Raw genomic sequence first — 53,709 nt, 5'->3', positions numbered from 1 at the left:
AACATCTAAAATCGACCGATGGCACGCCCTACTCGGATGCTTCCGGTAAATCTGTTTTTGGCCACAGCAAACGCAAGCCCATCACCGCAAATCCGATCGCTGCGAGTCCCTTTACCAGTCGTTCCGGCAACACCTCTGCGGTGCTGAAGCCGATTGCCACGCCGATTAAACTCGCCAGCAGCAGCGCCGACGCTGTACCGAAAAATACAGCCCGCGGCGAGTTACAACTGCTGCCGAGGGCGATAACAGCTAATTGACTTTTGTCTCCCAATTCTGACAAAAACACTGTAATAAAACTGATTCCCAAAAGTTGCCAGTCCATGTTTTTTTAGTTCTTAGTTAGCTATTGTAGAAATCAACGACTTACCGACAGGCAGACAATTAACCCAGCACTTCCCACAGTAGAATCGCCGAAATCCCCAGCAAAATCACTCCGGCTGCTCTCTCCAAAGTTCTCGGAGCAATCCGACTAGCCAGCCACCTTCCCAGCAAAACCCCCAGCAAACTGGTTGCTATCAAAGCCGAACCCGCACCCGCAAAAACGATCCAAGGATTTCGGGATTCAGCCGTCATTAGCAAAATCGCAAGCTGAGTTTTGTCTCCTATTTCAGCTAAAAAAATAGTTGCAAAAGTCGAAGCAAAAACTGCCCAGTGCTTCGACTTCAGTTTCTTTTGTTCCTGACAAATATCGGGATTTACAGTCCCTGAGAGTTCAGCGGGCTCCGGGGTTAAAGCAGCACAAATATCAGTAACCTCTTTTATTTGTAGTTGTACCTGTTGTGGCAAATCATAATTGAGGTTTACTGAGTCAGAAGCAGACAAGCTTGGCGGAACAGAATCAAGTTTCACGGGCAATGAGTGCTAAACGCTATTTATTTTTGACTTGTACTTTTGATTCTAACTCTCTCTGTGCCTGCTTTTACCAAACCAGGGTCATCTTTTTCCCCCGAGCTTTCAGTAACTGATTCCTGGAACAACTCACAGCACCCAAAAAGGGATACAAGCCTCCAGATTTATCTGTCGAGTCAATCTAAAATCTAAAATCTAAAATCTAAAATTGACTGACTGACTTGTTCAGGTGCCGTAAGTTCGATCGCCCGCATCTCCCAAACCAGGTACAATAAATCCCTGTTCGTTAACTATTTCGTCGATCGTTGCCGTGTAAATCATCAAACTCGGGTACTCTGCACTCAGCCTCTTCAAAGCCGGAGGAGCAGCCACCACAGAGATAATCCGAATCAAGCTCGGGTCAATTCCCCGCTTCGTCAATTCCTGCATTGTCGCTATAATCGTGCCGCCAGTCGCCAGCATCGGCTCGCTAATTATCACCCGCGTTTCCGGGTTAAACTGCGCCGGCAATTTGTTCAAATAACAAGTCGGTTGCAGCGTCTCCTCATTTCTTGCCATGCCGAGGTGGTAAACCGAAGCCAGCGGTACAACCGTCTGAATTCCTTCGAGCAGTGCCAAACCCGCCCGCAAAATCGGTACCACAACTAACGGAGCTTCCGGGTTGATAAAAGTCGCCGGACATTCGCCCACAGGGGTCTGCACCGTCGTTTCCACTGTCGGCAGCCACTCTCGAATTGCCTCGTAAGCCAGCCACCTTCCCAATTCTGTCATCGCAGAACGAAAAAGTACCGAGGGGGTGGCGGCGTCGCGGGCAACAGCCAACCAGTGTTTAATTAACGGATGCGGGGGAACGTAAACGCGCAGTTGCAGGGACATTAGGAAATTGGGGAGAGTGCTAGGTTTGAGAAATTTTATGCGGTGCGGTCGATCTTCTTCGAGGGCTTCCCCAACGGGCGATCGATCGCTCTGTGCAACTTATCACATCCTTGAGGGCGCATACAAGCCAGAGATTGAGTTAGAACCCATTCGCCGATCGACCTCCATCAGCTTATTGAAATATTTTTCCAATAGTATTGACATTAATTAGCAACAAGGCTATAGTGATTTTTAGTGTTCTCCTCTCAAAGGATCGGCAGACGGGGGCAGTCGGCAATGGTAGACTGTTCCCGCATTTTTTTGGGAAGCAGGGGAATCGGGCATCGGGCATCGGGCATTGGGGATTGGATATTGGGCATTGGGCATTGCCGAACTTCGGTCTTCCTGACATCCGTTACATCCGCTACATAATCTCTTGCCGAACTTCTTGCTTGGGGAGCGATCGACTGTAAAATCATAGAAATATTAAGATTTTTAACCTAATGTCAGCTCCTACCCAATCCCAGTTATTTTCTCCCAACTCCCGCCCAACAGAGCAAGAGTTTGATGTAATTGTCATCGGTTCCGGCATTGGTGGACTCGTGACGGCCACCCAGCTAGCAGCTAAGAAAGCCAAAGTTTTAGTGCTCGAAAGCTATACAATTCCGGGGGGTAGCGCTGGATATTTCGATCGAGAAGGCTACAGGTTTGATGTCGGCGCCTCCATGATTTTTGGTTTCGGACAGCGGGGCACCACCAACCTCCTCACCCGCGCCCTGAAAGCAGTCAACGTCACCCTAGAAACGATTCCCGACCCCGTACAGCTTCACTATCACTTACCCGACGGCTTGGAACTTGAAGTTCCCCAGCCTTATGACAAATACTTGCAAGAATTAACAGACAGGTTCCCTCACGAACGCGAAGGAATCCACAAATTTTACGGCGAATGCTGGAACGTCTTTAACTGCCTCAACGGGATGGAATTGCTATCCCTAGAAGAACCCGGATATCTCGTCCGAGTCTTTTTTCAGAATCCCTTAGCCTGTTTGGGATTAGTAAAATATCTGCCTCAAAATACTGGCGACATTGCGCGGCGCTACATAAAAGACCCTACTTTGCTGAAATTTATCGACATGGAATGCTACTACTGGTCTGTAGTACCTGCAGACTTGACGCCGATGATTAATGCCGGCATGGTATTTTCCGACAGACATTACGGCGGCATAAATTATCCCAAAGGCGGAGTCGGTCAAATCGCCCAGAAATTAGTCGAAGGATTAGAAAAATGCGGCGGGAAAATTCAATACAAAGCTAAGGCGAAAAAAATTATTACAGAAAAGGGTCGCGCTGTCGGAGTCGAGCTAGCAACCGGCGAAGTTTACCGGGCAAAGCGGATAGTTTCTAACGCCACGCGATGGGATACTTTCGAGAAATTGCTGCCTGCAGAAGAGATGCCCGCTAGCGAGAAGAAATGGCAGCAGCGCTATCAAAAAGCCCCCAGTTTCTTGAGTTTGCATTTGGGAGTGGAAGCAAGCGTAATCCCTGCGGGTAGTGCCTGCCACCACATTTTGTTAGAAGATTGGGACAAAATGGAAGCGCCGGAAGGAACAGTTTTGGTGTCAATCCCGACCGTGCTCGACCCGGATTTAGCTCCCGCAGGATATCACATCGTTCACGCTTTTACTTCGAGTTGGATGGAAGAGTGGGAAGGACTTTCACAGCAGGAATATGAGGAGAAAAAGGAAGAGGCGGGAGGGAGAATTATTGAAAGATTAGAAAAGATTTTTCCCGGTTTAGATGCCGGTTTGGATTATATGGAAGTTGGAACAGCGCGCTCTCACCGCCGCTTTTTGGGGCGCGAAGACGGAACTTACGGGCCGATTCCGCGACAGAAGCTAATGGGTTTGCTGGGAATGCCGTTTAATCGAACTTCTATGCCTGGTTTGTATTGTGTGGGCGACAGTACGTTTCCCGGACAGGGTTTAAATGCGGTGGCATTTTCTGGGTTTGCTTGCGCGCACCGAATTGCGGTTGATTTGGGTTTTTAGCGGTCGTAGTAGGGTGCGTCAGATTGTTCGCTTGAAATACGACATAAAATGTGAGGCTCCGGGGCAGCCTACAAAAAGACTAAAAACCCGGCTTCTGAAGAGAAACCGGGTTTTAACCTCAAAATTGGTGTTTTCCATTCTTTTAATGAGTTTACTGGTCGTAGCTGCCGCCGACGCCGATTTGGGTATTGTAGACTTTCGCATCTGTGATCGTCATATCTTCCATCGATGCGCCGGATACGTCAGCGGTGTTAATGATGGCGGCGGTCAGATTTGCCCGATCGAGGTCTGCGTCATTTAAACTGGCATTAGTCAGGAAAACTTGGGTTAAGTTAGCACTCGTCAAGTTAGCACCCGTCAAGTCAGCACCTTCGAGGTTGGCACTAGATAGGTTTGCTCCTCGTAAATTTGCTTCTCTCAAATCAGCACCAATTAAATGAGCTCCCGTTAAATCTGCTCCTGACAAGTCGCACTTAAAACATTGCCCGGTTGACAATAACTGTTTGACGTGAGCGGGATTTTCAGCGCGAGCCGGACCGGCCAACAGTAGGGGAGTAATTAAAAAAGTAGCGGCTAATAGATTGCGTTTCATAATCCCTTTTCCTCACCTGACTCTGTATTTAACTTCTTGTCTTGATATCTACAATCTTACCACGGTTGTTTTCGGAAGCTGCGATCTAATTCACAGATGGGCTGTGATATCGATTGCCCTCAACAACGCATAGATGGTCTCGACAAGCTCGCAAAACATAATTTCGCAAAACTTAACACTGCCGAACTTAATACAGTGCCTTTTTGTAGTAACCTTTTCTAGGTTACCTAGGATAGGCAACAGATGCGTCTTTCTGAAGATGGAGATGATTCGCAATCCTATGGATGATTTTAGCGGCGATCGTAGCGCAAAAAGTTCACAAAAAATACCTTGTTTTTAATAAAAGTGTCACGAGACTGAAAAATTAATTTAAAATAAAGATAAGCTTATACCTTTATAGGTAGAGGAAAAGCAGTCACTGGCTTGATCCCCAGTCCAATCTCGGCTGCATTTTTAACAATAAATTTTAATTAGGTCTCAGCAGCGCCGTAAAAATCCACCTAGTGCTTGGAAAGCAGCACTTTTTTGGAATGTCGCAGAGTCCACGCGATCGCAAAACTCAATTAAATATGCTCAAAAACGATTCATCCAAGTATCTCCCAACCTTAGCTCAAGTAATTGACCGCTACCCCTTGACAGTTGCACCCGATACCCCACTAGCCGAAGTAATTACCCTGATGGGTCAACGGCGCGGAACTTGCTCTCTAAACCCAGACATTCCACCAACCGATATCTATCAGCCACTAACAGAAATAGCAAATCCCCCCACCTCAAGCGCATTTAGAGACGCGACAGGTATCTGCGTCTTTGTCGTGGAAGAATCCCTAGAAAAATTATCCTCGCACTCTGCTTCACATTCTCAATTGCAAGGAATCTTCACAGAAAGGGATCTTGTCGATTTGATTGCCTCGGGCAAAAACTTAAAAGGTATCACCATTGCAGAAGTAATGAGGCAGCCTGCTGCAACTCTGACAAAATCCGAGACTCAAGACATTTTCAGCGCCCTAATTCTGCTGGGGCAACGAAGAACTAAGCATTTACCAATATTGGATAGTGAGGGTCAACTCTTAGGAGTAATTACCCCGGAAAGCATTCGCCAAGCCATGCTGAAACCGGCAAATATTTTAAAAATGCGTCGCGTGAAAGAAGTAATGACCGCACAAGTCATTCAAGCACCTCGCTTTGCGTCAGTTAGGAGTTTAGCCGAGTTGATGGCCCAACACCGCGTTAGCTGCGTAGTAATTACCGAATCAACAGAATTATCGAGAAATTTACCGTTCCCCATTCCAGTAGGTATAGTCACAGAACGGGATATTGTCGAATTTCAAGCTTTAGATATAGATTTGTCGAAAACGATCGCCCAAACTGTGATGAGTACCCCCTTATTTAGCCTCAAGCAAGAAGACTCGCTGTGGGTAGCTCATCAGGAAATGCGCCAGCGTTTAGTCCGCAGGTTAGTAGTAACGGGGGAACAGGGAGAACTCCTAGGAATAGTTACTCAAACCAACATACTTCGCGTACTTGACCCGATGGAAATGTCCGGGGCGATTGATGTTCTGCACGATGCAGTGGCAGAAAGGACTAGGGAATTGCAAAAAGCGATCGCATCCCTCAGCTTGACTAACGCCAGACTAGAAAGGGAAATTACTACCCGCGTGCGGGCTGAGGCCAGGCTCCACCTTTTAGAATCTGCTGTAGTGAACGCTAACGACGCAATCGTGATTATGGATGCCGGAGACAGCGATATCTCCGACCCCACAATCATCTATGCCAACGAAGCTTTTACCCAAATGACGGGCTACCTACCCGAAGAAATCATCGGGAAAACCCCGAGTTGCTTGCGCGGCCCAGAAAGCGACCCAACCCAAGTCGCTAAAATTCGCCGTACTTTCTCTCGCCGAGAACCCCTACGCCTGGAATTGATTAACTACCGCAAAGACGGTTCAACATATTGGGTGGAACTCAACAGCGTACCCATTGCCGACACCTCCGGGAACGTTACCCACTGGGTGTCGGTGCAGCGAGATATTACCGATCGCAAGCGCATGGAACAAGCATTTTTTGAAGAAAAAGAACTTGCTCAGGTTACTCTACAATCGATCGGCGATGGCGTCATCACTACTGACGCCGACGGCTGCATTTTCACCCTGAATCCAGTTGCCGAAACACTCACGGGTTGGTCTACCTCGGAAGCTAAGGGTTTGCCCCTCGCCAGCGTGCTGAGAATAGTTGACGAAACTACCAGGCGGTCGATCGAAAATATCGCCGAAATCGCTTTGTGCGAAGGTCGGATTGTTGACCAAGGACACAACAGCTTGCTGATTGACCGCAACAACACCGAATTTGCGATCGACCACTGCGTCGCCCCCATCCACGCTAGCAGCGGCGAAATTGTCGGGGCCGTCGTTGTGTTTCGAGATGTCACGCAAGTGCGAACTCAAGCGCGGCAACTCACCTGGCAGGCAACTCATGACCCCCTGACGCAATTAGTCAACCGCCGGGAATTTGAGTACCAGCTAGAGCACGCCCTACACGGCGCTCAAGGTTACGGGCAAGAACACGTGATGCTTTACCTGGATCTCGATCGCTTCAAAATAGTTAACGACACCTGCGGTCATGCTGCAGGGGACGAACTGCTGCGCCAAGTCAGCCAGCTATTTAAAAGCAATATCCGCAAAACCGATATTTTGGCGCGTCTGGGCGGCGATGAATTTGCTGTACTCCTGTATAGTTGTCCCGTCGAACGAGGATTGAATGTTGCTGAAACGCTGCTGCGAACCATTCAGGGATTCCGGTTTGGGTGGCAGGACAAAACTTTTTCGATCGGCGTCAGTATCGGTTTGGTAGCAATCAATCCCAAAACAGCATCAACATCTGCGATTTTGAGCGCGGCCGATATGGCCTGCTACGCTGCTAAAAATAAAGGTCGCAACCGGGTGCAGGTTTATCAAGCCGGCGATCGAGAATTAATCAAACAGCACGGCGAAACCGAGTGGGTGGTGCAAATTCATCAAGCTTTAGAAGAGAATCGCTTTTGCTTGTATTCTCAGCCGATCGTACCTTTGCTCAACTCTCCAAACACCGGAACCCACTGCGAAATCCTCCTGCGCCTCCAGTTGGAAACTGGTGAGTTGGTGTCGCCGATGGCGTTTATTCCGGCGGCCGAACGCTACAACTTGATGCACGCGATCGACCGCTGGGTAATTCGCACTTTATTTAGCAATTTATCTAAAATTTTCACGGCCAATTTATTAGTCCAAAACCCCGGGGTAGGCAGCGATAAAATAGTTACCTTCCCTGCTTGCTCTCTTTCTGATAGGCAATCGTCATTTGGCAAATATCCCAGCCTTTATTCAATCAACCTTTCTGGGGACAGCCTCAACGAAGAAAAGTTTATCGAGTTTATTCAGGAACAGTTTTCCATCCATCAAATACCGCCGCAAATAATTTGTTTTGAAATTACAGAAACCGTGGCGATCGGTAATCTCACTAAGGCAGCCAGCTTGATTTGGCAACTCAAGGAACTAGGATGCCAGTTTGCCTTGGACGACTTCGGCAGCGGGATGTCTTCCTTTGCTTACCTGAAAAGCTTGCCGGTTGATTATCTCAAAATAGACGGCAATTTTATTAAGCATATTGTCGATAATCCTATTGATATCGCAATGGTGGAAGCTATTACCAAAATCGCTCACGTCATGGGAATTAAAACTATTGCCGAGTATGTTGAAAATCAAACAATTATGGATAAAATCAATGAACTAGGGGTAGATTACGCTCAAGGCTATCATTTGGGAAAACCTCAGCCTTGTAACTTCACATCTCCTATTTTAGAAGAAGTTTTGGGGGAGTTTTCTGTTAATTCTTTGGCTTTTGAGGCTAAGCTGGCTTGTTGAAGAAGGAAGTTGGGCCACGAGCAAGCACAGGGATTTAACGGATTTAAGGGAGGGATGTGAAGGCAAGAATGAAAAGGGAGATTTTAAGTTCTCAGATCGTTTACTGGTGTTTCGGAATGATTTAACCGCAGAGACTGCAGAGGGCGCTGACTCTCCAGAAGAGAGAGATGAATAATTCTGATACCAACGAATTTGATATCAGATCAATTCCCCATTCCCCACTACCCATTACCTTCTACATTACTTTCCGCCGCTTCAATGTACTGACTGTCTAACAAAAAAGCACCTTTTTCAAAGCGAATTCCCCAATAATTGCCGGGACGCCGATCGATCACAACGCCTTCAGCGCCGATCGCAATTAAATTCGCAGGCCGCAGCATCGGCATCGGTTCGGCAGTTTTGACGTAAGGCGGCATCGCCACAACTCGGACTTTTTGACCGATTGTAAATTCTTTTTCCATGAGTTTTATTCCTTTTGGCGATCGGTTTAATCTAGTAAAACGTTCTTCTTTTAGAGCCCAGACTTCTTCAATAAGTCGCGGATGTGAGTAGGTGTTTTTTTTGAGGTAGGCTTACTTATCTTTCAAGTGTTTGACCAGCCGACAATTCTCCAAGCTAAAGGATTCTTCATCTAAAAACCTGGATATTGCCATTTCTATCGCGTAGGAGAGAGAACATTCAAGTTCATTGGACTTGGACAATAGGGCAGCTTTTTCTAGTCTGGTCAATAATCGACCAACTGATGAATAGCTTCTGGAGAAAGGTGTTGCGTGGCGATAGTTTGAGTCATGATTCTCTGATTTCAAGTTCCGATTCTTTAGTTGCCTCGCCCCGGTTTGCAATCGGCAAAACCAAGTGCTTCGCTATCGAGGAAATTAGCAATTGCCATTTCCACAACAATTTCGATCGGATATTCAATTTCCGCAGCACGGGCGATGAGGGCGGAACGAATTCGTTCTGGAAGGTATTTTAGGATGGCTTCGGCATCAGCAGCAGATAGTTGTTCCAGAGTTGTTGATTGCATGAGTCTAGTTTTCCGGTGGGATTTGAACGTTGTAGGGCGGCTCAGTGGCTCTCAGAATAATTGCTTCTAGCTCTAATAATAACGCAGGGTTGCTCCACGCCGAGAGCGGGTGAATGGCGATCCGAACATCTTCCCAGTTGTATTTGTCGAGCCATGCCCAGAGAAATGCTTTGTGTCCGCTACTAAATCTACCGCGCAAGCTTTTGGTTTTACCGATGTAAAGCAGGCCATCCACACGATGTCTGACAGCATAAAGTCCAGGGCGAGAGGGGATGGTATTAAAGTTGTGGCTGAGGGGTTGGCATTGCTCGAATGGGGTGAAGGCAAGGGTGTCAAGAATTTGGCGGGCTTCTTGTTGGATAGAATCGGGCATGATGATAGGAGATCGTATTTGCCGGATGATTTTATATTGAGCGATCGCAAAAGTAGCAAATTGGGCAAGTTTATGTCATTATTGGCTGCGCGCTGCAATCTCAAACCCTAATTTCCTCCCCGATCGCACATAACACCCGATACCGATCGCGCTACAATTGTCAATCGGGATGAAAATGGCTGATCTAAAAGTAGGGGATAGTTTCTATGGCTACAAATCGTCGCATTGAGCGTGTAGCTTCACTGATTAAACGGGAAGTCAGCCTGATGTTGCTGAATGGAATCAAGGACGACCGTGTAGGTGCTGGTATGGTTAGCGTTACCGACGTAATTGTTTCGGGAGACCTTCAGCATACAAAAATTTTTGTCAGCATCTACGGTACTGATGAGGCAAAGGCCGAGACTATGGAGGGCTTGAAATCTGCTACTAGCTACGTCCGCAACCAGTTGGGTCAACGGGTGCAACTGCGCCGGACGCCGGAAGTGATTTTTCTCGAAGACCATTCTTTGGAACGGGGCGATAAAATGTTGATACTGCTGAATCAGCTTTCTGCCGATCGCAAACCGGGTATGTTTGATGACGAAGAATTGGCGGATGGCAATGAAAATGATGATGAAGATGATGATGATTTAGAAGCAGACGAGGATTAGTATCTGAAGGTAGTCCACAGCCCCAAGTCAACAGTCAACAGTCAACAGTCAACAGTCAACAATTCCTAATTTCCCATGATTGACAATCTTTCCTTACCAGAACTGGTGGCCCAGATGTTTGTGGTGCGCGCTTCTGGCTGCTTGTTCGACCACCAAATTCGCTATCCCGAATGGGAACCAACTGCTAGCAAACTCCGCTATTATCTGGAAAATTTGGGCGTCGGTGGGGTGATTTTGGTCGGGGGAAGTGCTGCGGAGTTGGCGGTTCGATCGCACCAATTGCAGTCTTGGGCCAAGTTTCCGCTGCTGCTGGCGGCTGATATTGAAGAAGGTGTCGGCCAGCGGTTCGGCGGGGCGACTTGGTTCGGGCCACCGATGGCGATTGCTGAAGTGGCGCGCCATGATTCAGGTAAAGCCGATCGATATGCTGAACAAATGGGCGCTGTCACTGCGATCGAAGCTAGGGCGATCGGTCTAAATTGGATTTTCGCACCGGTGGTTGATGTTAACAACAATCCCGACAATCCTGTGATTAACGTCCGCGCTTTTGGCGAGACACCGGAAATTGTCGGGAAATTAGCCGCTGCTTTTATTCGCGGCGCAGGCCAACACCCGGTTTTGACTACAGCTAAGCATTTTCCCGGCCACGGAGACACGGCGGTTGATTCTCACTTGGAATTGCCGGTTTTGCCGCATTCGCCAGCGAGATTGACTGAGGTTGAGTTGCCTCCTTTTGTTGAGGCGATCGCCGCTGGGGCCGATGCTGTGATGAGTGCTCACTTGCTGATTCCGGCTTGGGATGCCGAGTTTCCTGCTACTCTTTCTCGCAAGATTTTGATCGGGAAGCTGCGAGAAGAGTTGGGATTTGAAGGTTTGATCGTGACGGATGCTTTGGTGATGGGTGCGATCGCCAATAAGTACGGCACTAATGAAGCTGCTGTTTTGGCCGCTGAGGCTGGTGCTGATGTTTTGCTGATGCCGCTTGACCCGGAAGGGGCGATTCTGGCTGTCTGCGAAGCTGTCACTCAAGGGCGGCTTTCTATATCACAAATAAAGGAATCTGTCAAGCGAATTTGGTCGGCTAAAGCTAAAGTCGGTTTGTTAGTAAAGGAAAAGGAAAAAGCAGTAAATTCAACATCGATCGAGTCGATCGACTTAGGTTTGCTGGCAAATCCACAGGCAAGGGCAACTGCTGCGGATATTTTGCGAGATTCTTTGAAATTTGGAGGTTCTCTGCCTTTAGTGGCGAAAAAGCCCCCAGAAAACCAGCTTTTGCGGAATTTGATTGTTGTAGATGATGTTTTGGGGTGCGAGTTTTTGGGCAACCACACTCCGGCGATCGCCCTTCCCGAACAGTTTGGTTACGAATTGCAACTAATTGACGATCGCACAGGCGCGATCGCTGAAAATACAGGTGCAGAGCATTTTTCTCCGACGCTGCTGCAAATTTTCATTCGCGGCAATTGCTTCCGAGGCAGTGCTGGTTTGACCGAAGCAGCTCAAGATTGGTTTAAGAAATTATTAAAGACGGGTGAACTGCAAGCTGTATTAATTTACGGAAGCCCCTACGTTTTAGAGCAATTTTTGCCACACTTGCCTCCGAGTATTCCTTATGTATTCTGTTTTGGGCAGATGCCGGCCGCGCAATCTCTGGCTCTAGAATTGCTGTTCGGCATTAACGAAACTGGTAATGCTTGAGTTGCCGGACTCCTGAATCTTTCCTTTGCTGCTTGCTACCTCAAGATTTAAATTCATCAACCCGGTTTCTCGCGAGAAATTCTGCCTTTGGGGGGAGAAGCATCCAGAAACCGGGAATCCGGCTTTAGTGCGTAAGTCCTGAAGTGATACCAATTTCAAAAAAGAATGCAACTGTAGGCAAGCTACAAACCCATATCCAGTCATTCATTCCCAATTCTAAAATCTAAAATCGCTCGACTGAGGTCTGAAATATAGAAGGGTATGAGCTTTGCAACAGATCCACCTGTTAGCCGGAAAAATGTGCCACGTCTCTACCTCCCAAGACTGATTCGATCACTTATTCCTCATTGCTAGAAGTTTTTTCACTTAACCGTAGTGAATTGTATACCTCTATACTGACAAAATTTAACTTACATATCCGGAATTTTGGATTATATTATTACAAAGGTCATAATTTTTTTTTTACTAAAACCTTGAGGGCGCATTATGATTCAGTCCACTATCAAAATCAAATACTCTTTAGATGTCATCCAGGATGAAGCCCGTCACCTCGTACACGAGGGCGTGCTGAGCCGCCAACAGCCTATCTACACGCTCTGCCAATTCATCCCGCCCCGGGAATGGGCTTGCGTGGAGTGCGAGCTAGAAAAATGCGACTTCTTGCTGCGCGATCGCATCGCCGACCTGATCGGTTCTGAAAACTGGGACAATGACTAAAGTTTAGTTCTTTTAAATAAGTTTGCAAATCACTTTGCAAGTAAACTCCGGCTGTATTAAAGACTCTTGATTCTTTAATGCTGGGAATTTTTGACACGCAAATTTTCCAACTCGGTCCTCAGCGCTGCCATGTGTGCAGTTAATTCTTGAATTTCTAGCTTTACGTTAGGCTGTACAACCGACTCGGGAGGAGCATCAGTCGTTGCATCCGATTGCTTGGGCGAGACAGATTCGCTCTCTGCATTCTCCCGATCGTCCGGTTGAGAGAAAATAGTATCTACAAAATTCCGGGCTTCTCGATCGGTCATTTCTCCTTTTTCCAGCAGCTCATCCGCTAGCTGGCCCAAATCTGACTTCAGTTTGTCAAGATTTTCTTCTCGCTTCACGGGATCTTGCAATGTCTCAATTAAAAAGGAAGTTGCACCTAAAGTTAGGTGAAATCCTGTTTGCAGCATTTGAGGCAGGTTGTCGGGGTTCATCTAAAAATGCCGCTAGAACGTTTTTCTGAGTTTTTGGTTCGCTAGTTGCTCCCAAGTGAGGGCGTAAAGCCGCTTCTTAGCGGGAATATCCTTGCGTTGTGAGTCGCGATCGCCCTGAGTCAGGAAAGATGAGCTTTTGGGGGGAGGTTTTTCCGTTGTGCCAATACTAAGTGTATCATTACTTCGTAAATTAATAAATGTCAAGTGTAAAGTTTTGTAACTAGAAATCGAGACTTTCCCACTAGAAGGCTCAGTCTATTTGAGATTTGAGATTTGAGATTGCACAGGACTTACCCACTGCGACTAAAAAAACCTGGTTGCTGGCCAACCGTGCGTAAGCCCTGTTCAAGCCCGTTAAGGATACAGCGCTTCACCGGTGGAAGGGTCAAATATAAATAGTCGATCGAAGTCAAGCTGTACCGTCAGCCGATCGCCCGATCGCAAGCGAACACTCGCAGGTACTTGCACCTGTACAGTAGTTTCAGCGCTCACCAAAGGCAAACTCGCCCGAATTAAAGTTTCTCGCCCCAGAGGTTCCACTACTTTTACCTCTACATCGAGGGGGACTTTTTCTAATGCCCAAACATCGGTTTTCAAATCATCTTCTACTGCGTTTGGTGGCGTAAACATTTCTATATTTTCAGGACGGATGCCCAAATCAAATCCTTGTCCTTCTCTCGCCTGCAATTTTTTATGAATCGAGGGCGGACAGGCTAAATGTTGATTTCCCACTTGAAAGGATTCGTTAGTATAAATTGCAGGCAAAATGTTCATGGCTGGATTGCCTAAAAATGTGGCAACCATGCGGTTAGTTGGTTTAGCATAAATGCTTTGGGGGTCTCCAATTTGTTGAATTTTACCCCCATTTAAGACTACAATCTTATCAGCTAAAGTCATCGCTTCCACTTGGTCGTGGGTGACGTAAATGGTGGTAATTCCCAGCCGTTGATGCAGTTGTTTGAGTTCGGCTCTAGTGTCATCTCGCAGTTGAGCATCGAGGTTAGAAAGCGGTTCATCTAAAAGGAATACTTTCGGTTCGCGGGCGATCGCCCTTCCCAGTGCTACCCGCTGCTGCTGTCCGCCTGATAGCTGTTTGGGCTTACGCTTGAGGAGGTGGTCGATCGAGAGCGATCGGGCGACTGTTTCGACTCGTTCTTGAATTTTAGTCTGGTCAACATTCCGCATCCGCAATCCAAATGCCAGATTTTCTGCGACAGTCATGTGCGGGTAAAGCGCGTAATTTTGAAACACCATTGCAACATCCCGCTGTCTCGCCGGAATGTTGTTAACTAAATTATCTCCGATGTAAAGATTGCCGGAAGTTGCGGTTTCTAAACCGGCAATTGTCCGCATAATTGTGGATTTCCCGCAGCCGGATGGCCCGACTAATACCCAAAATTCCCCGTCCGGGATTTTGAAGCTGATGTTTTCGATCGCGGTGACGTTTTGGTAGCGTCGGGTAATATTTTCTAAGCGAACATTTGCCATTTTGCGACTGTAATTGGTAATTGATAATTAGTGATTTTTACCTTCAGTCTTCAGCCTTCAGAAAACTGTTCCAATTCTAAAACTGTGCGGTCTAATTCTTCAACTATAGGCGTTAACTCTGTTTTGCGGAATGCTTCTACTAAAGAACGATAATACCAGAGAGAACCGTCTTTGCCACCTTTGAAGCGTTCCCAAACAGTATCTCCTAATTGGCGGTAATCTTTCAGGATCGATCGAACATTATAAAGTTTATCAGCAGCCGAGACTAATCTCACTGAGCCACAAGCTGTAGAAATGCGATCGATATAGGCTTGTTTTCGCTGACGCCAAGGGGGTTTCGGCGTCGCGTCACTGTCGGTACAGCCGTCTACAATCGCTGTGACGGTATCCCCAAAGCGACGGCGGATGGCTTCGCGGGTGGTGGCGCCACCTTGATCTTCGATCGCATCGTGAAGCAAAGCTGCGATCGCCTCATCTTCCGAAGCCCCATATTCTAAAGCTATACTAGCAGTGCCCAACAAATGGGCAATGTAGGGAACGCCCGAACCTTTGCGAAGTTGGCTAGCGTGCAATTCGGCGGCATAGGTGAGGGCTTCAGAAAAACGGTTTGAGAGAATCATGAAAGTCACCTTTCTTAATTGCTATGATATATAAATTGTAGGGCTAAGTTGAAAAGACAAAAATTGTCTGTGATCGATAGCTTATATCAACTCGCCCTGCCAAATCCCCTAAGATCATAAAGATGCGAGCGAGAGCGAGCGCAGGTAAAGTTATAATATTTAAAGAGAGGTTTCGAGCATGACAGCTACTATAATTATCCCCCAAAATGCCGACCACAACTCAGACTCCGAGTTACCGCAAAAAATAGAAAATATAGCAGAAATTTCCCCACAATCTGAGCCTAAAAAAGTCATATCTCTTGAAGAATTTTTAGTCAGACCTGCTGATAGAATGGAATGGGTTGACGGCAACTTAGTGGAGAAAACAGGAATGACATTCAAGCACAGTCTAGCTCAATCTAAATTAGCCCGTTACTGGGGAAATTACAAAGACTCCAGCGGACAGGGAGGAGAAGTTCTCACCGAAATACTTTGCCGCACTGGCAAACAGGGTCGCCGTCCCGATGTTGCTTACATCACTCCTGAATTGTTGCCACAATCTGGCAATTTTACAGCATTTTCCCAAAGTTTTCCCCTGATAGCGGAAGTTGCTTCCCCCGAAGACAGTGGCGAAGAGTTATTTGCGAAAGCTCAGGAATATTTGGAATCGGGATGTTTAGAAGTTTGGTTGCTGTTCCCTGAAGCTAGATTAATATTTGTCAATGCAGGGCAACGCTGGCGGTTGTTTAATGCCGATGAAGTTGTTAACACTCAAAGTGTGCTTGCAGGTTTTAGCGTAGCCGTCGGTGAATTGTTAGCTTGAGTAATTTGTTTAATTAATTTCTTAATACGATAAAAATTGATTTAAAAAAATAAAATTAATGTGAGCCATTCTAGTTGAATTTAAAACTAGATTTAATGAGAATGTGGGAGAGATTAAATCGAGTTTAATCTCGTAGGTAGAGAGGTAATTATGATATATTAATACAGTTGCTCCTAATTGCTCTATATATAAAATTCCGCTTTTTCCCATCAAAGCCACAGGCGTTTTTCGGAGCAGAAAAGAGGCGACAACTCTGCTTCATAATAATGAACTGGCAATCAATTTTTATTAGTCTGTTCGCGTTTGATGTTGCTGACTTATGGCGTTTACTCAGCAATTAAAGCAGCGGTAGAGCAGTTAACAGAGGTGTTTGCAAAGGAGGCCGGAGCGCGGGGCATCACAGTTAATTATTTTTATCCATAACTTACAACTACTGACTTGTTTCGATAGGGTAAAGTGGTTTAATACTCTAACCACTATAATTAAGGTATATCTAACTGTGGTATCTGTCCATGCCCCAGCCCGATGTATTTATTATGTTTGGCCTCCCTCAAGAAGAGAAAGAATTACTAAAAAAATATTGCGACCAAGAAGTGAGAAATCAAACCTGTTGGGCTAATAACTCTGATTAGGGGACTGAGGCGTAAAGTGAAAAGGACTGACCCTTTATGGTCAGCAGATTCATCCCACGACTAGAAAGCCAAGGCTTTCTCTGCGATTTTCTGTAAGCGGTAGTCTTCGATTGGAATGGGGTTGAGAGATTGTTGGTGGAGTGCGATCGCCTTTAAACTTGAGCCAGAACGATCGCCTGCTCTACTAAAAAGAACAGTCTGCTAACATATCAAAGCTGATAACCGCCTCTCACTCCACCAACCAACCAACGGCACATCAACAAACTCAGCCATTGTTGCTTTCCCGTGAAAAAGAGAAAGCAACTCGCAACTTGCGGATGCAACTGGTCCTTGGAGGTACGGCATTAATTGTTAGTGTCGGTGCCTATTTCAGCTACCAAGTGGTGGGGGATTTGACCCTATAAAACTTGAACCGCAATGCTTTTTTAGAAGTCCAACCGAAGCCGATATTTTCCCTGTTTATTGCAGATAAAATCTGGTGGCTCTAAACCAGGTTTGGGAACTCTCAACCCTGTACCCTATCTTTACTGTTTTGAAGGCTATGCTGTCAAAGTCCACAATTGCTGCTGCTAAAGGCTTTAGTAAGGTTCCCCTGCGAACCGGTCTGGTTGTTCCATTCATCCTGCAAATCTTCGCGGCCGTAGGATTAACAGGGTATCTGTCGCTGCGAAATGGACAACAAGCAGTGAATGAACTAGCGACTAACTTGCAAACGGAGGTGAGTAACCGTGTGGATCAGCACCTCGACAGCTATGCCGCTGCAACCCGCTATTTGACCCAAATCAACGGCGAGCAAATTGACCTGGGATTGTTGAACTTACAGGATGCCGATCGCCTAGCTCAATTCTTTGCCAAGCAGGTAAAAACCTATAAGGTTGGCTATATCCTCTACGGCTCTAAAACGGGCGACTTTATCGCATCGGGATATTACCGCGAGTCAACCATTCCCAACAACGGCAATCCTGACATTAGCCTGGTGCTACCGAAGCGGTACGGCAATCCTGATTTGTACAACTACATTACGAATGACCAAAGCAAGCCAACTAAAATGTTTGAAATCACCAAAGCGTATCAGTTCCAGAAGGAAGGCTGGTACGCCAAAGGTGTCGAAACCGGCAAGCCCGGGTGGAGCGCGATCTATCAATGGGAGACTAATAACTACCCGTTGTCGATCGCCACGAGTCGCCCCATCTATAACAAGAATGGTCAGTTGATCGGCAGCGTGGGGGTAGAGCAGCGCCTTTCGCAAATTAGTGACTTTTTACGTGAAATTAAGGTTAGTCAATCCAGCAAGGTGTTCATTCTGGAGCGTAACGGATTAATCGTTGCCAGCTCTAGCGATGCGCCCGTGTTTTCAGTGACAAACGGCAAACCTCAGCGACTGCGGGGCTTTGAGAGTAAGGACGCCCTAATTCAAGCCACGTCCAAGTATCTCCGCGATCGCTTCGGCGCTCTCAAAACCATTCAAACCGTCCAGCAGCTAGACTTTCAGCTCCAGGGTGAGCGGGAGTTTGTTCAAGTAACTCCCTGGCAGGACGAATGGGGATTGGACTGGCTCGTAGTCGTCGCCGTGCCCGAATCAGATTTCATGGGACGAATTAATGCCAACACAGTCAACACGATTTGGCTGTGCTTAGGCGCATTAGGACTGGCAACGGTTTTGGGTATCTACACCTCGCGCTGGATTGCTCGACCCATTTTGCTGCTGAGTCACGCATCGGAAGCCATCGCCGAAGGAAAACTCGACCAAAACGTCGAAGCCTCTGGCGTTAAAGAACTGGGTGTACTTGCTCAATCCTTTAACCGAATGGCGCAGCAGTTGCGCGATTCCTTCACCGCCCTAGAGCAAACTAACCAGCAGCTTGAACAGCGAGTTGAACAACGCACCGCCGAACTCAAGTCTGCAAAGGAAGCAGCAGACAATGCCAACAAAGCAAAGAGTGATTTTCTTGCCAACATGAGCCACGAACTCCGCACTCCCCTCAACGGTATTTTGGGCTATGCTCAAATCCTCAACCGATCCAAAGCGTTGCCAGCGAAAGAACGTCATGGAGTAGAAATCATTCACCAGTGTGGTTCTCATTTACTGACGCTGATTAACGATGTGTTGGACTTGTCCAAAATTGAAGCCGGCAAACTAGAACTCACACCTAAAGCGATTCACTTTCCCTCATTCCTCCAAGGTGTGGCTGAAATCTGCCGTATTCGTGCTGACCAAAAAGGCATTGACTTCGTTTACGAGCCCGATCCGCAGTTGCCTGAAGGGATTTTTGTTGATGAAAAACGGCTGCGTCAGGTATTACTCAACTTGGTGGGAAATGCGATTAAATTCACCGACAAAGGTTCTGTCACGCTCAAGGTTGCCGTAGTTGAGAATCCTCCCAATCCGTCCCCTCGCTCTTTCAAATTTCAAATTGAGGATACCGGCGTAGGAATTGCGCCCGATCAATTGGATAAAATTTTTCAGGCTTTTGAACAAGTGGGCGATCGCCAGCGCCAAGCCGAGGGCACGGGTTTAGGACTCGCCATCAGCCAAAGGATTGTCCAACTTATGAACGGACAAATCCAAGTTAAGAGCCAACCCGGAGTCGGCAGTGAATTCTTTTTTGAGGTGGAACTGGCGATCGCCACCGATTGGGCCGAGCAAAACTCCATCACAACTGGAAAACAAATTATTGGTTACGAAGGACAACGACGCAGCATTCTGGTGGTAGACGATCGTTGGGAAAACCGAGCCGTTCTCTTCAACTTGTTAGAGCCACTAGGATTCCAAGTTAGTGAGGCCGAAAATGGACAAGAAGGATTGGAAAAAATACGACAGTCTCAACCTGACTTAGTGATTACAGACTTGGCAATGCCAGTCATGGATGGCTTTGAACTGCTCAAACAAATTCGGAGTGCAAAGGATTTGCAACACCAGAAGATCATTGTCTCTTCTGCATCAGTGGCACAAGCCTATCGACAGATGAGTTTAGATGCAGGGGGAAATGATTTTCTGGCCAAGCCAGTGGAAGTCAGTGAATTATTTAACCTCTTAGCCACTCATTTGGAATTAAAGTGGAAATATGAAATTACAGCCTCAAACGAGTCGGGTTCATCCACTCCAGCGACTCCATTAGAGAACCCTGAAGGGCTGATTATTCCTTCCCCATTAGAGTTAAATACGTTACTAGAAATGGCACATAAAGGCAACTTAAAACGGCTCCGAGAACACACAGAGCATATTGCTCACTCTAACCCTGGCTACGCAGATTTTGCCTCACAAATTATTCGGCTTGCTAAGCAATTTAAAGCCGAAGAGATTGAAGAGTTGCTACAACAACACCTCACAGAGAAGAAAGCCGATGTCTAGTCCTGAATTAATTCTGGTGGTGGATGATACCCCTGCGAACTTAGAAGTGGTTTGTGAAACCTTAAGTGATGCGGGGTACGAAGTAGCAACCGCGCTCGATGGCGATCGCGCTCTTAAGCGAGTCCAAGCTTATCCTCCCGATCTGATCTTGCTCGACGTTCAAATGCCAGGAATTGACGGCTTTGAAACCTGCAAACGTCTGAAGGCAGATCCGACAACAGCCAGTATTCCGATCATTTTTATGACCGCTCTCTCCGATGCCGACAGTAAGGTGAAAGGATTTGTCCTGGGTGCTGTGGACTACATCACCAAACCCTTTCAAGAACAGGAGGTGCTAGCACGGGTGAAAACTCATTTGCAGCTACGGCAGTTAACTAAAAATCTCGAACAGCGTGTAGCTGAGCAAACGGCTGATTTAGAAGCCGCACTTACACAACTGCAAGAGTCTCAGCTTCATTTAGTCCACACCGAAAAGATGTGTGCTTTGGGGAATTTAGTCGCGGGTGTCGCGCACGAAATTAATAACCCGCTTTGCTTTATTGCTGGCAATCTCAAACCCGCTCAGGACTATATTAAAGACCTCTTTCAACTAATTGAGTTATACCAAAAAGAACTCCCTTATCCAAGTGCCTCACTACAGGAATTCGTGGAGGAAATAGATTTGGAATATTTACAAGAGGATTTACCCAAGTTAATCGATTCGATGCAAGAAGGAGTCGATCGCATTCACACAATCAGCACCAGTTTAAGAACCTTCTCGCGTTCGGATAGCGATCTGCCCATTCCTTACAATATCCACGACGGCATTGACAGCACGATCTTGATTCTCAAGCATCGCCTCAAAGCCAACGAATCTCGCCCGGAAATTCAAGTCATCACAGACTATGGGGATCTGCCACAGGTAGAATGCTTTGCGGGACAGTTGAATCAGGTATTTATGAATCTGCTGGCAAATGCGATCGATGCCCTTGAGGAATCAAATCAAGGACGCAGTTTTGCTCAGATCAAAGCTAACCCCAACCAGATTACTGTCAAGACGCAATTGTCGGAATCTCAGGCAGTGATCCGAATTCAGGATAATGGGATTGGGATTACGGATGCGGTGAAGCCAAAAATCTTTGAGCATCTGTTTACCACCAAAGGCGTGGGGCAAGGAACAGGGCTAGGATTGGCGATCGCTCGTCAAATCGTAGTCCAGAAACACTCTGGAACTCTAGAAGTCAACTCAACTTTAGGTCAAGGTACAGAGTTTGTGATTTCAATTCCGGTGAAGGCTCTCGCTGTAAAAGACATTCAGGCAACGATCTGCGTTGACGCAGCATAACAAATCGTTGCAGCGACGACATAAAGATGATTGATCTCGCGCCTTCAAACCATCCACACTATTGATATAGTAGTACGCGGTGCAAAAAACGGTAAACCATGACAGCCACAAATCTCGTCAATAAATTTGAGTACAAACCCCTATACAAACCCAATCAATTAATTTGTGGAACGGGGCAAACAGCCATTGTCAGCGGCTGGACAGTAAAAAGTGCGATCGGCAAACATTTACAACCTCAAGAATATGCTGCGATCGGACAACTCTACTCTCCTACTCGCGGCATCAACTTCTTAATTAGAAACTTGCTGTGCAATCCCCACGTCCGCTTTTTAGTAATTCTCAACGCTACCAAAGAAGACCGCAATTCGGGTGCGGCAGCGTGCTTGCTCGACTTTTTTCGCAACGGCTTTGAAGCAGGCAAAAGCGATACTGGTAGAGATTGCTGGCTAATTAAATCTTCAATATTTGGCTACATTGATATTGAAATAGCAGCAGAAGCCTTAGAACTATTGCGTCAGAAAATAGAATGGAAAGAAGCCAATAATTTAGCAGAAACAGTGATTTTTGTCAAGTCTTTTGCCCAAAAAGAATCTGTTGAACCTTGGGGAGAAACCGTAACTTTTCCGTTAGTCGAAATCGTCCCGACTGTACTCCCCGGTCAGAAATACGGACACAGAATCGAAGGCAAAACTATTGCCGAAACTTGGGTAAAAATCATCCACCGAATTAAGACCACCGGCACCTTGCGGCCGACTGGTTACGACGGACAGTGGCAAGAATTAATTGACTTAATGGCAGTGATTACAGATGAACCTGCCGAGTTCTATTTTCCCGAACCGAATTACTTACCAATCGACCGCGATTTCCTCGAACAGTACAAACCGCAAATGCTGGAAGATGCCCCGTATAACGAAGGCATTAAATATACCTACGCACAGCGGATGCGGTCGTGGTTTGGTCGCGATCAAATTGAAGAAGTGATTGCCAAACTAATTAAAGAAATTGACGCGGCAAGTGCTGTAATTAGTTTGTGGGATGCCGGGGGAAATATTAACAGAAGGCCTGACGGTTCCTCCGACCACCAGCACAGCGGCAGTCCTTGTTTAAATCACATTTGGGTGCGAGTTGTGGACGGTGAAATATCGCTAACTGCAACTCTCCGCAGTAACGATATGTTTGCGGCTTGGCCGGCCAATGCAATGGGTTTGCGGGCTTTGCAGCAGCACATTCGAGATGAAATTGCGAGGCGTTCCGATTATAATTTGACAATGGGCCCCTTGGTAACGCTGAGTCAATCGGCTCACTTGTATGACGATACCTTTGAAAATGCCGATCGACTAATTCAAACCCAATATGCTAAAATCTGCGAAGATCGAGACTTTTTCGATGCAGCAGGCAATTTTTTAGTTGAAGTAGCCGACAATCAGATAGTAGTCACGCAAACCACCCCGGGCAGCGGCGAAGTTGTCACCTGTTATTCGGGAAAAAACCCTCTCAAGTTAGTGCGAGAAATTTGTGCGGCTTCCCCTGCCATCAAAGGCGAGCATATTGGTTATTTAGGAATAGAATTGCAGAAAGCGGCCCAGTGTCTGAAAACGAGCGAGCAATACATTCAGGATCGAAGATGAATTTAGAAGAAGAAAGACCGACCTGGGACGAATACTTTTTAATGTTAGCAAAATTGGCTGCCACTCGATCGACTTGTCTGGCTTTTCCCGTAGGCGCAGTGATAACTAAAAACAGGCAAGTTTTAGCAACGGGTTACAACGGTTCGCCGTCAGGTTCGGCACACTGTACTACTCAAGGCTTCTGCTATCCTGGTTTGAGTAGTTGCGACGCCAGTAAAACTTTGCCATCAAGGGCGGTTCACGCGGAAGCAAATGCGATCGCCAAAGCTGCCAAACACGGTATATCTACTGCTGGGGCTAGTATTTACGTCACTTTAGAACCCTGCATCTATTGTTTGAAATTAGTCATTGCCGCTGGAATTAGAGAAGTGTTTTACGAAACGAGTTTTAACAGTGGAGAAAAAGCTGCTTTGAGAGATACTTTTATCAGTGAAGGTATTGTTGAGTTAAAACAAATTCAGCTATCTGAAGATACAGCAAAAAAGGCGGCTTTGTTTTTGTTGAATCCTACATCTGTGTCCAAAAATTTAGTATAGGAGCAATCCTCCCCGTGGTTGGGGCAGCCACAGGAAATAACTGTGCTGTGTTCCTATAAATGATATTTATTTGCTGGTCATTTGTAGGGATACGGCACTGCCGTATCCTAAATCCCGCGTGATACAAATGATATTTATTTTACGCTTTGTAAAGACACGGCACTGCCGTGTCTTTACAGCAAATAGAGATGGCAATTAACCAAAAAACGTCCTTACAAATTGTGAATACCGTGTAGTTTAATCAATCAAACTCCTTCACAGCTTGCAAATAGTCGATCGCCGCATCTATCCTCGAAGAATACCTAAAAGCAAACTGATCGAACCAATATCCCTCATCGGAATTCTTATCCAACTTTTTCAGCCAAACCTGAGCTTGCCTAACTTTCTGTCTGTGCGTTTGTACGTCCAACTGCGGCCCCGCGACTTTTTCTGCTGGTTGCGGTTGCAGTGAAGCGACTTCCTGAGCTTTATTTGGGGCTTCGTGCTCAGCCTTAAGCGGTTGCAGTGAAGCGACTTCCTGAGCTTTATTTGGCGATTCGTACTCAGCCTTAATTTGAGCTAAATCCCGATCCAAAGGACTAGCATACAAATTTATATCTGATGTTTTAAATGTTGCATTTGACGGCGCTTGTGCTTGCGCCGGCGCCTGACTTTTCAACTCAGCAATTTTTTGAGATGCTTGATACTCTGCCTTAAGTTCACCTAACAGGCGCTCGATCGATTCCATAACTTAAACCCCCTAAAAAATCCTGCTGGGTCAACTGCCCCCAATATAATCACGGGAAATTCTCCCGCCTCCTCAATCAGTTATTGCATTCAGCAATACCTCCGTCAGGGTCATTCCTTCAATATCCTCCATCGTGACAGTATCAACGATATCGAATTTAGCCCCAGCGCTTTGCAGTTCGTCATCCAATATCTTGAGAAACTTAGTAGCTTCCGGCGCATTCCCTACTTGAATGAAAGAAATCGCCAGCTCTTCATCTCGATCGAGCTTCCGCGAAGCCTCTATAATCGTTTTCATCACTTCTTTGCGATCGTCCGGTTCCCCGTCGGTCACCACTAATATTGTTTCCCCATTTTGCTTGGTCTTACCGGATGCTTTGCGCTGAAAAAAACTGTTCAGAGCATCTTGCAGCACTGCACCTAAATTCGTAGTTCCCGAAGGTTCGTTTTCTTGGAAAATTTGCACGACTTTAGCGGATGTTACGTTGTCGTAGCGCTTGAAGCGACCGGAAAACAAATAAACTGTTATGCCATCAGGATCTAGTTCTTCACATTTATTCGCCAATGCGATCGTCGATTCTTGCATGAGCGCCCAGCGACTTTTACCGCCCATCTGGTCTTTCGTGTACATACTGCCGCTTTTGTCAATGATTATGGTATAATCGCGGTTCTGAAGCATAAGATTTTTCCTGTTAATTAAGTTTTTCCCAAATATATCAAAACCAGCGAGCAGAAGCTGTTGAGCTTTTGTTGCTCGCTGCGTTTTTTTAGTTGATTTGCGATCGCAAATAGCGGAATTTAAGCTGCAACTAAAGCGTCTTTAAGTGGCTTCCAGCTAAAAGCTCGATCGCCTCCCATCTCCACTGCTATTTTAACTCGCGGTTCTAACGTCGGCAAAACAGTCAAATACTCAATCTCCTGATTCGACAAAATGTGCCCTTCAATAATCCACAGCACCAGTCCTTTTGCTTTCGGCGGCAAATTGTCTAATTGAGTTTGCAAAATCGGCGGCACGAACCACGTATAACCCACGGCCGCTTCGTTGCCAGTAGTTTTCTTGCCCAAATGCGGCGGCCGCACCCCGTGAACCCCCGTCAAATACATCGCCAAATCACCCAAACCCCGCGCCGAGATCGTGTGCGCCCCGTAACCTGCAGCCCTCAGCCGCCGCAGGTAGCGCCCCTCAAATCCTCCCTCTAAAGGAACGTACAGGGCCAGCGACCCCGACTTTTCCAAATCCCGAATCACATCAGATCCCGTCGTAATCAGTCCCATAAATTTGTGTTTCCTGCTGTATCAAAATTTGGTCGATCGCTGCTTGCGAGCTGGAAATATTATAAATCCTAAAGTTGAGCCGAAAAATTCTCATCCCGGCCTTGACAAACGGCAAACACTTCATGTACTATTGTGAATTGTCGCCGTAAAGGATACTGAGTAGTTTGCTGCTCAAGTCCTGGCACAAACAAGCAAGACCGAGACAAAACTCGGAGATAGAGTCGGTAAAAAGCCGCGAATCTCAACCCTTGCAAGACTTCCACAAGCTCGCTCCCAAATTTAAAACTCAAATTTTAAACACAGAGGAAGGCTGTTGGTTGATAACAGTTAATTGCAGGAACACTGAAATAAATGTTTCTGCACAAGAGCAAGCGGATTGACGTAACTTTCGCAATCCGAAACCTCTTGCGTAAATAAAAGGAAAAAAATCCGTGTCTGTAGGCATTCTTGGCACTAAACTAGGCATGACTCAAGTGTTTGACGCCGAAGGGAGAGCCATCCCCGTCACCGTCATACAAGCAGGGCCTTGTACAGTAACTCAAATCAAAACAAAACAAACTGACGGCTACGGTGCCGTTCAAGTTGGATACAACGAAGTCAAACCAAAGGCTCTCAACAAGCCAGAACTAGGACACCTTGCCAAGTCGGGGGCGAATCCACTGCGCCACTTGCAGGAATACCGATTGGAAGACACCAGTTCATTTGAATTAGGTCAACAACTAAAAGCAGATACCTTTACACCGGGACAAATAGTAGATGTCATCGGTACAAGCATCGGTAAAGGTTTTGCAGGTTTTCAAAAGCGCCACAACTTTAAACGAGGCCCGATGTCTCACGGTTCCAAGAACCACCGCGAGCCTGGATCGATCGGACCTGGAACTACTCCGGGTCGCGTTTATCCCGGGAAAAGAATGGCGGGACGTATGGGCAACGTTCAAGTCACCGTCCGCAAACTAACAATTGTCCGGGTGGATACAGAGCAGAATTTGCTGCTAATTAAGGGAGCAGTTCCCGGCAAAGCTGGCGCCTTAGTCAATGTTGTGCCTGAGAAAAAAGTAGGACGTTAGTCAGTAGTCATTAGTCAGTAGTCAGCAGTCAGTAGATAGTGGTTGGCCATTAGTAGCAAGCAATAACTAAGAACTAAAAGCTGAAAACTAAGAGCTGAAAACTAAGACCTGAGAACAGACAACAGACGACAGACAACAGACAACAGACAACTAACAACAGACAACTAACAACAGACAAAGGACAAAAGATATGGTTAATTGTGTAGTCCGAAATTGGCAAGGCGAAGAAGTTGGGGAAACAACTTTAGAACTGCGCGTAGCCAAAGAAGAAAATGCTTCTCACATCGTTCACAGAGCATTGACGCGGCAACTGAATAACGCCCGTCAAGGAAATGCTTGCACCAAAACTCGATCGGAAGTCAGAGGCGGCGGTCGCAAACCCTGGCGTCAAAAAGGCACGGGTCGAGCCAGAGCAGGTTCAATCCGTTCTCCGCTGTGGCGGGGCGGCGGTGTCATCTTCGGGCCAAAACCGAGAGACTTTGAAGTCAAAATGAACAAAAAGGAACGCCGTCTCGCTTTGCGGACAGCATTCCAAAGTCGCACCGAAGACATCATTGTGGTTGAAGAATTTGCAGAGCAATTTCCGAGACCCAAAAGCAAAGAATTGCTGAGTGCGATATCCCGCTGGGGCATCGAAGCCGATACAAAAGTTCTGTTAATCTTGCCAGAACCGCAACCAAACGTCTACTTATCAGGACGCAATATCGAATTAGTAAACGTCATCTTGGCAACTTCCCTGAATGTTTACGACGTTCTCGCGGCTGACAAAATTATCGTCACATCTACAGCCATAGCTAAAATTCAGGAGATTTACGGTGAGTAAAATCGACCCCCGCGACTACGCAGATTTGATCCAGCGTCCGATTCTCACCGAGAAAGCTACCCGAATGATGGAATTAAATCAATTCACATTCGACGTAGCCCCCAAAGCGACGAAGCCTCAAATCAAAGCTGCAATCGAAGAACTATTTAAGGTTAAAGTCATCGGCGTCAACACCCAAAACCCGCCGCGCAAAAAGCGTCGAGTTGGCAAATTCGTCGGCTTTAAACCTTGTTACAAGCGAGCAACCGTAACTCTGACCGACGGAGACTCGATCCGCAAACTCCTATTCCCAGAAGTTTAGCCAATTTTGGATTTTAGATTTTAGATTTTAGATTGCGGTTAACTGGTGAAAATACCAAACCCAGAAAGTTACCAAGTTAACTGAATAATCCCAAATCTAAAATCCAAAACCGCCAAGTCCTTGCATCCCAAATCTAAAATCTAAAATCTAAAATCGATTATGGGCATCCGTTCTTACCGACCTTATACCTCCAGCACCCGAGAACAAACCGTCTCGGACTTCGCTGAAATTACCAAATCAGAACCAGAAAAGTCTCTAACCAACAACAAGCACACCAAACAAGGCCGCAACAACCGAGGCGTCATCACCTGTCGCCACCGGGGAGGCGGTCACAAACGGCTTTATAGAGACATCGACTTCCGCCGCGACAAACACAGCATTCCCGCTACCGTCAAGGCGATCGAATACGATCCCAATCGCAACGCCCGCATCGCCCTCCTGTTCTACAAAGACGGCGAAAAACGGTACATCCTGCACCCGCTCAACTTAAACGTCGGTACCGTAATTGTCTCAGGCCCAGACGCGCCGATCGAAATCGGCAACGCCCTCCCCCTGAAGAACATTCCCCTCGGTACGAGCATCCACAACGTCGAGCTAGTACCCGGAAAAGGCGGACAAATCGTTCGCTCCGCAGGCTCCAGCGCTCAGCTAATGGCAAAAGAAGGTAGCTACGTTACCCTTAAACTGCCATCTGGCGAACAGCGCAAAGTCCGCGCCGACTGCTACGCCACCATCGGTCAAGTCGGCAACACAGACGCCAGAAACATCAGCCTCGGCAAAGCAGGTCGCACCCGCTGGAAAGGCCGCAGACCCACCGTTCGCGGTAGTGTCATGAACCCGGTAGACCACCCGCACGGCGGTGGCGAAGGCAGAGCTCCTATCGGACGTCCGGGGCCTGTCACTCCTTGGGGTAAACCAGCATTGGGTGCAAAAACTCGACGCAAAAACAAGCGCAGCGACGCTTTAATCGTCCGCCGACGCCGCAAATCTTCCAAGCGCGGCAAGGGCGGTAGACAAAGCTAGTAATCAGTCAGCAGTCTTCAGTGCTTAGTTGTTAACGGCTAACTAATGGCTGAGGACTGATGACCAATTACGGCTGAAAGCTGACTAATAACTCCTGAATCACTAAAAAATCATGTCTCGATCGCTAAAAAAAGGCCCCTTTGTCGCAGATGCTCTGATGACAAAAATCGAAAAACTCAACGCCGCCGGCCAAAAACAAGTAATTAAAACTTGGTCGCGATCTTCCACAATCCTGCCCCAAATGGTAGGTCACACGATCGCCGTTCACAACGGCAGACAGCACGTACCCGTCTACCTCACAGACCAAATGGTAGGTCACAAACTCGGAGAATTTTCCCCCACTCGTACCTTTAGAGGTCACGCTAAAAGTGGTGATAGAAAGACAAGTAAAAAATAGCCTAATTAGGTGACAGGTAATACGTGGTCGGAAAAACTTTTTCCGAATTATTAATTACCTTTTCCCCAATTACCAACTACCAATTACCCAAATCGAAATGGCTATAGATACCACATCCGAAATTAAGGCGATCGCCCGTTACATCCGGACATCCCCCTTCAAGGTGCGCCGAGTCCTCGACCAAATTCGCGGCAAAAGCTACCAAGAAGCGCTGATTTTACTCGAATTCATGCCCTACCGCGCCTGCGAACCAATCGTCAAGGTTTTGCGATCGGCAGTAGCCAACGCCGAACACAACGCAGGATTGGATAAATCTAAGCTGGTAGTTTCTCAAGCTTACGCAGACCAAGGCCCAGTCCTCAAACGCTTTAGACCCCGCGCTCAAGGTCGCGCCTACCAAATCCGCAAGCCAACCTGTCACATTACCGTAGTAGTAGCTCCCCTCGTAGAAAACTAAACCAGGGAAAAACGTAATAGGTAATAAACAGCTTAAAGTTGAAAAAAATTGGTAATCACCAATTACCAATTACCAGTTACCAATTACCAAATACCAATTAACTCATCAACTATTATGGGCCAAAAAATACATCCAATTGGTTTTCGTCTCGGCATTACCCAAGAGCACCGCTCTCGCTGGTTTGCTGACCCCAAAAACTATCCAGAACTCTTGCAAGAAGACTATAAAATTCGCAAGTACGTTCGTAAAACGCTCAACAATGCGGGCATTTCCTCGGTCAAAATTGAGCGGAAAGCCGATCAAATCGACCTAGAAGTGTTCACCGCCAGACCAGGCGTTGTCGTAGGTCGCGGCGGAGCAGGCATCGAAACCTTGCGCGTCGGTTTGCAGCAGCAACTCGGTAGCAACCGCCAAATCCGCATCAACGTCGTCGAAGTTCAGCGAGTAGACGCCGATGCCACACTGATCGCGGAATACATCGCTCAGCAACTAGAACGGCGCGTATCCTTCCGCCGAGTCGTCCGCCAAGCAATCACCCGCGCTCAAAAAGTCGGCATCCAAGGCATCAAAATTCAAGTCAGCGGACGCCTCAACGGCGCAGAAATCGCTCGTACCGAATGGACACGCGAAGGAAGAGTCCCGTTGCACACCCTGCGGGCCGACATCGACTACTCCTACTGCACTGCTCAAACCATCTACGGTATTCTCGGCATTAAAGTTTGGGTTTTCAAAGGCGAAATTATTCCCGGACAAGAACAAGAAGCTGCACCAAATGCAGCAGTGCCCCGCACCAAACAAAGGCGCCGCCGCCAGAACTTTGAAGATCGATCGAACGAAGGCTAGCTAATTGTTAACTGTTAGTTGTCATTTGTTAAGTGTGAGTTGTTCCAAACCAATTAGCAATTAGCAATCACCAATTAGCAATTACCAATTACCAATTACCCAACTCCCAAAGCCATGTTAAGCCCTAAAAGAACCAAATTCCGCAAACAACAGCGCGGGCGAATGAGCGGTATTGCCACCCGCGGCAATACAGTTAGCTTTGGCGACTTCGCGCTCCAAGCTGTCGAACCCGCCTGGATCACTTCCCGCCAAATAGAAGCCGGACGCCGCGCCATGACCCGCTATATCCGCCGGGGCGGCAAAATCTGGATTCGTATTTTTCCCGACAAACCAGTCACCCAGCGCGCCGCAGAAACCCGGATGGGTTCTGGTAAAGGTGCACCAGAGTTTTGGGTTGCCGTGGTCAAACCGGGCCGGGTAATGTTTGAAATTGGCGGTGTAAGTGAAGAAACTGCCCGCGAAGCCATGCGTTTGGCATCTTTCAAGTTACCAATTAAAACCAAGTTCATCACTCGCGAAGAAGACCAGTCATAGCGATAATCGAAGGTAGAAGTAGGTCGGCATTGGTCAAAATTTTAAACGGCTACAGCAATTTAAAATAGGTCATTCATAACTTTTCTTTCCTTCGACATTCACCATCTAGACAATTCTGTCTTCTGTCATACCGAGATCGCTAACGAGAAAGCACACAATTATGTCTTTGACCAAGATTAAAGAAGCTAGAGAATTAAGCGATGCTGAAGTAGCAGAGCAAATTTTAGCCGTCAAGCGCCAACTAATGGAATTGCGGCTCCAGCAAGCTACTGGTCGCATGGAAAAGCCTCACCTGTTCAAGCACGCCAAACACCGGCTAGCTCAATTGATGACAGTTGAACGCGAGCGCCAAATCGTTGCTGAGAAAGAAGCGACAGAAAAATTAGCCGCATCTAAACAGGTAGCACAGCCTGCTCCAACCCCAGCAGTCAGCCAAGAGTCAGAAGCAGCCGAGCCGACCATCGCACAGTAGCTAAAAAAAAGTCAATTGCACAACAAAAATAGGTAGCTATGGCAATTAAAGAACGAGTTGGCGTAGTAGTCAGCGACAAGATGGATAAAACCGTCGTGGTAGCAATCGAAAACCGCTCCTCCCACACCAAATACGGCAAAATCGTAGTCCGCACCAAGCGGTACAAAGCTCACGACGAAGAAAATCAGTGCAAATCGGGCGATCGCGTCCGCATCACTGAAACTCGCCCACTGAGCAAAACCAAACGCTGGACGGTTGCTGAGATTTTCGGTGCAAAAAATGGCTAACAGTTAATTCTTAATTGCTCTTAAGTGTGCGATCGTCTAATCAATCGATCGACCCTGTGATTAACCATCAATTAGCAATTAGCAGTTATCAGTTAGCAAGCATCAAATTACCTTTTCCCCAATCACCATGATTCAACCCCAGACATACCTCAATGTCGCCGACAATAGCGGAGCCCGCAAACTGATGTGCATCCGCGTATTGGGAGGCGGCAACCGCCGCTACGGCGGAGTCGGCGATGTCATCATTGCCGTCGTCAAAGACGCCATCCCCAATATGGCCGTCAAAAAATCAGATGTCGTCCGGGCCGTCATTGTCAGAACCCGCAAAGGCCTGCGCCGCGACAGCGGCATGAGCATTCGTTTTGACGATAACGCCGCCGTTATTATCAACGTAGACGGCAACCCCAAAGGCACTCGCGTCTTCGGCCCCGTCGCCCGCGAACTGCGCGACAAAAACTTTACTAAAATCGTTTCCTTAGCCCCGGAGGTACTTTAAAATGTACGGAAAAAAGGGTAAACCAACTAGCGAATCGCAGCGCTACAGAATGCACGTCAAAGCAGGCGACACCGTGCAAATAATTACTGGCAAAGAGAAAGGAAAAGTCGGAGAAATCTTAAAGACATATCCTAAAGTCAGCAAAGTAATTGTTAAAGGTGTAAACATCAGAACAAAGCACGTCAAGCCCCAGCAAGAGGGAGAGTCCGGGAAAATACTCACGTTTGAGGCTCCCATTCACAGCTCAAATGTCATGCACTATTCCGAAAAAGAAAAAATAGCTAGCCGCGTTTGCTATACATTTAGCGAAGACGGCCGGAAACTGCGACAGCTCAAAAAAACTGGAGAAATCATCGATCAATAGTGATTGGTTATCAGTCCTCAGTCATTAGTCCGCCTTCTGGCAAGTGACTTCTCAACTAATAACTAACATCGGTGAGACTGACAAGCGACAAATTCCCTGACCAAGCCCAGGGACAGTTAACGAAACACAAAAACTATGCCGGACAAACTCAAGGTTGTTTATCAAGAAAAAATCGTTCCGACACTGATGGATCAGTTTAAATATACTAATATCCATCAGGTTCCCAAACTCGTCAAAGTCACAGTGAACCGCGGTTTGGGAGAAGCATCTCAAAACGCTAAGGCACTGGATTCGTCGATCAACGAAATTGGCATCATCACCGGGCAAAAACCAGTAGTGACGCGGGCGAAAAAAGCGATCGCAGGCTTCAAAATCCGCAAAGGAGTACCAGTCGGCGTTATGGTGACGCTGCGCGCCGATCGGATGTACGATTTTCTCGATCGGCTGATCAACCTGGCACTCCCCCGAATCCGCGACTTCCGCGGCATCAGCCCCAAAAGCTTCGACGGGCGCGGCAACTACAGCTTGGGTCTGAGAGAACAGCTAATTTTTCCAGAAATAGAATATGACCGCATCGATCAAATTCGAGGCATGGACATTTCAATTATCACCACAGCAAACACCGACGAAGAAGGACGCGCCTTGCTTAAAGAAATGGGAATGCCGTTCCGGGACAACTAAGCACTAGAGTAAGAAGCAAAAGATGGCAGCTAACGATACCATAGCAGATATGTTGACGCGCATTCGCAATTCTTGCATGGCGCGCCACCAAACAACGCAAATTCCAGCTACAAAAATGACCCGCAGCATCGCCCAAGTCCTCAAAAGTGAAGGCTTCATCGGCGAATTTGAAGAAGCAGAAGCAGAAGGGGTCAAGCGACATTTAGTGCTTTCTCTAAAGTACAAAGGTAAAACTCGCAAGCCCATTATCACGGCACTTAAGCGAGTCAGCAAACCAGGACTGCGCGTTTACTCGAACCGTAAAGAATTGCCCAGAGTATTAGGCGGAATTGGCATTGCCATTATTTCCACCTCCAGCGGCATTATGACGGATAGAGAAGCTCGACGCCAAGGTTTGGGCGGTGAAGTGCTTTGTTATGTTTGGTAGTCATTAGTCATTAGTCATTAGTCGCTGGTCGTTGGCAACAGACTCCAAAATCAATCACTAAGGACTAATAACTAAAGACTAATAATCAAGGACTAATAACTAAAAACAAAGGACAAAAAACTATGTCGCGAATTGGCAAGCGTCCGATTAGCATTCCCAATAAAGTCACCATCACCCTAGACGGTCAAAAAGTAGCCGTCAAAGGCCCTAAAGGTGAACTTTCCCGAGTTATCCCAGCCGAAATCGTCATGGGACTCGAAGGCGAGACTTTACTCGTTACCCGGCGAGACGAATCTCGCGTCGCCAGACAACTGCACGGCTTGTGCCGCACCCTAGTCGCCAACATGGTCGAAGGTGTATCCCAAGGTTTTCAGCGGCGCCTCGAAATTATCGGCACAGGTTATCGGGCACAGGTTCAAGGACGGAACCTGATTTTAAACGTCGGTTACAGCAAACCCGTTGAAATGCCCCCTCCAGAAGGCATCACAATGGCAGTTGAAGGCAACACCAACGTCATTGTCTCCGGCATTGACAAAGAACTCGTAGGCAATACAGCAGCCCGCATCCGCGCGGTGCGTCCGCCCGAAGTCTATAAGGGCAAAGGCATTCGCTACAGCGGCGAAGTCGTCCGGCGCAAAGCTGGTAAAACAGGCAAAACAGGTAAGAAGTAACAATGAAGCTTACTCGCAAAGAATCAGTCCAGCGCAGACACCGCCGTGTTCGGCGCAAGGTGTTCGGCACCTCCGAACGTCCCAGACTAGCGGTATTTCGATCGGAGCAGCACATCTACGCTCAAGTAATCGACGACACCGCCCAGCACACTTTGGTCGCCGCGTCAACCCTCGATCCCGAATTGAAGTCAACTCTCAGTTCTGGCGGCAACTGCTCCGCGAGCGTGCAAGTCGGTCAGTTGATTGCCAAACGCTGTTCCAGCGCTGGCATAGTCAAAGTCGTATTCGATAGGGGGGGCAACCTCTATCACGGTCGTGTCAAAGCCCTCGCAGAAGCAGCTCGCGAAGCGGGGTTAGACTTCTAGAGGGGGTAATGGGTAGCGGGTAATGAGTAATTAAAAAGTAAAAAGTCAAAAGTTGAAAGTTAAAAGGCAATATCCAGATTTCTTCTATTTTTACTTTTTACTCAAACAATTACCACTTGCCGATCGCCTTTCACCAATTACTAATTCCCACAGGACAAAACTATGGCAGAACAAAAAGAACAGCGCAACAAGAAAAAAAGCAGCAATAATAAAACGCGCGAAAAAGAATCCGAATGGCAAGAGCGGGTCGTTCAGATTCGGCGCGTTACTAAAGTAGTCAAAGGCGGGAAAAAACTTAGCTTCCGCGCCATAGTCATTATCGGCAACGAACGCGGTCAAGTTGGAGTAGGAGTCGGCAAAGCTAGCGACGTAATCGGTGCCGTTAAAAAAGGCGTCGCTGACGGCAAAAAGCACCTAATTGAAGTCCCCCTCACCAAATCTAACTCCATCCCTCACCCCATCAACGGTGACGGTGGCGGAGCTAAAGTGATGATGCGGCCGGCCGCTCCGGGAACCGGGGTAATTGCAGGGGGAGCAGTGCGAACTGTTCTCGAACTAGCAGGAGTCCGCAATATCTTAGCCAAACAGCTAGGTTCCGGAAATCCCTTAAACAACGCCCGAGCCGCAGTAAATGCCCTTTCCACCCTCCGCACCTTGTCCGAAGTTGCTCAAGAGCGCGGAATTCCAGTAGAAAACCTATACGGTTAGGGCTCGCGAGAATGGGAAACTGTAAGTTTTGAGTGTTAAGTGCTTGCGTGGAAAATAAAAAAATCCGCAACTCAAAACTCACGCACTCAAAACTACTGCGTACCCGCTCTCTAAATACCAATTACCAATCACCAATTACTAAAACTATGAGATTGCAAGACGCCCGACCCAAAGCAGGCTCCCAAAAGCGCCCCCGACGCTTGGGCAGAGGTATTTCTGCCGGTCAAGGCGCGAGCTCCGGCAAAGGGATGCGCGGTCAAAAATCTAGAGCCGGTAGTGGCACTAGACCCGGTTTTGAAGGTGGTCAAAATCCTCTTTACCGCCGCCTGCCCAAGCTCAAAAGCTTCCCCTTAGTGAACCGGAAACAGTACACTACCATTAATGTAAGTAAATTAGCATCGCTGCCAGCAAACACAGAAGTTACTCTCACCTCTTTGATCCAAGCAAAAATTGTCACCACAGACGACGGGCCGCTGAAAATCTTAGGAGATGGCGAACTGAATGTACCTTTGCAAGTGCGCGCCTCCGCTTTTACCGCAGGTGCTCGCACCAAAATTGAAGCTGCAGGCGGAAGTTGCGAATTAGTTGCGTGAAGATTTGAGGTTTGAGAGTATGTCCAAATCTCAAATCCTCAAGCTTGTTATCAGAAAATGATTTAGTCGAAAATCGCAAATCTAAAATCCAACATCGTAACTATGGACGTTAGTAGAGAGAAAGCGCCAACTGCACAAGAGACGTTCATGCAGATGGCTCAAGCTGCTGGTTTGCGAGGCCGCATCCTCGTAACCATTGGCTTACTGATTTTAGTACGCCTGGGTGTCCACTTGCCAGTCCCCGGCATCGATCGAGTCGCCTTTGCCCAAAACGTCCAAAATAGCCCTTTAATTGGCTTTCTGGATTTGTTCTCAGGAGGCGGCTTGTCAGCTTTGGGGATTTTCGCGTTGGGGATTTTGCCCTACATTAATGCTTCAATTATTGTGCAACTTCTAACTGCGGCTCTGCCAAGTTTAGAAGACTTGCAGAAAAATGAAGGAGAAGCAGGGCGGCGCAAGATTTCTCAAATTACTCGCTACGTTTCTTTGGGCTGGGCAATTCTGCAAAGTATTGGCATTGCGATTTGGGTCAGCCCTTTTGCTCAATCTCCATCGCCTTTATTCATCGCACAAACTGCTTTGGCTCTGACAGCAGGGTCGATGTTTGTAATGTGGATATCGGAAGTGGTGACCGAGCGAGGTATCGGGAACGGAGCGTCGCTGCTGATTTTTATCAATATTGTGTCGGTATTGCCGCGCTCTTTGGGACAAACTTTTGAATTGGCTCAAAGCGGGGACACGCAAGTTGTCGGCCGTGTAGTCGTTCTGCTACTGGTCTTTTTGGTAACGATTGTCGGGATTGTTTTTGTTCAGGAAGGTACTCGCCGCATTCCGATTATTTCGGCCCGTCGCCAAGTCGGCCGCAAAGTTTATCGGGAGAGCCGGAGTTATCTGCCTCTGCGCTTGAATCAAGGCGGAGTGATGCCGATTATTTTTGCATCTTCCGTGTTGATTGTGCCTTCTTTCCTAGCTCAGTCTCTCAATAACCCGTTTTTGGTTCAAGTTGCTAATGTTTTGAGTCCGAACGGGCCGGCGCCTTGGGCTTACGCGCTGTTTTATCTGACTTTGATTCTGTTCTTCAGCTATTTCTACGCTTCGTTGATTGTCAACCCCGTAGATATGTCTCAGAACTTGAAGAAAATGGGCGCCAGCATTCCTGGAATTCGTCCGGGTCAGAAAACCAGCGATTATGTGGAGAAGGTTTTGAACCGTTTGACTTTCTTGGGAGCGATATTTCTCGGTCTGGTGGCTATTGTACCAACTGCTGTAGAAAGCGCGATCGGAGTGCAAACTTTTAGAGGTTTTGGCGCAACTTCCCTACTGATTTTAGTAGGTGTCGCGATCGAAACTGCTAAGCAAATTCAAACTTACGTCATCTCCCAACGATATGAAGGAATGGTGAAGTAATCGCAATGCACTTGATTTTTATGGGTCCTCCAGGGGCAGGAAAGGGAACTCAGGCTCAGCTTTTAGCAGCTCTCTGGAAAATACCCCACATTTCTACCGGTGACATCCTGCGCGCCTGCGTAGTTGCCAAAACTGACTTGGGTCAAAAAGCACAATCTTACATGGATAAGGGAGAGTTGGTTCCTGACGAGTTATTGATGGATATCGTGCAAGAACGCATGAATCAACCAGATGCTACTGCTGGCTGGATTCTGGATGGCTTTCCCCGCACAGTGCCGCAGGCAGCTTTTTTTGACAAACTGCTCTGCGATGTTGGCGGTGAGGGAAGTGCGTCTGGAAAGGACTGCGATCTCAGAGCTGTCAATTTGGACGTTCCTGACAATGTTTTGGTGGCTCGCCTGCTGTCGCGGGGGCGTCAGGACGACAATGAGGAAACCATCCGCCGCCGATTGCAAGTTTATCGGGAGCAAACTGAACCTTTGATTGAGTTTTACAGAAACCGCGAACAGTTAGTTGTGGTTGATGGCGATCGAGCGATGGAATTAGTCACCGCAGAACTGCAGCAAGCTCTCTCTGGCGATTCTTGAACTCTCTCAATACACCTTGTTACTCACCAGCTTTTGCTAAGATATGTTAACTAGGAGCTTTTTGTGCTATCAGGTTTTGTGAGGGTTGCTAGTTCCCGGATTGAACTCGATACTAATTGCCACAACTTTACTCAAGTAAAGCTAAAACAAGTGGTTGGTTGAGTCAAGAAGTCGATAAAGTCGCCCGAATTCTTGCCCGCTTTCCCGTTTGACTCCTACCAGTAAATAGGTTTTGAGGCAAATAGCGGGACACTCCTAGTTAATCAAATGTAGAGTTGAGGTAAATACCAAATTGTCTAAGCAAGATTTAATTGAAATGGAAGGGACAGTGACGGAATCCCTGCCCAATGCGATGTTTCGCGTTGACCTAGATAATGGGTTTAACGTGCTAGCTCACATTTCCGGCAAGATCCGCCGCAACTACATCAAAATTCTGCCTGGCGATCGCGTCAAAGTCGAATTGACTCCCTACGACTTGACCAAAGGCAGGATTACTTATCGCCTTCGGAAAAAATAGGCTTAGATAAAACTTTCTAAAAACTAATTCTAAGTTTAATTTAGAGAGAATTTGGTAAAAAGCTTCAAATTTATGCTATAATGCTACGTTTGTAGTGTTGCCGAGAAGGGCGTCAACAACCCAGCGGTGTACCGGGTTAAGTCATTGTTACACCGTAAAAGTATCGCTCGCCCACACTCTGGCGCAGGCGAACTTTACCCAGCAATGGGACTGGGTGCAAGCGGGCTCCTTCATGAAACAACCCGCACTTTATACAATTTAATCGAGGAGAGGCCTACACCTTGCCCAGCCTCTCCTCCCACCGCTCTACGGGCAGTCCCAGCGTGCCTGCTCTCCGGTAGAGCGGGGTTCTCCAGGCAGGAAGAAAGATGAAAGTTCGAGCATCTGTCAAAAAAATTTGTGAGAAATGTCGCGTCATCCGCCGTCGCGGTCGAGTGATGGTGATATGCACTAACCCGAAACACAAACAGCGCCAAGGTTAGAAAAAAAGAAGATTGGGCACTGCACGCAGGTGCATCCTAATTGAACATTGTAGCCAAACAGGAAAACTAGGGAGAGAAAAAGTGTGGCACGGATTGCCGGGGTAGACCTTCCACGCGATAAGCGCGTCGAAATAGGTCTGACATACATTTACGGAATAGGCTTGTCGCGAGCCCAAAAAATTATCGCTGCAACAGGCGTAAATCCTGACACTCGCGTCAAGGATTTAACAGAGGCCGACGTGACAGCTCTGCGGGCTCATGTAGAAACCACATACCAAATCGAAGGAGACCTCCGGCGCTGGGAGTCAATGAACATCAAGCGCCTGATGGACATCGGAACTTATCGCGGTCGGCGTCACCGTTTGGGTCTGCCGGTGCGGGGACAACGAACCCGTACCAACGCCAGAACCCGTCGTGGCGTCCGCCGAACAGTTGCGGGCAAGAAAAAGGCACCTTCCAAGAAGTAACATCTTTTTTGGAAAAATACGCTGGGGGCTGCTGGCTCCTAGCGCTTCGGAACATTAGTTGAGAGAAACGTTAAAGAGACTAATATGGCGCGACAACAAACAGGCAAGAAATCTGGTGCAAAAAAGCAGAAACGGAATGTACCCAATGGGGTAGGCTACATCCAGTCTACCTTTAACAACACGATTGTAACTATTACCGACCTCAACGGCGAAGTGATATCCTGGGCATCGGCAGGTTCCAGCGGTTTTAAAGGAGCTAAGAAGGGAACTCCCTTTGCAGCTCAAACAGCAGCAGAAAGTGCTGCCCGCAGAGCCAACGACCAAGGAATGCGCCAAATAGAAGTAATGGTAAGCGGGCCAGGAGCAGGTCGAGAAACTGCAATCCGGGCGCTGCAAGGGGCGGGACTGGAAATCACCCTGATTAGAGATGTTACCCCAATTCCTCACAACGGCTGTCGCCCTCCCAAGCGGCGTAGAGTCTAAAACGATTTGAGATTTTAGATTTTAGATTTTGGATAATGGCTAACTGCTTAAAGTCAAAAACTAATGGTTCTAACTGTTGCCCCGTCCATCCAAAATCCGAAATCCGTTCAGGGGTATGCTCTGCAATCTAAAATCCAAAATCAAAAATCCAAAGTGGAAAAGGGAGGTCACTCCGTGGCGCAGTTTCAAATTGAATGTATAGAGTCTAACACTGACAAAGACCGCAGTCAGTACGGAAAATTTGTCCTGGAACCGCTCGATCGCGGTCAGGGAACAACTGTTGGGAATGCGCTGAGGCGAGTTCTGCTGTCAAACTTAGAAGGAACGGCAGTAACTTCAGTCCGAATCGCGGGCGTGAATCACGAGTTTGCCACGATCGAAGGGGTACGTGAGGATGTTCTAGAAATTCTCCTGAACATGAAAGAGGTCGTCCTCAAAACTCATTCTCAGCAGCCGCAAATCGGCAGGTTGCGGATTGAGGGCCCTGTCACAGTTACGGCCGATCGCTTCGATTTGCCCTCAGAGGTCGAATTGATCGATCGCTCCCAGTACATTGCAACTCTCTCGCCCGGCTCAGTTCTGGAAATGGAATTCCGAATTGAAAAAGGCATCGGATACCGAGCTGTAGACCGCAGTCGCGATGATGGGTCGGCTTTGGATTTTCTCCAAATTGACGCCATCTTTATGCCGATTCGCAGAGTCAACTACAGCGTTGAAGATGCTAGGGTAGGCGGCACGGTCGAGAAAGACCGGCTGATTATGGAAATCTGGACTGATGGCAGCGTGACTCCTCAAGAAGCTTTGAGTCAATCTGCCCACATCCTGGTAGATTTATTTGCACCTCTCAAAGACATCACCCAAGATTCTCTCAAACCAGAGTATCCAGGTGAGGCCGATCCTACCAGCCAAATTCCGATCGAAGAATTGCAGTTGTCCGTCCGGGCTTACAACTGTCTCAAGCGGGCTCAGATCAACTCAGTTGCAGACTTATTGGATTATACCCAAGAAGACTTGCTCGAGATCAAGAATTTCGGGCAGAAGTCCGCAGAAGAAGTGATTGAAGCTTTACAAAAACGCTTGGGCATTACCTTGCCACAAGAAAAATCAGCTAAAAGTTAATCAACGGGTAACGGGTAAAAAAGTTCTGAATTTTAAGTAGGTGAGTTTTTAAGTTAAAGAATTCACCGCTCAAAACTCGCGGACTATCCCGGCGCCCAATTACCAATTACCAATTACCAACTGCTATGCGTCACCGCTGTCGCGTTCCCCAACTCAGCAAACCGGCTGACCAGCGCCGCGCCCTACTGCGCTCGCTGACCACCGAATTAATCCGCCACGGTAAAATCACTACCACTCTAGCCCGCGCCAAAGCGCTGCGCTCAGAGGCGGACAGGATGATTACCCTGGCCAAAGAAGGCTCCTTGGCCGCTCGCCGCCAAGCTATGGGCTATATCTACGATAAACAGTTAGTGCACGCCTTGTTTGAGGCGGCACAAGAACGGTACGGATCGCGCAACGGCGGCTACACCCGCGTCGTGCGAACAGTCCCCCGTCAAGGAGACAATTCCGAAATGGCGATCGTTGAACTGGTTTAATTCAATTTTGGGTTGGAGATTTGTGATTTATGACTGACAATCCAAAATCCCCAATCGAAAATCCCCAATCGATACAGCGCGTTGCTCTGGTGATCCAATACCTCGGCACTAACTTTCACGGTTGGCAGCGACAGCCGAACCAGCGTACAGTACAAGAAGAAATTGAAACAGCAATATCGACTGTTCTGGAACGCCCGGTAACGCTGCACGCTGCCGGGAGAACGGATGCGGGAGTTCACGCCGCTGCTCAAGTAGCCCATTTTGACGCCCAGGGTTCAATTCCGGCTCACCGCTGGGCAAGCGTTCTCAACTCTCGACTGGCAAAAGATATTTTAATTCGAGCTTCGGCAAAGGTGGAACCTACCTGGCACGCTCGGTTCTCAGCCAGTTGGCGGCGCTATCGCTACACCCTTTATACAGACCCGACCCCTAATTTGTTTGTGCGTCCTTTTGCTTGGCACTGCTATCACGCCCCTGTGGATGAATCTTTGATTCAGACAGCTTTGACACCGCTAATCGGGCGGCATCATCTGGCTGCTTTCCACCGCGCGGGTTCTGCCCGCCCCCATTCCTGGGTGGACGTGCAAGCGGCCGAGTGTCAGCGTTCTGGGTCTCTTATCTATATTGAGGTTCAGGCGAGCGGGTTTCTGTACGGGATGATGCGGCTGCTGGTGGGGTTGCTGGTGCAGGTGGGTCGCGGGGAAAGGCAGATCGACAATTTCACAGATATCTGGGTCAACGAACGCCGAGAAATGGTAAAATATGCCGCTCCCGCTCAAGGTTTGTGCCTGCTGCGGGTTGGCTATTCAGAATTTCCCTTTCCCCCAGATGTCTGGTACGACACTCAGCCCAAATTAGTCATTAGTCATTAGTCATTAGTCATTAGTCATTAGTCATTAGGTAACTACTAATAAAAAACTAAGGACAACTAACAATTAAAAACTGACAACTGACAACTGACAACTGACAACTAACAACAGTTAACAGTTAATAGACAACTAACAACAAACAATGAACAAAACTTACGTCCCTACTCAAGACTCCCTAGAGCACAAGTGGTACGTGGTCGATGCCGCCGACCAGCGGCTGGGCCGTCTGGCAACTGAAGTTGCCATGTACCTCCGGGGGAAACACAAACCGACTTACACTCCTTCTATGGATACCGGCGACTTCGTAATAGTCATCAATGCTGACAAAATCGCTGTTACTGGCAAAAAACGCACCCAGAAAATCTACCGCCGCCATTCTGGAAGACCGGGCGGCATGAAAACAGAAACTTTTGCCAAATTGCAAGCACGTTTGCCAGAAAGAATTGTCGAAGAAGCTATACGAGGAATGCTGCCTCACACTTCTCTGGGCAGACAACTGTTTACTAAACTCAAGGTGTACGCTGGCCCCAACCACCCGCACCAAGCTCAAAAACCAGAAGAATTAATTGTTCACACGATTCCGGGAGGAAATGAGTAATGCAAGCAACAGATACATCCGGTCGCGCTGTGTACTGGGGTACCGGCCGCCGCAAGCGTTCCGTAGCGCGGGTGCGCTTGGTTCCCGGCACTGGCATACTGACGGTCAATGGTAAAGAGGGGGATTTGTACCTGCAATTCAACCCTACTTATTTGGCTCTCGCTAAGGCCCCTCTGGAAACTTTGGGTCTGGAAAATGAGTATGACATTTTGGTAAAAGTCGAAGGCGGTGGCTTGACAGGTCAGGCTGACTCGATTCGCTTGGGTGTCGCTAGAGCACTTTGTCAATTAGACCCGGACAACCGCAAGCCTCTGAAGACTGAGGGCTATTTGACTCGCGACCCGCGGGCAAAAGAACGGAAAAAGTACGGTTTGCGGAAAGCTCGCAAAGCTCCTCAATACTCGAAGCGGTAATCGAGGGAAGAAGGAAGAAGGAAGAAGGAACCAGGAAAAGGCAAAAATTATCTATCCAGATTTTAGCTGCCTTTTTTTGAAGTTTATTTCCGATTCCTGATTCCTGGTTCCAACAGATATAAGGCAAAATTGGTGCTGTTGTTGGTGTACAAGTCCTGCAGCAGCTAAAATGGTTGTAAAGTCAAAAATTAGAGAGTAAAAAACAATGGCAAAAGATGGCATTCACCCTGAGTGGTATCCCGAATCTCAGGTTTATTGCAACGGGGAACTTGTGATGACTGTGGGTTCAACTAGACCAAAGCTTCAAGTTGATGTCTGGTCGGGAAATCATCCTTTTTATACTGGCACTCAGAAGATTATTGATACTGAAGGTCGTGTGGAGCGCTTTATGCGGAAATACGGCATGACCGAGGTAGAAATGCCGAAGGCAGATGCTTCCTCTGGACCGCTGAAAATGGAAGAGCCGAAAGCAGATGCTTCTAAGGCTGCTGGTAAAGGCAAAAAGAAGAAGTAGCCGGATTGTCATTTGTCCGCAGTTTGTTGAGAGTAGTTCTTTCTACTGGCAACTTACCGCCCTCGGATTTTAGATTTTAGATTGAAGACTTGCTACGGCTGGCAGTTGAGTTCGATCGAGTAGAGTTCGATCGACATTCTATCCTAACTGCTCTTGAGTTCTAAAATCTAAAATCTAAAATCTAAAATCTAAAATCGATCCGCCCTCGGATTGGAGAGTTTAGATTGAAGAATTGCTATGCAGGCAGTTGAGTTCGATCGAGTAGAGTTCGATCGAGATTCTATCCCAACTGTTCTTCAAATCTAAAATCTAAAATCTAAAATCTAAAATCTAAAATCGATTGACAAAGGACAACTGACAATGGCTGAATCTTATTTGCTGGATAAATTGAAGTCGGTAGAGCAAACTTTTAATGAGTTGACTCGCCGCATGGCTGACCCGGATGTGGCTAGGGACAATCAAGAGTTTCAACGGGTAGCGAAAGCTCGATCGTCCTTGGAGGAAGTGGTCGATACTTTTGCTCTGTGGAAAACCACTCAGGAAGATTTGGTGGGCACGCGACAGGTTCTCAAGGAAGCTGCGGGCGATCGAGATATGCACGAAATGGCTGCGCTGGAAGTTCAGGAACTTGAGGCGAAGCTGGAGAATTTGGAAAGTCGTTTGAAGGTTTTGCTGCTCCCCCGCGACCCGAACGATGACAAGAATATTATGCTGGAAATTCGGGCGGGTACTGGCGGAGATGAGGCTAGTATTTGGGCTGGAGATTTGCTGCGGCTGTATTCGCGCTACGCTCAAACTCAAGGCTGGCAGGTGAAGTTGGTGAGCGAGTCGCTGGCGGAAATGGGCGGCTTTAAAGAGGTGATTCTGGAAATTACAGGCGACAGCGTTTACAGCAAGCTGAAGTTTGAGGCGGGAGTACACCGGGTGCAGCGAGTGCCTGTGACTGAGGCTGGCGGCCGGGTGCATACTTCGACGGCGACGGTGGCTGTGATGCCGGAGGTTGATGATGTGGAGATTCACATCGATCCGAAGGATATTGAGATGAGTACGGCTCGATCGGGCGGCGCTGGCGGTCAAAACGTGAACAAGGTGGAAACCGCTGCGGATTTGTTTCACAAGCCGACGGGAATTCGGATTTTCTGTACTGAGGAGCGCAGTCAGTTGCAGAATAAGGAGCGGGCGATGCAGATTTTGCGGGCTAAGCTCTATGAGATGAAGTTGCGGGAGCAGCAGGATGAGGTGAAGTCGCGGCGTTTGGCTCAGGTTGGTACTGGTTCGCGATCGGAGAAGATCCGCACTTACAACTATAAGGACAATCGGGCTACGGACCACCGTTTGGGGGAGAATTTCTCGCTCAATAGTGTTTTGGAAGGGGATATTGAGGGGATTATTCAAACTTGCATTTCTCAGGACCAGCAGGAACGTTTGGCTGAGTTGGCTGCTTCTACTAATTGATGAAGTGATGGGGGGCTAGGCGCATTGTTGGCTCAGCCTCAGTCCCCTTGTTATGCGGGAGATATGGTTGAGTAGGGCTTCCCAAATTGCATCGGCGCTTTGGACGGGATATTTGAAATGTTCGAGGTCGTATTGTACAATGACTTCTAGGGGTGCTAGGATTTGCTGGTTTCGACAACTGGCAATTGCTGCGATCGCCTCTTGTTCCCATCTGGCAAATAGTCTGTAGCTGAAAAAGGAACTGCATTTTTGTCCTTTCTTGTTCAGGTAAACAACTATTACTTGATGTTGTTTGGGGTAGACTTTGACTATGCGGTTGACGGGCATTCTCAGGGCTTCGGCGGCTTCTGTTTTGGAGATTTGCCAGCATTGGGGTTTTAGCCAACCGGAGGCTGTAAGGCTTTGACGTGTATGGCGTGTCTTGCGAGTCATTTTGCTCTCCCCGAGCGATGATAAATAGAATTAGAACTATAAAAGTATTTACAGAATAACTGGTAAATTTTTAGCTGTCAAGCACGAAAGACAAATTTGTTGGTAGATAAGTAAACTAGGAGTTGTGTTTATCTGGTGACTAATACTGTGGACTCAGAAGCTAAGAAAAAACTGAGCGAAGTTGTGAAGCTAGCGCGTGGCGACCTGAGTTTTAGCGCTTTTGGTAGGCTATTGGGAGTCTCTGGTGCTGCTGTTCAGTATTGGGAAAAAGGACAGGTTCTCCCGGATACGAAAAATTTGACTCAGATTGCGGCAAGAGCGGGCTTTACGATGGAAGAGTTAATGGCTCATCTCGAAGGCAAACCAATGCCGGAACCTGTCAATACCAACGACTTGCTTAAGAAAATTCAATGTATGCCGATTAGTGAGTTGGCAGTTATTGGTAGAGCCGTGATGGATAGGCTCGCTGCTGCTGCTGAGTCTTCTGGGTAAGGACAGTTGATGTACATAGACCTGTTTACTTGTAGGTAAGGTCGAGTAGCTTGTAAGTCGTGAACATCGAAAATAGACAAAAACTTAGTGAAATCATCAAAACTGCTCGTGGAACAATGAGTCAGCGAGCGTTTGGTAAGCTTTTGGGCGTTTGGGCTACCGCTGTTCAGCTTTGGGAAAGGGGCGATACGGTTCCTGATACTGAAAACTTGGCTAAGCTCGCTGCCAGAGCTGGTTATTCGATGGAAGAACTTCTGAGATTTTTGGATGGGAAGCCAGTTTCAGCTCCCTTAGATATTCAAGATATTGTCAATAAAATTAGGTTCTTGCCTCTGAGTCAGGTGGCGCTAATTGGCAAAGCTGTAGCGGAGAGATTCGCTGCGTCGGCTGAGGCTGCTGGCGAATGAGTATTAGGCAGATTGATCTGTAAACTAGGAATTTATGTGGCTTCTGTTTTGTATTGCAAAAAAGGGCAGGTACTCTGACGGGGTGACAACCACCCTGAAGCACTTCTCTCTCCCTCTTTTGTCACTCTTAGCAGAGAAGTTTGTGTAATCCTTTCTCTTTATGGATTATGTCTTTTCTTTCACAAAAGACCTAACCTATCAGAAAATAAAGCCCGAACTATAGACAGCCTAAGCTTTTCAGAGGAGAAATTTTATTTTAATATCATCATAGTGATAGAAGAGCGATATATCGAGAGGGCATTTCGGGTGACATGCTGATGAGGCTTGGAACCTAATGCTATAAAGACACTAATGGAATTGGTTGAGTTAGCCAAAAGCTTTGAAAAACAAGCCCAAAAAGTTTTTGAAATGTCAGAAGCCTTTGCTCAAAAGTACGAAAGCAGATTAGCAGATAGGTTTAATATAAATGAAAGTTAAAACTTTAGAAATGGAAAGCTTCCGAGGACTAGGCGATCTAACCCTAGAGTTTGATTCTACTGAACCTACCCTACTGGTTGGTATCAACGGTTCGGGAAAATCAAGTATTCTTGACTGCCTCGCTACTCTGTTGTCACATTTTATTACTGAAATTCAAGAACCTGGTGCTTATCAAGCTTCTATTAGCGATCAGTATATTGTAGAAAAAGTGATAGAAAGAACTTTTTTTAAGGATGAAGATATTACATACGGTAAAAATAAAACCGCTAATAAAATTACAATTTTAATGGACTCGCAGGAAATCACATGGGATATTAATAGATCAACAGATAAAACACGTTCTCGTCCTGATGGAGCTGATATTAGAAAATTACAAGGAATTGGTTTACACATACAGAAGAAACTATCAGAGAATTCTCAAATGAATTTACCTTTGCTAGTTTATTACCATGTTAATAGAGAATTTTTTGATAGTCAAGATCATATTCAAGAAAAAAAATCATATAAATACAATCAACTCGAAGCTTATGATCGAGCTCTTACAGGAACCCGAATTAGTTTTAATAACTTCTTTGAGTGGTTTAAAGAGCTTGAAGATTTAGAAAATGAACTATTCCGTTATAACTCTAGTTATTATAATCCTTTACTACAAGCAGTGAGAAGGGCGATCGATTCACTTTTAGGTGAAGAATTATCAATGCTGCGGATACGAAGATCCCCATTGCGAATGACTATGATGAAAAAAAGTTATGAACTGATTATCAACCAACAATTATCAGATGGGGAAAAAGGTTTACTCGCAATGGCGGGGGATCTAGCAAGACGTTTGGCAATTGCAAATCCAGGTCTTCCAGATCCACTTCAAGGTGAGGGAATTGTTCTTATTGACGAGATTGAGTTACACCTTCACCCTAAGTTGCAACGTAAAATTATTCCTAGTCTGAAAAATACATTCCCTAATTGTCAGTTTATTATCACCACCCATTCACCGCAGGTTATCAGTGAGGTAAAGTCGGTATACCTTCTAAGATCAATACCAGAAGGGATTTTTGCAGAGCAGCGACAAACTTTTGGACAAGATAGCAGTCGAATTCTTGAAGAACTCATGGGTGTATCAGATCGTCCAGAGGATATCAAGAAAAGACTCCGTGAGTTATTTAGACTCATTGATGATGGCAAGATTACTGAAGCTAAACAAATGCAAGAGCAACTCGAAGAAGATATTGGAGATGATGATCCAGAGTTTGCTAGTGCAGATATGTTGATCAGGAGCCAGGAGATTTTAGCAGAATGAGATACATAAAAAAACAAGATCGTGAGCCTGATTGCCTTACTAAATTCAAGCAAGAGTTCTTGGAATGGAAAAGGAAAGATGACCCACAGTGGGAATTTAGTAAGCTTGATTGGGATGATTTTAAAAATCCACATAAAGCTGAACTTCTTAATGTTCTCTTGAAAGAGCAAGGTTATATTTGTTGCTACTGTGGAAGACGCATAAGCAGTAGTCATAATAGCCACATTGAGCATCTAAAGCCTAAATCTAAAAGTCGCAGCCCTTCCTATGCAGACCTAGTAGTTACATATACCAATTTGTTAGCTTCCTGCAATGGATATACTGAAGAACAGGAGTCGGAATATGAAGAAAAGTTAAAACAAAAGCGACACACGCCAAAACCCGCACAGGAATTCTGTGGAGCTAAAAAAGGTGAGTGGTACGATGACACTTTAACAGTCTCTCCTTTAATAGAAAACTGTGCTGAATACTTTACTTATACGGCTGCTGGAGAAATTCTCCCTGCTAATATCGATGAGAAGGCTGCCCACGAAACAATTATTCGATTGGGGCTAAATAATGAAAAACTTATAAGAGACAGAGAAGAGGTAATTAAAAAGACTTTAAAGCATATCCTTACCAAACAATTTTCCAGTCAACAGTTACAAAAATTAATTCAAGGATATGATAAACTTGATAATCAGGGTGAATATGTACGTTTTTGTGCTGTGGTTTTATATTATCTCAAGCAGCAGTACAGTGTTAAGAAAAAAAGTGGTTTATAAGTGTAAACGCCTCCTCCACCTATTCTGCCCACTCCGGGTCATGTACCCAAATCTGGCATTCATCGACCTGTAACACATCCAGCAAAAGCTCTCTCTCCGCATCGGGAAGCACCGGAAACGGATCGTAGGAAGACAAAGCACGCGATCGCACCTTCTCACCCTCACTTTTATACAACCTTCTCCTATCGCCTGCTTTAAAGGTTTTTGAAGTCCGTGAAGCGAAGCTATCCCGTAGGGAATCGCCCTCCAATTCAAATCCCTTCCACTCCATCATACTTTCAAACATTCACGCTGCTGCTCGCTACAAGGAACTCCATAAGCAGTATGAGGTCTAACATCAGGCGGTTGAAGCCCCAAAACAATTGATTTGGTCGGAACTCCCGCTGCAACTAACTCCTCAGCAATCAGGCATCGGTATTATTTGCTTGAATCCACACCTGACCGTCAATAATATCAATATGAATCACGCAATGGTGAATGCACTGCTCATTAAACCAACCTATATTTATTAACATATAACGGTCATTTTTCCAATCAAAAATTATTTCATTTTTGGTTCCACTGTCAAAAACGGGAATCTCTGCGTATTCACTAAGGAGCTGCTTAACAAGTTTGCGATAATTATTTAAGCTATCCATTGTACTATTTCCTCGATTTTTGGGTTGAAATCAACCAAATTTAGGCGATTATTATCTAGCAATATCTGACCAAAATTTTATCCTTCAAAAAGCTCTTTACAAGCATTTAGTGGAATTGCAAGATACAGTTGTCTTTCAGATTCCGTCCGTTTTAAGATGTCATAGTAAAGAGTATATTGACCCAAAGCTTGCTCTAAATCTGCAATTCTAGACTCTCTGATAAAACTTTTAACTTCAACGGCTATCTTGCGATCTTTGTTCTCAGCAGCTAATAGCTGTTCGGCACGAAGATCGATAGGTTTCTCTTCGCCCAAGCCAAGGGATACGGATCATCGGTAATTGTCCAGCCAGCCTTAATCAGAGCCTGTTTGACAACTTGATGATAAATGTCTCTTGCTGGCACGATGGCTCTCTTTTACGATCAAGGTTGACACTGACTATTATTTATAAGGTGCAGAAGTCTCAACCATTATTCGAGAAATTCAATCTGAAACAACACGCTCGCCCGATCGCCCTACCCAAATAGTCCTGAACCCACATCGAGGGCAGAAACCGGGTTTCTTCCTATATCTCTAGCCCAGAATCGGCGATTTTTCAGAGAAACCCCGTTTCTTCGCGTAACTCCTACCAAATCAAAATCTGGCAATACGCTAAATATAATTAAAATTTGTTAAGATTAACTCGACCTCAGCGCCGGCATCCCATCCGCCGCTAAACCAGCCCTTCCCCAGTCCCCACAACAATGCTGCGACTCGAACACATCAGTAAAATTTACCCCACAGGCGTCGTACTCAAAGATGTCACCTGGGAAGTCAAGCCAGGCGATCGCATCGGCTTAGTAGGCGTTAACGGTGCCGGCAAATCCACCCAACTCAAAATCATCGCCGGCGAAATCGAACCCACCGCAGGCGAAGTCATTCGCCCCGCCAGCCTCCACATCGCCTACCTCTCCCAAGAATTTGAAGTAGATCCGACTCGCACCGTCAGAGAAGAATTTTGGCGCGCCTTCAGCGAAGCCAACGAAGTCCACGAAACCCTGATGCAAGTGCATCGAGACTTGGAAGCCTCCACCCCAGAAAATCTCGACGAACTGATCCACAAAATGGATCGGCTGCAACGGCAATTTGAAGGCTTAAACGGCTACGGTTTAGAAGCCCAAATCGAGAAAATTCTCCCCGAAATCGGATTTGAACCCGAAGACGGCGATCGATTAGTCAGCGCCTTCAGTGGCGGCTGGCAAATGCGGATGAGTTTAGGCAAAATTCTCCTCCAAAAACCCGACATCCTGCTGCTAGACGAACCTACCAACCACCTCGACTTAGAAACCATCGAATGGCTGGAAGTTTACCTGAAAGGGCTGATAACCCCGATGGTAATCGTATCCCATGACCGGGAATTTCTCGATCGGCTCTGCACCCAAATCGTCGAAACCGAACGCGGAGTTTCCACCACCTACCTCGGCAACTACTCCTCCTACCTGCTGCAAAAAGCAGAAGCCAGAGAAGCCCAACTCAGCGCCTACGAAAGCCAGCAAAAAGAACTCGAAAAACAGCAAGCATTCGTAGAAAAATTCCGCGCCAGCGCCACTCGCAGCACCCAAGCCAAAAGCCGCGAGAAACAGCTAGATAAAATCGAACGCATCGAAGCGCCCACCGGCGGATTAAAAACTTTGCATTTCCGCTTTCCCCCCGCACCCCGCAGCGGCCGCGAAGTAGCAATAATTGAAGATTTGGTGCACACCTACGGCGAAAAAATCCTATTTTTGGGAGCCGACTTATTAATTGAAAGGGGCGATCGCATAGCCTTTCTCGGCCCCAACGGCGCGGGCAAATCCACCCTGCTGCGACTGATTATGGGTTTAGAAAAGCCTTCTGAAGGTACGGTCAAATTGGGAGGCCACAACGTCATCCCCGGTTACTTTGAACAGAATCAGGCAGAAGCCTTAGATTTGAATAAAAGCGTGATCGAAACCATTCACGACGAAGTACCCGACTGGAAAAATGAAGAAGTTCGGACTTTGTTGGGGCGGTTCTTGTTTACCGGCGAAACAGTATTCAAACAAGTCGGCGCTTTGAGTGGCGGAGAAAAAGCCCGTCTGGCTTTAGCAAAGATGCTGTTGACTCCCGTGAATTTACTAATTTTGGACGAGCCGACAAATCACCTCGACATTCCGGCGAAAGAGATGATGGAAGAGGCGATTCAGAATTATGACGGTACCGTAATTATCGTTTCGCACGATCGCTATTTCATCTCCCAAGTCGCCAACAAAATAGTCGAAATCCGGGATGGAGAGTTTCGCACTTATTTGGGAGATTACCACTACTATCTCGATAAAATAGCTGAAGAAAAAGAGCTAGCCAAGTTAGCCCAACTAGAAGCTGAAAAAGCAGCTAAAAAAGCCGAAAAAGAGGCAAAGAAAAAAGCTGCTGCTAAGCAAAAATAAACTTGCAACCCTCGCAGATAAACCTTAAATCCGCGTTTATCTGCGAGGGTTGCAGTTAAAAAAGAATCTGATTCTTAACTAACCCAAAATTCGATTAATCATTTGATTCGCCTGGGACTCGTAACTCCCACCAAACAAATTAAAATGATTTAAAATGTGATACAGATTATAAATAGTTTTGCGTTGTTCATACCCTGCATCCAAAGGCCAAACCTGATTATATCCCCGGTAAAACTGCCTAGGAAATCCACCAAATAGCTCAGTCATAGCAATATCAACTTCTCTATCTCCAAAATATGCCGCCGGGTCAAAAATCACCGGTTCCCCCGCAGATGTCACCCCCACATTCCCCCCCCATAAATCCCCGTGAACTAGCGAAGGTTGAGGTTCATAACCAGCTAACAATTGAGAAATCATCTCTAATAAACGTTCCCCTTGCGGAAAATGGCCGCGCCGATCCCTAGCCAATTTTAACTGATAACCAATCCGATGTTCGGCCCAAAATTCTGCCCAATTTGCCGTCCAATTATTAATTTGTATAGTTGATCCGATCGTATTATTAATATCCCAACCAAAACATCCCCTCACCCGAGCAGAATTAGGCTTTTTTCCCCCCCTTGCGAAGGGGAGGTTGGGGGGGGTGTATTTGTGCATCGCCGCCAGTTGGCGCCCCATTTCCTCCCAAGCTCGATCGCCCCCGCGGCTTTCCAAATCCAGCCATTCCAGCACAATATAAGCTGAATTCCCCTCAGTTGCCCAGCAAATCGGCTCAGGTACTCGAATCGTCTGGGTTGCCCGCATTTGCTGCAAACCCAAAGCCTCGGCTTCAAACATCGCGACTTGGGAAGCTGGAGTTAATTTCGCGAAGTAAGCGCGGGCACTGCTGCTGATATAATAGCCTTGATTGATGCAGCCACCGCTGACGGAACGGCGATTGTCGATCGAAAATTTGTCTCCTGTTACTTCGGCAATGCGTGCGGCAATTTTATCCCACATCGAATCAAATTGTATTGAGGGCGATCGAAATTACTTTAACAGGTATAGCAACTTAAAACTTAATTAGCAAAAACACCACAGATCCTATCTATACAGATAGGATCTGTGGTGTAAATAACGTTCCAGGCATAGAGGTATTGTCGAGGGGGAGTGAGGGGGCAAATATATGAGGCACCTGGGGGTTTAACAAGCGAGCTGGGGATGGTATGGGGGTGGTGCCATTGCCTCTGGCGACACTACCGAAAAGAGGTAAGGGTGAAAAACCCTGAAGACTGCATAGAATTAAGTCATCATGATTACCATGTGGAA

Annotated in this window: 67 protein-coding genes and 1 pseudogene; 49 read left to right on the top strand and 19 right to left on the bottom strand. The window is 46.9% G+C overall.

All coding sequences use genetic code 11. The features are described from left to right. Nucleotides 1-28 precede the first annotated feature (28 nt). The 3 genes from QUA71_RS02490 to upp all read right to left on the bottom strand — a co-directional run bounded on the left by QUA71_RS02490 (nucleotide 29) and on the right by upp (nucleotide 1,725). The gene (locus QUA71_RS02490) at nucleotides 29-322 is read right to left on the bottom strand and encodes a TMEM165/GDT1 family protein (RefSeq protein WP_333215345.1); all 294 of its coding nucleotides are present in this window, start codon (nucleotides 320-322) and stop codon (nucleotides 29-31) included. Nucleotides 323-381: 59 nt separating this feature from the next. Continuing rightward, nucleotides 382-849: a TMEM165/GDT1 family protein gene (locus tag QUA71_RS02485; RefSeq protein WP_333215347.1), complete on the bottom strand. Its 468-nt coding sequence runs from the start codon at nucleotides 847-849 to the stop codon at nucleotides 382-384. Nucleotides 850-1,074: 225 nt separating this feature from the next. Continuing rightward, nucleotides 1,075-1,725, bottom strand: a complete 651-nt coding sequence (upp, locus tag QUA71_RS02480) for a uracil phosphoribosyltransferase (RefSeq protein WP_006635025.1) — start codon at nucleotides 1,723-1,725, stop codon at nucleotides 1,075-1,077. A 37-nt stretch (nucleotides 1,726-1,762) separates the two neighbouring features. Here upp and QUA71_RS02475 point away from each other — a divergent pair, with 37 nt between their 5' ends. Together QUA71_RS02475 and crtH are read left to right on the top strand one after the other, a co-directional pair. After that, nucleotides 1,763-1,936 (top strand): hypothetical protein, encoded by a 174-nt coding sequence (locus QUA71_RS02475; protein WP_333281762.1) that lies wholly within the window; start codon nucleotides 1,763-1,765, stop codon nucleotides 1,934-1,936. A gap of 271 nt (nucleotides 1,937-2,207) precedes the next feature. Beyond that, on the top strand, nucleotides 2,208-3,752 hold the full coding sequence (gene crtH, locus QUA71_RS02470; protein WP_333281758.1) for a carotenoid isomerase: 1,545 nt from the start codon (nucleotides 2,208-2,210) through the stop codon (nucleotides 3,750-3,752). A 151-nt stretch (nucleotides 3,753-3,903) separates the two neighbouring features. Here crtH and QUA71_RS02465 read toward each other — a convergent pair whose 3' ends face one another. Then, nucleotides 3,904-4,344: a pentapeptide repeat-containing protein gene (locus tag QUA71_RS02465; RefSeq protein ID WP_190658024.1), complete on the bottom strand. Its 441-nt coding sequence runs from the start codon at nucleotides 4,342-4,344 to the stop codon at nucleotides 3,904-3,906. Nucleotides 4,345-4,874: 530 nt separating this feature from the next. On the opposite strand from QUA71_RS02465, the gene QUA71_RS02460 reads away from it, so the two are divergent. Beyond that, on the top strand, nucleotides 4,875-8,237 hold the full coding sequence (locus QUA71_RS02460) for an EAL domain-containing protein (RefSeq protein ID WP_333281752.1): 3,363 nt from the start codon (nucleotides 4,875-4,877) through the stop codon (nucleotides 8,235-8,237). Nucleotides 8,238-8,458: 221 nt separating this feature from the next. Here QUA71_RS02460 and sipA read toward each other — a convergent pair whose 3' ends face one another. From sipA to QUA71_RS02445, 3 genes are all read right to left on the bottom strand, one after another. Next, nucleotides 8,459-8,698 carry a regulatory protein SipA gene (gene sipA / locus QUA71_RS02455; RefSeq protein WP_006635020.1) on the bottom strand — a complete coding sequence of 80 codons (240 nt, stop codon included), beginning with the start codon at nucleotides 8,696-8,698 and terminating at the stop codon, nucleotides 8,459-8,461. 356 nt (nucleotides 8,699-9,054) lie between these two features. Then, the gene (locus tag QUA71_RS02450) at nucleotides 9,055-9,261 is read right to left on the bottom strand and encodes a hypothetical protein (RefSeq protein ID WP_190658020.1); all 207 of its coding nucleotides are present in this window, start codon (nucleotides 9,259-9,261) and stop codon (nucleotides 9,055-9,057) included. A gap of 4 nt (nucleotides 9,262-9,265) precedes the next feature. Then, complete coding sequence (locus QUA71_RS02445) at nucleotides 9,266-9,634, bottom strand: GIY-YIG nuclease family protein (RefSeq protein ID WP_333281748.1); 369 nt, start codon at nucleotides 9,632-9,634, stop codon at nucleotides 9,266-9,268. Between the two features lie 206 nt (nucleotides 9,635-9,840). On the opposite strand from QUA71_RS02445, the gene rbfA reads away from it, so the two are divergent. From rbfA to QUA71_RS02430, 3 genes are all read left to right on the top strand, one after another. Further along, complete coding sequence (gene rbfA, locus QUA71_RS02440) at nucleotides 9,841-10,284, top strand: 30S ribosome-binding factor RbfA (RefSeq protein WP_333281745.1); 444 nt, start codon at nucleotides 9,841-9,843, stop codon at nucleotides 10,282-10,284. A 75-nt stretch (nucleotides 10,285-10,359) separates the two neighbouring features. Beyond that, nucleotides 10,360-11,982, top strand: coding sequence for a glycoside hydrolase family 3 N-terminal domain-containing protein (locus QUA71_RS02435; protein ID WP_333281742.1), 1,623 nt, complete (start codon nucleotides 10,360-10,362; stop codon nucleotides 11,980-11,982). Nucleotides 11,983-12,468: 486 nt separating this feature from the next. After that, on the top strand, nucleotides 12,469-12,699 hold the full coding sequence (locus tag QUA71_RS02430; RefSeq protein ID WP_006635016.1) for a DUF4327 family protein: 231 nt from the start codon (nucleotides 12,469-12,471) through the stop codon (nucleotides 12,697-12,699). A 74-nt stretch (nucleotides 12,700-12,773) separates the two neighbouring features. Here the strand turns inward: QUA71_RS02430 and QUA71_RS02425 are convergent, their stop codons facing one another. The 3 genes from QUA71_RS02425 to QUA71_RS02415 all read right to left on the bottom strand — a co-directional run bounded on the left by QUA71_RS02425 (nucleotide 12,774) and on the right by QUA71_RS02415 (nucleotide 15,286). Beyond that, nucleotides 12,774-13,178 (bottom strand): hypothetical protein, encoded by a 405-nt coding sequence (locus QUA71_RS02425; protein ID WP_333281739.1) that lies wholly within the window; start codon nucleotides 13,176-13,178, stop codon nucleotides 12,774-12,776. Nucleotides 13,179-13,532: 354 nt separating this feature from the next. Continuing rightward, nucleotides 13,533-14,666, bottom strand: a complete 1,134-nt coding sequence (locus tag QUA71_RS02420; protein WP_333281736.1) for an ABC transporter ATP-binding protein — start codon at nucleotides 14,664-14,666, stop codon at nucleotides 13,533-13,535. Between the two features lie 50 nt (nucleotides 14,667-14,716). Then, nucleotides 14,717-15,286, bottom strand: a complete 570-nt coding sequence (locus QUA71_RS02415) for an HD domain-containing protein (protein ID WP_333281733.1) — start codon at nucleotides 15,284-15,286, stop codon at nucleotides 14,717-14,719. Nucleotides 15,287-15,464: 178 nt separating this feature from the next. Here QUA71_RS02415 and QUA71_RS02410 point away from each other — a divergent pair, with 178 nt between their 5' ends. The 6 genes from QUA71_RS02410 to QUA71_RS02385 all read left to right on the top strand — a co-directional run bounded on the left by QUA71_RS02410 (nucleotide 15,465) and on the right by QUA71_RS02385 (nucleotide 23,560). After that, a complete protein-coding gene (locus QUA71_RS02410; protein WP_333281730.1) occupies nucleotides 15,465-16,088 on the top strand; it encodes a Uma2 family endonuclease in 624 nt (207 codons plus the stop codon). Nucleotides 16,089-16,394: 306 nt separating this feature from the next. After that, nucleotides 16,395-16,511, top strand: coding sequence for an SDR family oxidoreductase (locus QUA71_RS02405; RefSeq protein WP_333281727.1), 117 nt, complete (start codon nucleotides 16,395-16,397; stop codon nucleotides 16,509-16,511). Between the two features lie 750 nt (nucleotides 16,512-17,261). Beyond that, on the top strand, nucleotides 17,262-20,072 hold the full coding sequence (locus QUA71_RS02400) for an ATP-binding protein (RefSeq protein ID WP_333281724.1): 2,811 nt from the start codon (nucleotides 17,262-17,264) through the stop codon (nucleotides 20,070-20,072). Beyond that, complete coding sequence (locus QUA71_RS02395) at nucleotides 20,065-21,396, top strand: response regulator (RefSeq protein WP_333281721.1); 1,332 nt, start codon at nucleotides 20,065-20,067, stop codon at nucleotides 21,394-21,396. The genes QUA71_RS02400 and QUA71_RS02395 overlap by 8 nt, the downstream gene beginning before the upstream one ends. Nucleotides 21,397-21,494: 98 nt before the next feature. After that, nucleotides 21,495-23,024: a thymidylate synthase gene (locus QUA71_RS02390; RefSeq protein ID WP_333281718.1), complete on the top strand. Its 1,530-nt coding sequence runs from the start codon at nucleotides 21,495-21,497 to the stop codon at nucleotides 23,022-23,024. Further along, entirely contained in the window at nucleotides 23,021-23,560 is a 540-nt protein-coding gene (locus QUA71_RS02385; RefSeq protein WP_190658002.1) for a dCMP deaminase family protein, read from the top strand. The genes QUA71_RS02390 and QUA71_RS02385 overlap by 4 nt, the downstream gene beginning before the upstream one ends. Nucleotides 23,561-23,801: 241 nt before the next feature. Here the strand turns inward: QUA71_RS02385 and QUA71_RS02380 are convergent, their stop codons facing one another. From QUA71_RS02380 to QUA71_RS02370, 3 genes are all read right to left on the bottom strand, one after another. Further along, entirely contained in the window at nucleotides 23,802-24,287 is a 486-nt protein-coding gene (locus QUA71_RS02380) for a salt stress protein, Slr1339 family (protein WP_333281713.1), read from the bottom strand. Between the two features lie 72 nt (nucleotides 24,288-24,359). Further along, a complete protein-coding gene (locus QUA71_RS02375) occupies nucleotides 24,360-24,965 on the bottom strand; it encodes a VWA domain-containing protein (RefSeq protein WP_333281708.1) in 606 nt (201 codons plus the stop codon). A gap of 119 nt (nucleotides 24,966-25,084) precedes the next feature. Beyond that, nucleotides 25,085-25,561, bottom strand: a complete 477-nt coding sequence (locus QUA71_RS02370) for an NAD(P)H-quinone oxidoreductase subunit N (protein ID WP_006635002.1) — start codon at nucleotides 25,559-25,561, stop codon at nucleotides 25,085-25,087. 431 nt (nucleotides 25,562-25,992) lie between these two features. Between QUA71_RS02370 and rplC the strand changes: the two genes are divergently transcribed. From rplC to prfA, 31 genes are all read left to right on the top strand, one after another. Beyond that, nucleotides 25,993-26,628, top strand: coding sequence for a 50S ribosomal protein L3 (gene rplC / locus QUA71_RS02365; RefSeq protein WP_333039608.1), 636 nt, complete (start codon nucleotides 25,993-25,995; stop codon nucleotides 26,626-26,628). Between the two features lie 190 nt (nucleotides 26,629-26,818). Then, the gene (gene rplD / locus QUA71_RS02360) at nucleotides 26,819-27,451 is read left to right on the top strand and encodes a 50S ribosomal protein L4 (protein ID WP_333281705.1); all 633 of its coding nucleotides are present in this window, start codon (nucleotides 26,819-26,821) and stop codon (nucleotides 27,449-27,451) included. Then, entirely contained in the window at nucleotides 27,444-27,752 is a 309-nt protein-coding gene (locus tag QUA71_RS02355; RefSeq protein ID WP_006634999.1) for a 50S ribosomal protein L23, read from the top strand. Before rplD ends, QUA71_RS02355 begins: the two co-directional genes overlap by 8 nt. A 159-nt stretch (nucleotides 27,753-27,911) precedes the next feature. Next, a complete protein-coding gene (rplB, locus tag QUA71_RS02350; protein ID WP_333281702.1) occupies nucleotides 27,912-28,775 on the top strand; it encodes a 50S ribosomal protein L2 in 864 nt (287 codons plus the stop codon). 112 nt (nucleotides 28,776-28,887) lie between these two features. Then, the gene (rpsS, locus tag QUA71_RS02345; RefSeq protein WP_190657988.1) at nucleotides 28,888-29,172 is read left to right on the top strand and encodes a 30S ribosomal protein S19; all 285 of its coding nucleotides are present in this window, start codon (nucleotides 28,888-28,890) and stop codon (nucleotides 29,170-29,172) included. Nucleotides 29,173-29,269: 97 nt separating this feature from the next. Next, nucleotides 29,270-29,629, top strand: coding sequence for a 50S ribosomal protein L22 (gene rplV, locus QUA71_RS02340; protein ID WP_190657986.1), 360 nt, complete (start codon nucleotides 29,270-29,272; stop codon nucleotides 29,627-29,629). A 114-nt stretch (nucleotides 29,630-29,743) separates the two neighbouring features. Then, nucleotides 29,744-30,472 carry a 30S ribosomal protein S3 gene (gene rpsC / locus QUA71_RS02335; RefSeq protein WP_190657984.1) on the top strand — a complete coding sequence of 243 codons (729 nt, stop codon included), beginning with the start codon at nucleotides 29,744-29,746 and terminating at the stop codon, nucleotides 30,470-30,472. A gap of 114 nt (nucleotides 30,473-30,586) precedes the next feature. Next, nucleotides 30,587-31,006, top strand: a complete 420-nt coding sequence (gene rplP, locus QUA71_RS02330; protein ID WP_190657982.1) for a 50S ribosomal protein L16 — start codon at nucleotides 30,587-30,589, stop codon at nucleotides 31,004-31,006. A 160-nt stretch (nucleotides 31,007-31,166) separates the two neighbouring features. Further along, a complete protein-coding gene (gene rpmC, locus QUA71_RS02325) occupies nucleotides 31,167-31,478 on the top strand; it encodes a 50S ribosomal protein L29 (protein ID WP_190657980.1) in 312 nt (103 codons plus the stop codon). A 38-nt stretch (nucleotides 31,479-31,516) separates the two neighbouring features. Then, nucleotides 31,517-31,765 (top strand): 30S ribosomal protein S17, encoded by a 249-nt coding sequence (rpsQ, locus tag QUA71_RS02320; protein ID WP_015178711.1) that lies wholly within the window; start codon nucleotides 31,517-31,519, stop codon nucleotides 31,763-31,765. Between the two features lie 127 nt (nucleotides 31,766-31,892). Further along, nucleotides 31,893-32,261: a 50S ribosomal protein L14 gene (rplN, locus tag QUA71_RS02315; RefSeq protein ID WP_006634991.1), complete on the top strand. Its 369-nt coding sequence runs from the start codon at nucleotides 31,893-31,895 to the stop codon at nucleotides 32,259-32,261. 1 nt (nucleotide 32,262) lies between these two features. After that, nucleotides 32,263-32,625, top strand: coding sequence for a 50S ribosomal protein L24 (rplX, locus tag QUA71_RS02310; RefSeq protein ID WP_006634990.1), 363 nt, complete (start codon nucleotides 32,263-32,265; stop codon nucleotides 32,623-32,625). Nucleotides 32,626-32,760: 135 nt separating this feature from the next. After that, nucleotides 32,761-33,306, top strand: coding sequence for a 50S ribosomal protein L5 (rplE, locus tag QUA71_RS02305; protein WP_190657978.1), 546 nt, complete (start codon nucleotides 32,761-32,763; stop codon nucleotides 33,304-33,306). 22 nt (nucleotides 33,307-33,328) lie between these two features. Continuing rightward, nucleotides 33,329-33,733 carry a 30S ribosomal protein S8 gene (gene rpsH / locus QUA71_RS02300; RefSeq protein ID WP_190657976.1) on the top strand — a complete coding sequence of 135 codons (405 nt, stop codon included), beginning with the start codon at nucleotides 33,329-33,331 and terminating at the stop codon, nucleotides 33,731-33,733. 122 nt (nucleotides 33,734-33,855) lie between these two features. Continuing rightward, nucleotides 33,856-34,404: a 50S ribosomal protein L6 gene (gene rplF, locus QUA71_RS02295; protein WP_006634987.1), complete on the top strand. Its 549-nt coding sequence runs from the start codon at nucleotides 33,856-33,858 to the stop codon at nucleotides 34,402-34,404. A 2-nt stretch (nucleotides 34,405-34,406) separates the two neighbouring features. After that, complete coding sequence (gene rplR, locus QUA71_RS02290; protein WP_190657974.1) at nucleotides 34,407-34,769, top strand: 50S ribosomal protein L18; 363 nt, start codon at nucleotides 34,407-34,409, stop codon at nucleotides 34,767-34,769. A gap of 162 nt (nucleotides 34,770-34,931) precedes the next feature. Then, a complete protein-coding gene (gene rpsE, locus QUA71_RS02285; RefSeq protein WP_006634985.1) occupies nucleotides 34,932-35,477 on the top strand; it encodes a 30S ribosomal protein S5 in 546 nt (181 codons plus the stop codon). Nucleotides 35,478-35,623: 146 nt separating this feature from the next. After that, nucleotides 35,624-36,070, top strand: coding sequence for a 50S ribosomal protein L15 (rplO, locus tag QUA71_RS02280; protein WP_190657972.1), 447 nt, complete (start codon nucleotides 35,624-35,626; stop codon nucleotides 36,068-36,070). Between the two features lie 102 nt (nucleotides 36,071-36,172). Continuing rightward, a complete protein-coding gene (gene secY, locus QUA71_RS02275) occupies nucleotides 36,173-37,477 on the top strand; it encodes a preprotein translocase subunit SecY (protein WP_333281692.1) in 1,305 nt (434 codons plus the stop codon). Nucleotides 37,478-37,482: 5 nt separating this feature from the next. Further along, nucleotides 37,483-38,064: an adenylate kinase gene (locus QUA71_RS02270; protein ID WP_190657968.1), complete on the top strand. Its 582-nt coding sequence runs from the start codon at nucleotides 37,483-37,485 to the stop codon at nucleotides 38,062-38,064. A gap of 292 nt (nucleotides 38,065-38,356) precedes the next feature. After that, on the top strand, nucleotides 38,357-38,581 hold the full coding sequence (infA, locus tag QUA71_RS02265; RefSeq protein WP_006276978.1) for a translation initiation factor IF-1: 225 nt from the start codon (nucleotides 38,357-38,359) through the stop codon (nucleotides 38,579-38,581). Between the two features lie 368 nt (nucleotides 38,582-38,949). Then, on the top strand, nucleotides 38,950-39,063 hold the full coding sequence (gene rpmJ / locus QUA71_RS02260; protein WP_015178722.1) for a 50S ribosomal protein L36: 114 nt from the start codon (nucleotides 38,950-38,952) through the stop codon (nucleotides 39,061-39,063). 83 nt (nucleotides 39,064-39,146) lie between these two features. Continuing rightward, a complete protein-coding gene (rpsM, locus tag QUA71_RS02255) occupies nucleotides 39,147-39,530 on the top strand; it encodes a 30S ribosomal protein S13 (RefSeq protein WP_006634981.1) in 384 nt (127 codons plus the stop codon). An 84-nt stretch (nucleotides 39,531-39,614) separates the two neighbouring features. Then, a complete protein-coding gene (gene rpsK, locus QUA71_RS02250; protein ID WP_006634980.1) occupies nucleotides 39,615-40,013 on the top strand; it encodes a 30S ribosomal protein S11 in 399 nt (132 codons plus the stop codon). A 174-nt stretch (nucleotides 40,014-40,187) separates the two neighbouring features. Further along, nucleotides 40,188-41,132, top strand: coding sequence for a DNA-directed RNA polymerase subunit alpha (locus QUA71_RS02245; RefSeq protein ID WP_332958426.1), 945 nt, complete (start codon nucleotides 40,188-40,190; stop codon nucleotides 41,130-41,132). 125 nt (nucleotides 41,133-41,257) lie between these two features. After that, nucleotides 41,258-41,608, top strand: a complete 351-nt coding sequence (gene rplQ, locus QUA71_RS02240; protein WP_333174645.1) for a 50S ribosomal protein L17 — start codon at nucleotides 41,258-41,260, stop codon at nucleotides 41,606-41,608. A 29-nt stretch (nucleotides 41,609-41,637) separates the two neighbouring features. Next, nucleotides 41,638-42,480 carry a tRNA pseudouridine(38-40) synthase TruA gene (gene truA, locus QUA71_RS02235; RefSeq protein ID WP_333281687.1) on the top strand — a complete coding sequence of 281 codons (843 nt, stop codon included), beginning with the start codon at nucleotides 41,638-41,640 and terminating at the stop codon, nucleotides 42,478-42,480. A 139-nt stretch (nucleotides 42,481-42,619) separates the two neighbouring features. Continuing rightward, nucleotides 42,620-43,075 (top strand): 50S ribosomal protein L13, encoded by a 456-nt coding sequence (gene rplM / locus QUA71_RS02230; RefSeq protein ID WP_015178725.1) that lies wholly within the window; start codon nucleotides 42,620-42,622, stop codon nucleotides 43,073-43,075. Continuing rightward, a complete protein-coding gene (gene rpsI, locus QUA71_RS02225) occupies nucleotides 43,075-43,488 on the top strand; it encodes a 30S ribosomal protein S9 (RefSeq protein WP_006634975.1) in 414 nt (137 codons plus the stop codon). The genes rplM and rpsI overlap by 1 nt, the downstream gene beginning before the upstream one ends. A 205-nt stretch (nucleotides 43,489-43,693) precedes the next feature. Then, nucleotides 43,694-44,002 carry a 50S ribosomal protein L31 gene (gene rpmE / locus QUA71_RS02220; protein WP_006634974.1) on the top strand — a complete coding sequence of 103 codons (309 nt, stop codon included), beginning with the start codon at nucleotides 43,694-43,696 and terminating at the stop codon, nucleotides 44,000-44,002. A gap of 360 nt (nucleotides 44,003-44,362) precedes the next feature. Continuing rightward, nucleotides 44,363-45,457, top strand: a complete 1,095-nt coding sequence (gene prfA / locus QUA71_RS02215) for a peptide chain release factor 1 (protein WP_333281683.1) — start codon at nucleotides 44,363-44,365, stop codon at nucleotides 45,455-45,457. A gap of 15 nt (nucleotides 45,458-45,472) precedes the next feature. Here the strand turns inward: prfA and QUA71_RS02210 are convergent, their stop codons facing one another. After that, a complete protein-coding gene (locus QUA71_RS02210; protein WP_333281680.1) occupies nucleotides 45,473-45,889 on the bottom strand; it encodes a hypothetical protein in 417 nt (138 codons plus the stop codon). 135 nt (nucleotides 45,890-46,024) lie between these two features. Between QUA71_RS02210 and QUA71_RS02205 the strand changes: the two genes are divergently transcribed. From QUA71_RS02205 to QUA71_RS02185, 5 genes are all read left to right on the top strand, one after another. After that, nucleotides 46,025-46,381, top strand: coding sequence for a helix-turn-helix transcriptional regulator (locus tag QUA71_RS02205; RefSeq protein WP_333281677.1), 357 nt, complete (start codon nucleotides 46,025-46,027; stop codon nucleotides 46,379-46,381). A gap of 116 nt (nucleotides 46,382-46,497) precedes the next feature. Then, entirely contained in the window at nucleotides 46,498-46,788 is a 291-nt protein-coding gene (locus tag QUA71_RS02200; protein ID WP_333281674.1) for a helix-turn-helix transcriptional regulator, read from the top strand. A 351-nt stretch (nucleotides 46,789-47,139) separates the two neighbouring features. Beyond that, entirely contained in the window at nucleotides 47,140-47,265 is a 126-nt protein-coding gene (locus tag QUA71_RS02195) for a hypothetical protein (protein ID WP_333281672.1), read from the top strand. Then, nucleotides 47,255-48,559, top strand: coding sequence for an AAA family ATPase (locus QUA71_RS02190; RefSeq protein ID WP_333281668.1), 1,305 nt, complete (start codon nucleotides 47,255-47,257; stop codon nucleotides 48,557-48,559). Before QUA71_RS02195 ends, QUA71_RS02190 begins: the two co-directional genes overlap by 11 nt. After that, a complete protein-coding gene (locus tag QUA71_RS02185) occupies nucleotides 48,556-49,323 on the top strand; it encodes a retron system putative HNH endonuclease (protein WP_333281665.1) in 768 nt (255 codons plus the stop codon). The genes QUA71_RS02190 and QUA71_RS02185 overlap by 4 nt, the downstream gene beginning before the upstream one ends. Nucleotides 49,324-49,342: 19 nt before the next feature. Here QUA71_RS02185 and QUA71_RS02180 read toward each other — a convergent pair whose 3' ends face one another. From QUA71_RS02180 to QUA71_RS02165, 4 genes and pseudogenes are all read right to left on the bottom strand, one after another. Then, nucleotides 49,343-49,609, bottom strand: a complete 267-nt coding sequence (locus QUA71_RS02180) for a hypothetical protein (RefSeq protein ID WP_333281662.1) — start codon at nucleotides 49,607-49,609, stop codon at nucleotides 49,343-49,345. Further along, nucleotides 49,594-49,686 carry a hypothetical protein gene (locus QUA71_RS02175; RefSeq protein WP_333281965.1) on the bottom strand — a complete coding sequence of 31 codons (93 nt, stop codon included), beginning with the start codon at nucleotides 49,684-49,686 and terminating at the stop codon, nucleotides 49,594-49,596. The genes QUA71_RS02180 and QUA71_RS02175 overlap by 16 nt, the downstream gene beginning before the upstream one ends. Nucleotides 49,687-49,727: 41 nt before the next feature. After that, nucleotides 49,728-49,961, bottom strand: coding sequence for an element excision factor XisI family protein (locus tag QUA71_RS02170; protein WP_333281659.1), 234 nt, complete (start codon nucleotides 49,959-49,961; stop codon nucleotides 49,728-49,730). A 77-nt stretch (nucleotides 49,962-50,038) separates the two neighbouring features. Continuing rightward, nucleotides 50,039-50,364 (bottom strand): annotated as a pseudogene (locus QUA71_RS02165) (element excision factor XisH family protein). 339 nt (nucleotides 50,365-50,703) lie between these two features. Here QUA71_RS02165 and QUA71_RS02160 point away from each other — a divergent pair. Then, nucleotides 50,704-52,404 (top strand): ABC-F family ATP-binding cassette domain-containing protein, encoded by a 1,701-nt coding sequence (locus tag QUA71_RS02160; protein ID WP_333281655.1) that lies wholly within the window; start codon nucleotides 50,704-50,706, stop codon nucleotides 52,402-52,404. Nucleotides 52,405-52,482: 78 nt separating this feature from the next. Here QUA71_RS02160 and QUA71_RS02155 read toward each other — a convergent pair whose 3' ends face one another. Continuing rightward, nucleotides 52,483-53,400, bottom strand: a complete 918-nt coding sequence (locus QUA71_RS02155; RefSeq protein WP_333281652.1) for a fructosamine kinase family protein — start codon at nucleotides 53,398-53,400, stop codon at nucleotides 52,483-52,485. Nucleotides 53,401-53,709: the final 309 nt, after the last annotated feature.

Origin of the sequence: Microcoleus sp. MON1_C5, assembly GCF_036701875.1 — a bacterium.
Taxonomy (GTDB): domain Bacteria; phylum Cyanobacteriota; class Cyanobacteriia; order Cyanobacteriales; family Microcoleaceae; genus Microcoleus.
Note: the sequence above shows the minus strand (reverse complement) of the source record. Positions and strands in the feature narration are given on the sequence as shown.

Excerpts from the sequence above, each read along its gene's own strand:
- QUA71_RS02490 (WP_333215345.1), bottom strand. The coding sequence starts at position 322 with ATGGACTGGCAACTTTTGGGAATCAGTTTTATTACAGTGTTTTTGTCA.
- upp (WP_006635025.1), bottom strand. The coding sequence starts at position 1,725 with ATGTCCCTGCAACTGCGCGTTTACGTTCCCCCGCATCCGTTAATTAAA.
- QUA71_RS02475 (WP_333281762.1), top strand. The coding sequence starts at position 1,763 with ATGCGGTGCGGTCGATCTTCTTCGAGGGCTTCCCCAACGGGCGATCGA.
- crtH (WP_333281758.1), top strand. The coding sequence starts at position 2,208 with ATGTCAGCTCCTACCCAATCCCAGTTATTTTCTCCCAACTCCCGCCCA.
- QUA71_RS02465 (WP_190658024.1), bottom strand. The coding sequence starts at position 4,344 with ATGAAACGCAATCTATTAGCCGCTACTTTTTTAATTACTCCCCTACTG.
- QUA71_RS02460 (WP_333281752.1), top strand. The coding sequence starts at position 4,875 with ATGTCGCAGAGTCCACGCGATCGCAAAACTCAATTAAATATGCTCAAA.
- sipA (WP_006635020.1), bottom strand. The coding sequence starts at position 8,698 with ATGGAAAAAGAATTTACAATCGGTCAAAAAGTCCGAGTTGTGGCGATG.
- QUA71_RS02450 (WP_190658020.1), bottom strand. The coding sequence starts at position 9,261 with ATGCAATCAACAACTCTGGAACAACTATCTGCTGCTGATGCCGAAGCC.
- QUA71_RS02445 (WP_333281748.1), bottom strand. The coding sequence starts at position 9,634 with ATGCCCGATTCTATCCAACAAGAAGCCCGCCAAATTCTTGACACCCTT.
- rbfA (WP_333281745.1), top strand. The coding sequence starts at position 9,841 with ATGGCTACAAATCGTCGCATTGAGCGTGTAGCTTCACTGATTAAACGG.
- QUA71_RS02435 (WP_333281742.1), top strand. The coding sequence starts at position 10,360 with ATGATTGACAATCTTTCCTTACCAGAACTGGTGGCCCAGATGTTTGTG.
- QUA71_RS02430 (WP_006635016.1), top strand. The coding sequence starts at position 12,469 with ATGATTCAGTCCACTATCAAAATCAAATACTCTTTAGATGTCATCCAG.
- QUA71_RS02425 (WP_333281739.1), bottom strand. The coding sequence starts at position 13,178 with ATGAACCCCGACAACCTGCCTCAAATGCTGCAAACAGGATTTCACCTA.
- QUA71_RS02420 (WP_333281736.1), bottom strand. The coding sequence starts at position 14,666 with ATGGCAAATGTTCGCTTAGAAAATATTACCCGACGCTACCAAAACGTC.
- QUA71_RS02415 (WP_333281733.1), bottom strand. The coding sequence starts at position 15,286 with ATGATTCTCTCAAACCGTTTTTCTGAAGCCCTCACCTATGCCGCCGAA.
- QUA71_RS02410 (WP_333281730.1), top strand. The coding sequence starts at position 15,465 with ATGACAGCTACTATAATTATCCCCCAAAATGCCGACCACAACTCAGAC.
- QUA71_RS02405 (WP_333281727.1), top strand. The coding sequence starts at position 16,395 with ATGTTGCTGACTTATGGCGTTTACTCAGCAATTAAAGCAGCGGTAGAG.
- QUA71_RS02400 (WP_333281724.1), top strand. The coding sequence starts at position 17,262 with ATGCTGTCAAAGTCCACAATTGCTGCTGCTAAAGGCTTTAGTAAGGTT.
- QUA71_RS02395 (WP_333281721.1), top strand. The coding sequence starts at position 20,065 with ATGTCTAGTCCTGAATTAATTCTGGTGGTGGATGATACCCCTGCGAAC.
- QUA71_RS02390 (WP_333281718.1), top strand. The coding sequence starts at position 21,495 with ATGACAGCCACAAATCTCGTCAATAAATTTGAGTACAAACCCCTATAC.
- QUA71_RS02385 (WP_190658002.1), top strand. The coding sequence starts at position 23,021 with ATGAATTTAGAAGAAGAAAGACCGACCTGGGACGAATACTTTTTAATG.
- QUA71_RS02380 (WP_333281713.1), bottom strand. The coding sequence starts at position 24,287 with ATGGAATCGATCGAGCGCCTGTTAGGTGAACTTAAGGCAGAGTATCAA.
- QUA71_RS02375 (WP_333281708.1), bottom strand. The coding sequence starts at position 24,965 with ATGCTTCAGAACCGCGATTATACCATAATCATTGACAAAAGCGGCAGT.
- QUA71_RS02370 (WP_006635002.1), bottom strand. The coding sequence starts at position 25,561 with ATGGGACTGATTACGACGGGATCTGATGTGATTCGGGATTTGGAAAAG.
- rplD (WP_333281705.1), top strand. The coding sequence starts at position 26,819 with ATGGTTAATTGTGTAGTCCGAAATTGGCAAGGCGAAGAAGTTGGGGAA.
- rplB (WP_333281702.1), top strand. The coding sequence starts at position 27,912 with ATGGGCATCCGTTCTTACCGACCTTATACCTCCAGCACCCGAGAACAA.
- rpsS (WP_190657988.1), top strand. The coding sequence starts at position 28,888 with ATGTCTCGATCGCTAAAAAAAGGCCCCTTTGTCGCAGATGCTCTGATG.
- rplV (WP_190657986.1), top strand. The coding sequence starts at position 29,270 with ATGGCTATAGATACCACATCCGAAATTAAGGCGATCGCCCGTTACATC.
- rpsC (WP_190657984.1), top strand. The coding sequence starts at position 29,744 with ATGGGCCAAAAAATACATCCAATTGGTTTTCGTCTCGGCATTACCCAA.
- rplP (WP_190657982.1), top strand. The coding sequence starts at position 30,587 with ATGTTAAGCCCTAAAAGAACCAAATTCCGCAAACAACAGCGCGGGCGA.
- rpmC (WP_190657980.1), top strand. The coding sequence starts at position 31,167 with ATGTCTTTGACCAAGATTAAAGAAGCTAGAGAATTAAGCGATGCTGAA.
- rpsQ (WP_015178711.1), top strand. The coding sequence starts at position 31,517 with ATGGCAATTAAAGAACGAGTTGGCGTAGTAGTCAGCGACAAGATGGAT.
- rplN (WP_006634991.1), top strand. The coding sequence starts at position 31,893 with ATGATTCAACCCCAGACATACCTCAATGTCGCCGACAATAGCGGAGCC.
- rplX (WP_006634990.1), top strand. The coding sequence starts at position 32,263 with ATGTACGGAAAAAAGGGTAAACCAACTAGCGAATCGCAGCGCTACAGA.
- rplE (WP_190657978.1), top strand. The coding sequence starts at position 32,761 with ATGCCGGACAAACTCAAGGTTGTTTATCAAGAAAAAATCGTTCCGACA.
- rpsH (WP_190657976.1), top strand. The coding sequence starts at position 33,329 with ATGGCAGCTAACGATACCATAGCAGATATGTTGACGCGCATTCGCAAT.
- rplF (WP_006634987.1), top strand. The coding sequence starts at position 33,856 with ATGTCGCGAATTGGCAAGCGTCCGATTAGCATTCCCAATAAAGTCACC.
- rplR (WP_190657974.1), top strand. The coding sequence starts at position 34,407 with ATGAAGCTTACTCGCAAAGAATCAGTCCAGCGCAGACACCGCCGTGTT.
- rpsE (WP_006634985.1), top strand. The coding sequence starts at position 34,932 with ATGGCAGAACAAAAAGAACAGCGCAACAAGAAAAAAAGCAGCAATAAT.
- rplO (WP_190657972.1), top strand. The coding sequence starts at position 35,624 with ATGAGATTGCAAGACGCCCGACCCAAAGCAGGCTCCCAAAAGCGCCCC.
- secY (WP_333281692.1), top strand. The coding sequence starts at position 36,173 with ATGGACGTTAGTAGAGAGAAAGCGCCAACTGCACAAGAGACGTTCATG.
- QUA71_RS02270 (WP_190657968.1), top strand. The coding sequence starts at position 37,483 with ATGCACTTGATTTTTATGGGTCCTCCAGGGGCAGGAAAGGGAACTCAG.
- rpmJ (WP_015178722.1), top strand. The coding sequence starts at position 38,950 with ATGAAAGTTCGAGCATCTGTCAAAAAAATTTGTGAGAAATGTCGCGTC.
- rpsK (WP_006634980.1), top strand. The coding sequence starts at position 39,615 with ATGGCGCGACAACAAACAGGCAAGAAATCTGGTGCAAAAAAGCAGAAA.
- rplQ (WP_333174645.1), top strand. The coding sequence starts at position 41,258 with ATGCGTCACCGCTGTCGCGTTCCCCAACTCAGCAAACCGGCTGACCAG.
- truA (WP_333281687.1), top strand. The coding sequence starts at position 41,638 with ATGACTGACAATCCAAAATCCCCAATCGAAAATCCCCAATCGATACAG.
- rplM (WP_015178725.1), top strand. The coding sequence starts at position 42,620 with ATGAACAAAACTTACGTCCCTACTCAAGACTCCCTAGAGCACAAGTGG.
- rpsI (WP_006634975.1), top strand. The coding sequence starts at position 43,075 with ATGCAAGCAACAGATACATCCGGTCGCGCTGTGTACTGGGGTACCGGC.
- rpmE (WP_006634974.1), top strand. The coding sequence starts at position 43,694 with ATGGCAAAAGATGGCATTCACCCTGAGTGGTATCCCGAATCTCAGGTT.
- prfA (WP_333281683.1), top strand. The coding sequence starts at position 44,363 with ATGGCTGAATCTTATTTGCTGGATAAATTGAAGTCGGTAGAGCAAACT.
- QUA71_RS02210 (WP_333281680.1), bottom strand. The coding sequence starts at position 45,889 with ATGACTCGCAAGACACGCCATACACGTCAAAGCCTTACAGCCTCCGGT.
- QUA71_RS02200 (WP_333281674.1), top strand. The coding sequence starts at position 46,498 with ATGAGTCAGCGAGCGTTTGGTAAGCTTTTGGGCGTTTGGGCTACCGCT.
- QUA71_RS02195 (WP_333281672.1), top strand. The coding sequence starts at position 47,140 with ATGGAATTGGTTGAGTTAGCCAAAAGCTTTGAAAAACAAGCCCAAAAA.
- QUA71_RS02190 (WP_333281668.1), top strand. The coding sequence starts at position 47,255 with ATGAAAGTTAAAACTTTAGAAATGGAAAGCTTCCGAGGACTAGGCGAT.
- QUA71_RS02185 (WP_333281665.1), top strand. The coding sequence starts at position 48,556 with ATGAGATACATAAAAAAACAAGATCGTGAGCCTGATTGCCTTACTAAA.
- QUA71_RS02180 (WP_333281662.1), bottom strand. The coding sequence starts at position 49,609 with ATGTTTGAAAGTATGATGGAGTGGAAGGGATTTGAATTGGAGGGCGAT.
- QUA71_RS02170 (WP_333281659.1), bottom strand. The coding sequence starts at position 49,961 with ATGGATAGCTTAAATAATTATCGCAAACTTGTTAAGCAGCTCCTTAGT.
- QUA71_RS02160 (WP_333281655.1), top strand. The coding sequence starts at position 50,704 with ATGCTGCGACTCGAACACATCAGTAAAATTTACCCCACAGGCGTCGTA.
- QUA71_RS02155 (WP_333281652.1), bottom strand. The coding sequence starts at position 53,400 with ATGTGGGATAAAATTGCCGCACGCATTGCCGAAGTAACAGGAGACAAA.